Source organism: Parahaliea mediterranea (genome assembly GCF_003402235.1).
Taxonomy (GTDB): Bacteria; Pseudomonadota; Gammaproteobacteria; order Pseudomonadales; family Halieaceae; genus Parahaliea; species Parahaliea mediterranea.
This window is the reverse complement of record NZ_QEWO01000001.1, coordinates 626369-679178: the sequence shown is the minus strand read 5'-3', so window position 1 is coordinate 679178 and position 52810 is coordinate 626369. Positions and strand designations below refer to the sequence as shown.

The window sequence follows — 52810 nt, the reverse complement described above, 5'->3', positions numbered from 1 at the left end:
CCTACGGTTTGCATTACGTGTGGGTTGAATCCATTGAGCCGGCCCGCGACGCGACCCTGGAGGAGGTGCGCCCGCAGCTTGAGCGCGACCTGTTCTCCCGCCACCGGGCCGAGGCCCTGGCGGCGGCCATCGCCGAGCTGCGCGAGCAATACGAGGTACGCCGCACATGAGCCATCTGCTGAAACTGTGTTTATTGCTGCTGGTGTTTGCCGGCGCCGCGCTGCCGGCCCAGGCTCACCGTTTTGCGCCGTCGCTGCTGCAGGTGACGGAAGTGGGGCAGGGGCGTTACAACCTAGTGTGGAAAACCCCGGTGCAGGCAACCAGCCCGGTGCCCATGCGGCCCCTGTGGCCAGACGCCTGCACCGTCATCCAAGCGCCCCCGCCGCAACTGGAGGGCACCGGCCAGGTCACTACCCTGTTGCTGGACTGCTCGGCCCTGGGTGAGGCGGGGCTGGTGGGGCAGCGCCTGGGTATTGACGGCATGGGCCCCAACCAGGCCACCGGCATGTTCATGCTGACCTTGCAGGACGGCCGCTATTACCAGCAGGTGCTGACCGCCGAAGCGCCCGACTACCAGGTGCCCGCAGAGCCCGGAGCCGGCAAGGTCATGAGCGACTACACCGTGCTTGGCATCGAGCACATCTGGGGCGGCATCGATCACCTGTTGTTCGTGTTCGGGCTGATTCTGCTGGTGGGCGGTGGCAAGCGCCTGCTGTGGACCATCACCGCCTTCACCGTGGGGCACAGCATCACCCTGTCGCTGGCGGCACTGGGCTACATCAATTACCCGGTGGAATTGGTGGAATTCGCCATCGCCGTCAGCATCTTTGTGCTGGCAGTGGAGCTGACCCGCGGCGATGGCCTGGTTAAACGCTATCCCTGGTGGCTGGCCGGCGGTTTTGGCCTGTTGCACGGCATGGGTTTTGCCGGCGCCCTGGCGGCCACCGGCCTGCCCCAGGCCAACGTGCCGCTGGCCCTGCTGTTCTTCAACGTGGGTATCGAGGTCGGCCAGATCGCCTTCATCCTGCTGGTGCTGGTGATCTGGCTGTTTGTGCGCCGCCCCCTGGGCGACAGTGCCGCGCGCCTGGCGGCCTTCCCGGTGTATCTGTTGGGCTGTTTGTCCGCCATGTGGTGCATCCAGCGCGCTCTGGAGGCACTGGCGGCCTGAACCCTTCAGGTCAGGGCGAGGCCGCCAGCAGGCGCTTCAGCGTTATCCGGTCCGGGTAGCCATCCGCCGGCAGCTGGGCTGACAGCTGGAAGTCGCGCAGGGCGGCGCGGGTGCGGCTGCCTAAGATGCCATCCGGCGTGCCCGGGTCGTAGCCCGCCGCCTGCAGGGCCTCCTGGGCCTGGCGCAACTCGGCGATGCTGACCGGGTCGGTCTCGCCGTTGCCATAGTAGCCGGCCGGGGCGCCCGCCAGGCGGTCTGCCAGCAGGCCCACCGACAGGGCGTAGCTCTGCGAATTGTTCCAGCGCATCACCACGTCAAAGTTGTCGTAGACCAGAAAGGCCGGGCCGCTGTGGCCGGAGGGCAGCAGCAGCGCTGCCTGCAGGTCTGCCCGCGGCAGGGCGGTGCCGCTGAGGGTGGTCAGCCCGCGCTCGCGCCAGGTGGCCAGCGTGGCGGGGCGCTCCTTGCCCGCGGTGCTCACATCAAAGCCGCCGGGCAGCCGGACCTGGCGGCCCCAGCGCAGCCCCGGCGTCCAGCCCAGGCCGCTCAGAAAGTTGGCGGCAGAGGCCAGGGCATCGCGCTCGCTGCGCCACAGGTTCACCTGGCCGTCACCGTCGCCGTCAATGGCGTACTGCAGGTAGGTGGAGGGCATGAACTGGGTGTGGCCAACCGCCCCGGCCCAGGAGCCCACCATATCCGACGGCTGCAATGATTCCCGCTGCAGCAGCTTCAGGGCATTGACGAATTCGGTCGAGAAGAAGTCAGCCCGGCGTGGGTCGCAGGCCAGGGTGGCCAGCGAATCCAGCGTGGGCATTTTGCCCAGGTAGCCGCCGTAGTTGGTTTCCAGCCCCCAGAAGGCCACCAGATAGCGCGAGGGCACGCCAAAGCGATCCTGCAGGGTAGCCAGAAAGTCGCTGTGCTCGGCCAGCAGGGCCTGCCCGCGGCGCACCCGCTGCTCGCTGACCCGCTGGTCCACATAGCTGGCGAAGGTCTGCATGAACTCGGGCTGTTTGCGATCCAGCGCCACCACCCGCTTCTGCTCCTGCAGGGAGGGCATGGTGGCGTTCACCAGATCGGCGGGAACCCCTTCGGCAATGGCGTATTCCGCCAGCCGGCTGCGGCAGCTGTTGAAATCGGTGCTGGCGGTGGCAGCCAGCGGCAGCGCCGCCAGTAGCAGGGCCAGGGCGTTGGGCAGGTGAGTGCCGGGCATGTCGGTGATACCTCTTGAAAACCTCAGTCGGGATTGCCCGGCCAGTCTTCCCATTGGATGAAGGGATGGAAGGCCAGTTGAACCCCTTCCATCAGGTAGTCTTCGTTCTCCAGCACGTTGCGGCGGCGCACATAGCGGCCGCTGGCGGAGCGGGTGTCGATGGCGTCGGTGGCATCCAGGCCGCCGCGGCTGGCGAACAGGCGCTTGAGGTCCATGTCGTAGATGCTGACCTGCAGCGAGGCAACGGCGGCATTCTTGTTCCAGTCAAAGTCCGCGGACACGCCGTCTCCCGGCCCCTGCAGGGAGGGGCGGCGGGTCACGCCGTCCCAGCGGGCCAGGTGCTTCAGGCCGCCGTTGAAGGGCACTTCAAATTCGACGATGTCGGTAAACACAAAGGCGTCCAGGTCGCTGGTTTTGCGCAGTTCGTCGCGCACGCTGTTCATGATCTGCACAAAGCTCTTCATGTTCACCCGGCCGGTGGTTGGGTCCACCGGGTCACCGAAGGCGCGCACTGCGGTGTTCCAGTGCTGGCGGAACTCGCGCTGGGGCAGCACTTTATAGCCGTTCTTTTTCAGGTAGGTGGTCACCAGACCGTCAATGCGGGGTGCTACATCTTCCAGGTAATTGCGCGAGGGCGGGCCCAGGTTGACGTGGGGAATAATCACCGTCTTGACTGACTTGAAGGCCTCGGGGGCGTCCACCTCGGGCTGGAAGGTGGTGGGGTTATAGCTCGGTGTGCTGCTGCAGGCCCACAGGCCAATAGCCAGCAGCAGGGCGCCGCCAAGGCGGGCGGCGGTGGTGAACAAACGCATGCTTACTCCTGATCTGTTCGTGATCCGTTATAGTGTCGCGCATGGTAGCAAAAACTCGATGGGGTCACAGCGCGGTGAGTCTGCACATCCATTCTTCCACCCAGGGCGAGGGGCCCGATGCCATTCTGTTGCACGGCCTGTTCGGCATGGGCAACAACCTCGGCGCCCTGGCCCGGGCCCTGCGCGGCGAGTTTCGCGTGCACTGCCTGGATTTGCCCAACCACGGCCGCTCCGACTGGCTGGCGCAGATGACGCTGGCGTCGCTGGCCGATGGCATTCGCGCCTGGCAACAGCAGCAGGGTATCGGGCGGGCCCACTTTGTGGGCCATTCGCTCGGCGGCAAGGTGGCCATGCGCATCGCCCTGGATGCGCCGGATACGGTGGGCAAACTGGTGGTGGCAGACATCGCCCCGGTGGATTACCCGCCCCATCATGACGCCATTTTCGCCGCCCTGCAGGCGGTGGCTGCGGCGGCGCCGGCATCGCGCAGTGACGCCGAAGCCATCATGGCCGGCTTCATCAGCGAGGCGGGGGTGCGCCAGTTCCTGCTGCTCAGCCTGGCCAGCGGCGAAGACGGCCGCTATCGCTGGCGCTTCAATCTGGAGGGCCTGCTGCGGGATTACGGGGCAGCGCGGCAACAGCTGGCCACGCGCGAGCCCTTTACAAGGCCGGTGTTGTTCATCAAGGGCGAACTGTCGGATTACATCCTGCCGGCGCACCGGCCGATTATCGAGGCGCTGTTTCCCAATGCCAGCCTGCGGGTGCTGCAGGGCTGCGGCCACTGGCTGCACGCCGAGCAGCCGCGCCTGTTCAATGCCACCGTGCGCCGCTTTCTGCTGGCGGACTGACCGGGCTCAGGGCGCCAGCATGCCAAGCAGCAGGTCGACCTGGCCGGCGATAGATTCGGCGGTGGCGAGGTTGGTGCCGGTAATGGCTTTGGTTTGGGGCGCTACCAGCAGGTTGTAGGTAAGGGCGCCGGAAATCAGGTGCAGCAGTTGTAGCGGGTCCGCCTGGCGAATCAGCCCCAGCCGCTGGCATTCGCGTACAAAGTGCTCCCCCATGGCGTAGTCCTGCTGCAGGTAGTGCCTGCGCAGCCAGCGCGCCCGGGGGCTGTCGCCCTGGGCCTCGTGGAACATCATCCACATCCACTCGGGCCGCTCCCGGGTAAATTCCACCAGGGTGGTAAAGGCCGGGCGCAGGCGCTCGGCCATGGGCAGGCCGCCGTGATTCTCGGTGAACTCCGCCAGCCGGGCGTTGCGCTCCTCCCACAATTGCGTGGCCGCGGCCTGCCACAGGGCGTCCTTGGTGGTGAAATGGTATTGCACCAGCGCCTTCTTGACCCCCGCCGCCTGGGCGATGCTGGACATGGACGCCGCCGCAAAACCGGAGCGGGTGAAACAGTGTATGGCCGCCTGCAGAATGCGTTGGCGGGTTTGCTCGCGCTGCTGTTCGCGGCTGGTAATGCTGTCTTTGACAGGGGCGGTGGCTTTGACAGAGGCGGTGACTTTGGCGGGCGACGGTGACATGGCGGGCTCTTTCGGGGCGAGGGCTGACAATACACTTGCATAGCGAAGGTGTAAAACGCGGCTCGGGCAAGGGGCCGGCGTGATGCTTGCTGGATACTTGCTCGGCTGTTGCTCGCATTTTGCCTGCCGCCGGCGCTAGCGCTGGCGCGGGAGCGGAGCGGTGGGTATGCTTGCGACCCCTGTTTCAGTTCACTCCGGTCCGCGCAGCGATGTACCTCAGCCTCGGCGAAATCTTGGTTCTCTTTCTGTTCGGCGCCATCGGCCTCTACTTTCTGGATTCCATCCGGGTGCGGGAGCTGGCGGTGCAGGCGGTAGAGCGGGCCAGCGCGCGCGACGACTTCCAGCTGCTGGACCAATCCGTGCACATTAACCGCCTCTCTTTAAGCCGCGACGGCAGTGGGCGCTGGAAAATCTGGCGCCAGTACCGCTTCGACTACAGCTTCGACGGCGTGGTGCGCGAGCAGGGCTTTGTCATCATGCTCGGCAAGCAGCTGCAGGCCGTGGTGGTGAGCGAGCCCAACCGCACCCTGCACTGAGCCCGCCAGAGGGCCTCCAGCCCAAACAGCAAGGGCCTCCAGCCCATGCAGAAAACGCCTCAAGACTGAGTCGAAAGGGCCACCAGCACCCGCAGCAACACCACCGACCCCAACACCACCAGCACCACGGCCAGCACCCGCTCAATGAGTGCGCCGCGCTGGCGCAGCCACCCGAGCGCCCCGGGGCGGGACGCCAGCAGCGCTACCAGGCAGTACCAGGCGGCGTCCGTCAGCCCTACGGTAAGTACCATGATGGCCTTGGTGCCCCAGTGGGTGTCCGGCCCCAGGAACTGGCTGAACAGGGCCAGCATGAAAATGGCCAGCTTGGGGTTGAGAAAGGCCACCAGAAAGCCGGCGCTTGCGCTGCCGCCCCGGGGAGGCGCCGCGGCCGCGGGGTCGTCGGCCGCTGCCTGGCCGGCAGCGCTGGCCAGCAGCCCGCGCAGGCCGAGGTAGACCAGGTACAGGGCCCCCAGCACCTGCAAGCCGGCAAACAGGCGCGGCGAGCCGGTCATCATCACGGCCAGGCCGCTGACCGTGATCAGGCCGTACAAGCCTACCCCCGCGCCGTGGGCCAGCGCTGCCGCCATGCCGGCGGCGCGTCCCTCGCGCAGGGTGTTGCCGAGCACCACCGCCAGGCTTGGGCCCGGGGAGACGGCGCCCAGCAGGCACACGGTGAACAGCGAAAGCCAGTGAGTGAAGGCCATGTTTTCTCTCCCCGGGCGTTTTCCCACAGGCCACACGGTTTACCGGCTTTTCCACAGATTCTGTGGATAACTCGGTGAATATTTTGTTTAACCGTGCGGGAGGCGCCCAATCTATCGGGTTTGTTACAAATTGCTTAAATTTCGAGCAAATAACTAAAACTCAATTAAATCAATAACTTAAAATAAATTCATGAAGTTGTTGATTTAAAGAAATACCTAAGCTAGTGAAAGTTTCGTGACCGTCGGGCGGTGTGCATAACATTCTTTTTCCTGCTACGGAAGGTAACCTCGCCCCTTAATTTGGAAACATTTACATTGCTATGCTCTGTCGGCATCGGGCGGGTTGAATCGAAGAGCACGACCCCTGTAGCGCCAGCGTGCCTGTCAAGATGTTTCAGGCATGTTACCGCTTTGTAACAGCGGGCAGCCCCGCTGGCGCTGTCCGGCTTGGCCCAGCGGCCTCGGCTCAGTCCGCCTGGGTTTCGCCCGCATTGGCCTGGCACCATCGGGCTCAGTCGCCGCGGTAGATGCAGCCAGAGGTGCAGGTTTCGCGAATCTGCACCGCGCTCAGTTGCGGCAGTGCCGGTTGCAGGCGCTGCCAGATCCAGCGCGCCAGGTTCTCGCTGGTGGGATTCTCCAGCCCCGGAATGTCGTTCAGGTAGTAGTGGTCCAGTTGGTCGAGCACCGGCTTGAAGGCGGCCTTCAGGTCGCCGAAGTCCATCACCCAGCCGCTGGGCTCGGGGGCATCGCCACTGACGCTGATACGCACATGAAAGGAATGGCCGTGAAGGCGGGCGCACTTGTGCCCCTGGGGCACATTGGGTAGGCGGTGGGCGGCTTCAAAGTGAAATTCCTTGTAGATTTCCATCGGATTTTCCGGGCAGGGGGAGGGCGTGTGGGGCCTTCCGCGGGCTTAGGATGCGGCGCTGCTGTGGGCGCGTGAGGTCGCAAATTTTACTACTAAAATCAAGCGCTTTTAACGTTCTGAAAAAAATCTGAAAAATTTCAGAGGAACGTTTGACACCCCCGCAATTCTCTCTATAATGCGCGTCCATCGGCTCAGGGGGTGGTTAGCTCAGCTGGGAGAGCATCTGCCTTACAAGCAGAGGGTCGGCGGTTCGATCCCGTCACCACCCACCATTCGATGTCGATAAGTATGCTGCCGTTGGACCGGTAGTTCAGTTGGTTAGAATGCCGGCCTGTCACGCCGGAGGTCGCGGGTTCGAGTCCCGTCCGGTCCGCCACATACCGAACCCGTAACTAGTTGATAGTGCGGGTTTTTTGGTTTCTGGCCCCTGCCTTTTGGGCAACTTCTGGGCAACTTTCTTCACTTCGCCTCTTCCTCTTCCTGCGACTGTCGCCGCTTCTCTGCCTGCGCGTGGCCAGCCAGGATGGTAGCCAGCTCCGCCTCATCGTCCTTGCTATTGATCCATGTCGCGTAGGTATTGAAGAACTGCTCAAGGGTGTGGCCTAGCTGGGATGCCAGGAACGCCGGCTTGCCCCCGGCGCCGAGGTCCAGGCTGGCCCGGGTATGCCGGCAGTTGTAAGCGCGCCGGTAGCGGATCGGATCCAGCTTCGCCGCCTCCCGCTTCTGGTTGGCCAGTCCAATCGCGTCACGCCACTTCCCGTTCATGATATCGCCGTCCAGGTGCGGTCCGCCCTGGCTGTTGGTGAAGATGTAACCGCCCTTGATGGGGCGCACGCGGCGCTCAAGCACCGCCTTGGCCGCGGGGGTGAGCAACACCTTCCTGTCGCTGTGGGTCTTGGTGGTGGTCAGCTTCCGGCGCACAATGGCCTTGTTGATATGCACCAGCTTCTTCTCGTGGTAATCCTGCCACCGGAGCGCGTTCAGTTCGCCAGGCAGCCGGCAGCCCAGTTCAAACCCCAGGGTGAAATAATCCAAGGCATCGGTTTCTTTGAGCTCCTCCAGGGCAGCCAGAATCTCGGCCTTCTCCTCGATGGTGAAGGGGTCTACATCGTCTTTACTGCTGTCCTCTTTCGGCAGCTTGGAGGCGAAATTGGTGTTGAAGTCCTCCAGGGAGCTTATGGCCAGCTTGAACACCCCGGACAGCGGTATGATGGCGTTGCGCCTGGTCTTCGCGCTGGTCCACTCGGTGGCGCTGTCCGCAGCCAGTACCTGGGCGTAATTCATGTGCAGCATCTGGACGTTCTCCAGGTGCGGCATCCAGAATTGATTGATAATCTGCTGGTAGCTCGCACGGGTTGAATCCTTCCGCTTGAGCGACTTGAGGTACAGCTCCGACATGTCGTAGAAGCTCGGGTTTTCGGGGTCGGTGTCCAGTTCATCGATGGTCAGCCCTGCCTTCAGGCGCGTGATGTACTGTTCCCGACGACGGAAAGCCTCCGCCCGGTTCCGCTTTGGCCCCCACGGCTTATCGAGGTAGCGGACGTATTTACGGCCCTTGAACTGGAACCTGATCCTGATCCTGTTGCCGTGCTCTTCGATCCCCCGGTAGCGATCCATTTCTCCAACTCCCTCCAGTTGATATAGATGGTCCGGCCGACCTTCCTGAAGTGAGTGCCTTTCGTGATCTGGCGGCGCTGCATCCAGCCCCGCAGGCGGCCCTCGGAGGTGCCGGATCGCCGACAATACTCCGCCTTCGTCATCCAGCTCAACAAATCATCCATCCACCACCTCCACACTCACCTTCACTTTCACGATCTGGGCGCCGCGCTCGAACAGGTTGCCGCGGTCACGGCGCAGGCGGCGGCACTCGGCCCTTGTTGTGCACACCGTCCACTCCAGCGGCTTCGCGGCGCCGGGGATCAGCAGGGCCCAGCCGTCATAGCCGAACCGGGGTGACCGATGCTGCAGGAACGAGATCACCCGTATACCTCACGGTCTACTGCCTTGTTGGAGTCGCCCAGCCACTGCGATCCGCGCCGCGCCTGGTGCTCACTGAACGTCATCCCGTACCAACGGCGCATGGCTGAGTGCAGCGCCCGGCGGCTTCGGAAATCCAGCGCCTCCGCAGCCTCCGCGCAGCTGGCATGAGGGGGCAGGGCCTGAAGCCGGCGCCGGCGCTCGTCGTCAATCAGCTGGTGATAGCTGACACCGGCATCGCGCATCCTGCAGTAAATCGTCTTCGGGGAGGTGCGGTGGTACGCCGCAATGGTGTCCGCCGTGGTGTAGGCGAGGTGGCGATCCTTCAGCCACTCGCGCACCCAGGCAAGGAACGCGCTGCCCTGCGGGACGTGCCGGGTGCTGGTGTGCGCCTGGCGGATGATGATGCGCGTGGGCCGGTGGTGCTCGGCCAGGGACAGGTTGGGGTGGTAGTACATCAGTCGCATCCTCCACCGTTGGCTTTAGCGAGCCGCTGGCCAATTCGGGTGATTGCTGATCGTATCCCGCCGAGCTTCCTTCCAGCCGCCATGCGCTGCTTGCGGAGGTCGCGGACGTTGATGCAGTGCTCGCAAACACTCCCCTCGCTGATCGCCTCAAGCCAGTCCTCCTCGAAGCTGGGGCCGCCGCTGTAGGGGTCGCCTGGTTGGCTGCGCCAGGCTTCATGCACCGATTCGATGCAGGTTTTCTCGTTGAACTTGAACCGCTCCAACCCTGCCTGGACGCGGTCGCACTTGGACATCTCCTCGGATCCGGCTTCCTGGAGGCGCTTTCTCTCGGCGGTCCAGTACGCGTGGTCGATGAATAGCTGCTGGTGTTTCACGCCGCCACCTCACCTTCCTGCTCATCATGCAGGTCCAACAGCTCCTGGGTCGGGAAGCCGCCCAGGTTCGGCTCCACGTCGATCATCACCGCGCGCACGGCGTCGGCAATGCGCACGAAGCGATACTGGGTATTGTCCAGCGGGTCGTCGCCTTCCTCGTCTTCGTCCGGCTCGTCGGGCAGCTTGAACCGGCGCAGGCCCAGCTTGGCGGTGATGGCGAACGTGGCCTTCTCATGCGCCAGGCCGATCCGGCAGCACTCCGCGCCTTCGCTGATCCAGGTCTGCAGGTATTCGCTGCTCAGCTCGGCATGGGAAATGTTCGCCACCTCGGTGCCGCCTTCCTTCGCCCGCTTCATGCTGACGGCATCGCCCAGCTGGAATTTCTCCCCCAGGGTGGCCGGGTCTTTCAGCCATTCGGTGAACTTGTCGCAGGGCTCCACCTCGGTCAGCTTCAGCAGCTTGACCGGCAGGGCGTCCAGGGTCTTTTTCAGCACCGCGATAAAGCCGTCCGCGCCGTCCTCGCTGGCGCCCACAAACAGCATGGACAGCTGGCGGTCGATGTAGGCCCAGGTGTAGGAGGGCGCCGCGCACTCGCCGGGGATCGCCGCGACGAACTGCTGGGTAACCTCTTCCTTGAACAGCCGCTTGTCCACCGGGGAGGCTGGATCTGGGTTGTCCTGTTCGAAAGCCTTCACTCGCTTGGCAACGGCCAACTTCACCGCGCCCGCCGACACCGACTTGGTATCGGTGCGCAGGCAGAACAGCGTGCAGCCCTGGGCGCCATAGGTGAGGGTTTCGGCATCCTCACCGAGGGGTGGCACCCAGCCCGCGCTGCTGGCGTCGTGTTGGGTGCAGGGGGTGAAGGGGCGCTTCGGTAGGTGCTCTTCGAGGGCGCGCAGCACGGCATCTGTCGCCTGGGTGAGCTGGTACACGGTGATGCTTTTGAACATTGGGCTGTGCCTCCTGGTTATTGGGGCCGCTTACGGCGGCGAGTCGTGCCGTTTTGACGTACCGGTGGCAAGCCGGTGGGCGGCGCGGAGCTGGGACACGCCGCCCGGGGGATTACTGTTCCAACTCTTCCTTGCGCTTCGAGTGCAGGCCGGTGAGTTGCTCCTGTTGCTCTTTGGGCAGGTCGGTGATGAACTCCATGGCCGCCTCGCGGATGCCGTCCAGCTCTTCCAGGCTGCGGGCCTCCTTCAGCTTCAGCATGATGTCGTCGAAGTCGCTGGTAGCGGCGGCCGGCAGCTCTTCTTCTTCGGTCGGGGGCTCTGGGTCAGGCTTGGGTTTGGCAGCCTGCTTGGCCGGCTGTTTTTTCACCTGCTCGTTGAGGTCGCTGGTGGCGGGGCCGGCAAGGGCGGCAGGGTCATCCATATCGAAGTAGTCGGAGGGCTTGCCCATGCCATCCTTCAGCGACTGGTACACACGTTTCAGCATCAGGTACTGGGGCGGGTTCAGAGCCTCGGCGCGGCGACCGATGCGCTTCTCGATCAGCTCCTGTGGCACGCCGTAGTTGTCCTTGAAGGCCGCCAGCATCTTTTTGATGGTCTCGGGGGTGACTTCAACGCTGGCTTCCTGGGTGACTTTGCACTGATTCACCGCGGCCTCGACCACATCACCCGGGATCACGCCGAGGATGCAGGCGCGCAGCCGGCGGGCACCCTGGTTGGCGATCAGCTCGTAGATGTCGCGCGGGTCGCTGAGCTGGGTGGTGCCTTTGCGGGTGTAGCGGGTGTGCGGCACGCGGAAGGTCTTCACCTGCCGGGTGTTGGTCTGCACATCCCAGGCGAAGGCCTCAACGGTGCTGGCGCCGTTCTCCTGCGACAGCTCGCGGATACCGAATTGCATGTTGCCCCACTCCTGGGCCAGGGCCTCGGCCAGGCGAATACTGGGGCCGGTCACCTCCTGTCCGCCGCGGGGGTAGGAGTAGATGGCGGTCTCGGCCAGCGATTCCCGGGTGCAGCTGTTCAGGATGCGGTCCATGGCCTCGATCATGTTCCGCGGGAACTTCTTGGCGATGACCATGGCGGCCTGCACTTCCTGAATGGCGCGCTGCTCTTCGGCACTGGCCAGGGTGTCGTGACTGCCGACGCTGGGTGCCTGCCCCCCGAAGGGGTTTTGTACTGCGACTTGGGTGTTCATGCTTTCAGTCCCTCAATGGGTGGTGGTTGCTCAGATGGTGTAGCCTCTGCTCGCCCAAGTGGGCGGCTCGATGACTCGGATTTCTTCGGGGTAGCCGGGGAAGCCGGCAGCACGCGCGGCGCGCATTCTGCGCAGGCATTCGCGGTAGATCAGGGTGCCCAGTTCGATGTACCGGGGTGACATGTGGTAAACCGCTGTCAGCCAGGGCGCCTTGTTCTCTACGCAGATGAAGACGAAGTCCTTGTAGGCGAAGCGCTTGGTGAACTCCAACAGTTCGCGGCACTGGTTGATGCCGTCCAGGTACATGCCGGCGCTTATGTGGTAGCCGTAGCGATGGATTGAGCGGATAAACGCATCGTGGCTGGCGTCGGCTGTCGTTTTCAGGTCGCCAACGATGGGGTGGCCCAGGCCGATGATGTCGGGGCGGACCTTCGTCATTTCGGCGGACACGTTGCTCTGTTCCGGGTATGCAGGCTGGTTCCACCAGTAGATGGACGACTCCGCAATGATGTCCTCCAGCAGAGGTCCCGCACTGCTGTGGCTGCGCACGGACGCGGCCATGTGCTGCGCGGCCTCGTACTGCTCTTCGGTAATAATGGTCTTCCCGGCGCTTCTGGCAGCGAACTCTGCCGCAGCCTCTTTTCCTGCCTTCGTGCGGCGGTCAAGGGTCGGCTCGACGGCGATTTCCTCGGCGAACTTCTCCGGCTCCAGCACCAGAGTGTGTACCGCGGTACCGAGCGCCATGTTGGCCGTGGTTTCGTTCGGCTGGCTCCAGCTGTGCGCCAGGTGCGCCGGCGTCTGCTCGATCAGCTTCTTGAGCTGACTGGAGGAGGTGCCGAAACTGCCGTGGTATTCCTCATTGCTCAGGTCGCGGTACCAGCCTGGCTCGATGAAGGGGCGCTTCGGCTTCTCGATCTGTTCAGCGGCTTGCATAGTGCTCTCCTACGATGTCAGGCCGAGCACGAACAGGGCGAAAACCATGCCCCAGCCGAACCCGGTTGCGAATATCCAGATGCCGTTGCAGTCGGCGCGAAGCTGGCGCCGGCGGGCGGCGCGAGCGCGGATGAGGGGGCCGTAGTCAGTCATGCGGAGCCCCCATGCACGTCCCTGGTGTGGTCCCGAAGCCCGGCGACCTTCACCCGTCTTCCACAGATGGGGCAGTTGGTTTTTTCCGGGTTACGGCGGTCGCGCTCGTAGCTGATCGGGAATCCCGGCGACTCGGTTCCGTAAATTTCCTTGTTCTGGTCGCCGATGTACTCGCCGGTTTCTTCGTCGAGCAGGCCTTCCAGGATCATGTCGGCGATATCACCCATGGGCCACCTCCAACCGCTCCTGCACCACCGAATCAGCGTGATCCGCTGCGGGGTCAGTGATCGACACCTTGTACTGGTAGGCCAGATCCAGCCATTCCTCGGCGGCGCTGTCGATGTAGGTGTCGATGATGCCTGGCAGCTTCTGCAGTAGGTCGGTGCCGAGCATCGCGCCCCACACACCGACGCGAGCTATCCGCCCGACGTTTCCGCTGTACAGGGCTTCTGCGGCGCTGGTCACGTTGTTGAGTTCGCTCTCGTTCAGGTCGGCAATCGCATCCTGCAGCAGGTCGGTGATCACATCAGCGTCCCGCGTCAGCAGGATCGCCAGGCGGTTGCGGTCGCCAGTGTGCTCAATTTGCGTCAGGTCTTTGAAGTCCCCGCGCTCCCTGGTGTACGCCAGAGCGTGGTATAGGTCGGAGGGTTTCATAGCAGTTTCCCCAGTGCGTCGATTAGGAACATCCCGATGGCCACTCCGGCCATGACGTTGATCCAGCTGATGTCCTTGAAAGTGCCCAACTCCATGTTGGTTCCTCGGCTGTTTTGGTCAGCGTTGGGAATAAATATAGCAGCGCTATATTTTGGTGTAAATAGCATTGCTATATTTTTATTCCGGGCGCACGGGTCTGTGATGCGATTCACATGCGCAGGGTGGCTGGGTGGGGTAGGATTTGGGCCGGATAATTCAAATATCGAGGGATCGGGGATGCGTTATTTTTGTGCAGTTTTTATGGTGTGGATGATTGCCGGTTGCAGCACCCACATTACCCCGGCCGCGACTGGTGGCAGTCGGGCCGATGGGATTGTTGAAATGTCCTACCAGTACGGGGCGATGACTGTTCCAACGGTGGACAAGGCCGGCGCTCTTGCTAATGCGATTAAGCGCTGCCAGCGCTGGGGATACACTGGAGCGGAGCCTTTCGATGCCGGTTTGAGTACCTGCATTCAGCCGGGGGGATTTGGCGGATGTAATGCCTGGAGAGTCACTACCGAATATCAGTGTCTACACAATACCGGCGCCCCTGTGCAGAGTAGCGGGAAATACGGCGCACAGGTGCAGGAGGTTGCGGGATCAATGGAGTGCACCCAAGGCGCGACAATGACCGAGTCAACGGCAGAAAGCGAAAGGTGGACACTGGACTGCGGGGATGGAGAGAGCCTGCAGGTTCGGTGTTTCGATGATGCCTGCTATGTGAAGTAGCCACAAAAAACCCCGCTGGTGCGGGGCTGGGTGGGTGCTGATTTGACTTATATCCAGCCGAAGCCTTTGGCCATTACGCCAACGAGGGCGACAGTGGCGGTGATTGTCGCGCCAAACAATATTCTAAAATCAGTGCGCGCATCTCTTTTTATTTCCCGGATATCAGATTTGATTTCAGACACGTCCTGTTGGATATGCCCTACATGGGCTTCCAGCCTGGCTACTCGCGCTTCCAATGGTTCGCCTCCTGGTGGCTGTCCGCCAAATTTCGTGGCATCGATAGAGTGTATCTTAGCAGACATTATTGGCCCTCCTTGGCTGGATAAATTTTATCCACAAGCGCTACGGCGTCAAAGCGCATCGTATACGCGCATTCCCTGCAGACAATCTGCACGGCAGGAGGTAGTTGGCTGCCTTCCAGAATCATTACCTGGCCCTCAACGTTGAATCCGCTGGACACTTCGTTGACCACCAATATCGGCCTTCTGCCTGTGGGGCCCCCAAGCGTGGGAAGTGTGAATTCGTCACTGTTGCAGACCGGGCAACGTAACTCGAACTGGTCGAGAAAATTGGTTATTTCCTCGGATGTGAGCCTGTTCACATCCTGCTCAGTCGCCATTGTTCACTCCTGTTCGGATAGTCGACATGTTGATCCATCCAGTCTTTTGGTATTAGTCTAGTCCCCGCTATGTTTATTCATGCAAGAGCACGGATAGCTAAGCAGGTTGCAGGGTGAGCCATGGTGCCAGGCGGAAGGCGCCACCCGTCACGATAGTCCAATCTTCCCGCCGGAACTGCCTCCGTTGCCATAACCTAATCCTCGTTATGGGAACTGATATGATTGATGAAAAATATGTTGGGCCGTATGGCTCACGACAAGAAATGCTTTGCCTGCTGGAGATCATATTCAGATCAGTTCCGATTGGAGATAAGCTGGCTATTCTTCGTCTGCTGGAAGACCTTCCGTCGCGCAATCCAGAAGAATCTGAGAGAGCTTCAGGGCCCCCTTCGGGCTGACAGACCTTCCAATCGCCTCTATCAGTTGCACTAAATTGTCATTGCTGAGGTTTTCTACCTCACGCATAAATACATCAACGATCTGGCCGTAAAGAACATCTTGTTCTTTGGTGGGCGGCATTCGATCGTGGAGTTTGAAGTCTCGCCAGTTGAGATAGGCCGCGGCTTCTACCTCTTCAGCCTCCTCTCTACCTCCCAATTCTTGGGGTGATACTCCGAGGTAGTCGGCAATCATCAGAAGTGCCGTGAGGTTCATTGGTATCCGGCCATTTATGTACTGGCCGAAAGTACTGGGGGACCAGCCGAGCGCATTGTTGGCGTCATCCTGAGTGAGGCCATCTCGTTTTTTCTTTTCCAACCAAACAGCCTTCGCCTTGGCGGCACGGCGTTTTTCGGACTCAGTGAGCTCTCTGCGCTTTTTTGATGTAGCTGTCATGTCAGAAATCTATAGCGCTGCTTTATTATTTGCCACAAGCAGTGCTTTACTTAATAAATATGGCAGTGCTATATTTTTGCGCAGGAGGATATTCACCATGATCAAAAGCCCAATCCAACTGGCCGTTGATGCGTGCGGAGGACAGAAACAGCTGGCAGAGAAGGTGGGGGTGTCTCCCAGCTTTGTGCACCAGTGGGTGCATGGAGACAGGCCCGTGCCTGCCGCCAGGTGTATTGCAATTGAGGCCGCCTGCAATTCGGAGGTGACGAGGCACGATCTAAGACCTGACGTGTTTGGCGAAGTCGCCGCCGCATAACCGAAACCCTCTGATTCATGAGGGTTTTTTTGTAGTCGAATCCGACGTTACAACGCCTTACAACCGAGTTGGAACAGGTCGTAACCATGGAGCAAGAGCCACTTTTCCACGAAGACATCTACGGCGCCCTGGGGCACGTTTGCTCGTCCCTGGGCGGCCTGAAGGTGGTCGGCTACATGCTGTGGCCGGCATTGAGCCCAGACAGTGCCGGCCGCAAGCTGGCCAACTGCCTGAACCCCGAGCGCCCGGAGAACCTGAAGCCCGAAGAGGTAATGCAGGTGCTGAGGGCCGGGCGCGAGAAAGGGGTGCATTCCGGCATGACCTACCTGGCCGATCAGTGCGGCTATGAAGCCAGGGCGATCGAGCCTGAAGACGAACGCGCCCGCCTGCAGCGTGATTACATCGCCGCCACCAAGGCCATGGCCGACATTGCCAAGCGCATGGAGCGCCTGGGGCCGGCGGCGGGGATGGGGGTTACTGGGGTGTGCAGCTGATGCCGGCCCCCACCTTCGAGAACGGCGGAATACCGCTGTCCGCGGAAGGCATTCAGGGCGAGATAGCCCGCGTGCGCCGGGAATCCGACGACTGGCTGCACCGCAAGATGCAGCGCAAGCAGGCCGTATTCGATGCGTTTGCCCTGGGGGCCTGCGCCGATCTGCGGGAGGCCGGCGAGCCGGTCCCTGACGACCTTCTGGAGGCCGAAGCCGACGCCATATCCCGCATGAATGACGTGGCCGTGATCGAGCTTTGCCGGTCTATTCGGGGCACTGCCGGCCGCCTGCCAGAGGCTCACCGCGAACGATTCAGGGCGGCGCTGGCGCGGCGCAGCCTGGTGGTGGACGAGGGGGAGGGATGATGCGCTCTTATCGGCACCTCGACACGGCATTTAACGCGCGTTGGGAACACATGTTGAACGGATGTTGGATTCCGTTCAATGCCGCGGAAATACTGAGGTTTCTCTGATGCACCACTATCAGCACAACATTGGCGACTACGCGAAGAAAACCGGCAGGCTATCAATGCTTGAGCACGGCGCGTACCGGTCGTTGATGGACTGCATTTACGACCGGGAGCGGTTCCCGACCAGGGATGAGGCCGTGGACTGGGTGTGGGCCTCTACCACCGAAGAAGTCGAGGCCGTGGACTTCATTCTGCGGCGATTTTTCGAGCTGCAGGAGGACGGCACCTACGTCCAGAAACGTATCGCCGAGGAGCTGGAAAATTACCGCGAGAAGGCGCGCATCCAATCTGAGAGAGGGCGCAAAGGTGGCCGACCAAAGAAAAACTTACGGGTTTCTGAAAAAAGCCAGCGGCTTTCCAATGAAAGCCAAACAAAAGCCACCGCTTACAATCGGCTTTCTGAAAAAAGCCTAACCAGTAACCAAGAACCAGTAACCAGTAACCAAGCCCCCCATACCCCCCCGCTGGCGCTTGATGCGCCTGAGTCGCCTCCGGCCGAGACGCTGGAAGATCGATTCGTTGAATTCTGGGCCAGGTATCCCCGAAAGCAGGGCAAGGAGTCAGCGCTCAAGGCGTGGAGCAAGCTCGCCCCTGATCGCGCACTGACCGACACCCTGATCACCGACATCGGCAAACGGCTGGGTGACGGCGCCTGGGATGACCAGGGGCCTGACAAGCAGTACATCCCGTACCCGGCGACCTACCTGAACGGCAGGGGCTGGACGGATGAAATTATTCCCCGGGGTGGGCGCACCGCCGGCACCGACGACCAACGCAAGAGGCTCGCGATATGAACCAAATTCACGAAATCGATTTTTCCAACATCCGGGTGGCCGAGATTCTGGCCGAGGCCGAGGCCCAGGACATCGACTGGCTGCCGGCCCACCGGGACCGCATCCTGGAGCGCGCAGCCAACCCTCGGGCCATGACCGGGTTCTGCCTGCCCTGGGGCAAAACCCACGACAAGGTCCGGCTGCGCCCCGGCGAGCTGTCCGTGTGGGGCGGGTTCAACGCGCACAACAAGACCACGCTGGTATCCCAAGTGGCGCTGAACATCGCCCAGTTCGCACCGGTGGGTATCGCGTCGCTGGAGATGGAACTGGAGGACACCGCTGTCCTGCTGGGCTCGCTCGCGGCCGGTGTCAGCACCCCTGCTCAGCAGTGGGTGAACGAATTCCTGACCTGGTCCGACAACCGAATCTCGATCTACGACCGCCTGGATGCCGTGAAGCCGGAAATTGCCCTGGCCTGCGTGTACCACATGGCGGCCAACCTGGGCTGCAAATTCATCGTCCTGGATTCGATGATGATGTGCTCGGTGTGCGACGACAGCGAGCGGGAGCGGAAATTCGTATCGACCCTGTCCGGCATCGCCAAGATGCTCAAGTGCCACATCGCCCTGGTCCACCACATGCGCAAGCCGCCGCAGAAGGACGAATCCTACATCCCCAACAAGTTCGACTTCCTCGGCTCCAGTCACATCACGAACCTGGCCATGAGCGTTTTTATCTGCTGGCACGACAAGGCCAAGGCCGAGGAACTGGAAATGGCCGAGCGCACCGGAGACTCCGTCGATGACGAGAAGCCCGACCAGCTCCTGGTCGTCGCCAAGCAGCGCCACGGGAAGTTCGAGGGCCGGATCAACCTGTGGCAGCACGAGTCGCGCCAGTTCACCGGGAACAACTATCGCCGGGCTCAACACATCGAAGTCCGCCAACTGGAGACGCCAGCATGAGCAACCAAGCCGACGAAGTTGAAGATTTTGTGCGCGCATGCCGAGTGGCCGATAGCGCGGACGGGAAGCGCTCCGAAGCCGCGCAGCTCCTGCGCTTCGCTGCCGGCCTGATCGAGAACGATCCCGAAATGGACGGCGGGGCTTCCTGGAGGATTGTCGACGCCCTGGTAATCCTCAAGGGCCTGAATAGCGACTGCCACCTGCCTGGTGTTGATTCGCGCACCGGGCGGGGCGGGAAACTGGAAATCGCTCAATGACCGCCCCCCGCCACGTCAGCCAGATTCTCCCGGGTGTGGTCGAGCAGATTGCAGCGCCAGGTTCCGGCCGCAAGCTCAAGGCTCGCAACTGCAAGGCGTGCGGGGAAACCTTCGACCCCAGCAACGGCGATCAGGTGGTCTGCGGGAGTGTGGCCTGCGCCCTGCAGTACGCCCGGCACAAGCGCTGGTCGGACGAGGCCCAGGCCTACCGGGCAAAGCAAGCCGCGAAGAACACCGCATCGCGCAGCACCGGCCCCGGGCACCAAGCCAGCCAGGCGGTGAACGCCTTCGTGTTGGCTCGGGACCACGACAAGCCCTGCATCGTCCACGGCGCCAGCTGCCCGAATCGGGAGTTCGACGCCGGCCACTTCCAGGGCGCCGACGAAGCGCCAGAGCTCCGGTACAACACCTGGAACATCCACAAGCAGTGCCGCAAATCCAACCGCGGCGCCCACCACCGCAAGAAGTTCCGCAGCACCACGCCGGCCAAGTTCGAGGCTGGTCTGGTGGCGCGCATCGGGCAGGATCGTGTCGACTGGCTCAAGGGCCCGCATGGCGCGAAGGATTACAGCGAGGCCGAGCTCCGGCGCATGGCCAGCATCTTCCGCCGCCGTGAAGCGCTGTACCGCCGGCTTCGGGAGTCACGGAGCAACCAGATCGGATTGCTGGAGGGGTGATGACAGACGCGGCGGAACAGCACCTGGTGAACCGGACTGGCCTTGCGGTCATGTTGGGCTGCAGCCGGAAGAAAACCTACCGGATGGCATCTGTGGACGAGTCGTTCCCTCGGCCCCTGAAAGACCCCTGTGGCACCACGATGTGGCGCAGGTCGGACGTGTTGGCGTACATCGATCAGCTCTGGGAGCGAGCCAATGCCCAGCCGGAGTAACAAGCGTGTCGATCCGTTCTATGCCTCGGGCGCCTGGAAGAAGGTCAGGCTGCAGCGGATCAAGCTCGATGGCTGGCGCTGCACAGAGTGCGGCTGTGCCTGTGGCGGCAAGAAGCGCGGCCAGCCATCGCCCCATGTCGACCACATCAAGACCCGGCGCCAGCACCCAGAGCTGGCCCTGGACATCAACAACCTGCGGACGTTGTGCGAGTCCTGTCACAACCGCAGAACCCGACTCGATCAGCTGGCCCGGCCGCGCATTGGCCTGGACGGCTACCCCATCGAGACCCAACCCGTTGCCCCTGCGAGGTATCGGGATCCATTCAGAGAGGAGAAGTAACCATGGCCCCACGAGCCAAAGCCGCTGATGCGGCACAGGATGCGCAGCCAGCCATTGTCGCCGAAGCGCTTGAGCTTGCGATGCCGGCACAACTGCTGCCCAACCATAACCCTGCGCTGCGTGTTGTCAGCGTGCCTGATGTCGGCGATACGGCCGGCGTTCAGTATTTCCCCATCCTTGCCTGGCGTCAGGCTGACGATGGCTCGCTGGAAGCGGTTACTCCGTGCGGTACGATGCCACTGCCCATTGTCGAGCACGGCTCTGCACTCCTGTTGTACGACCAGGAGCAACGCAAGGCGCTGCTGGATCGCAAGTGGGTGAAGCCGGAGGATTTGGGCAAGCACATTTCGCCCAATGAGGCGGAGCAGGACGCGAACAGTGCAGAGTCTGCCACTGCATCCGAGCCTGTTACCGAAGAGCCGGCCGGGGCCGAGTAGGGGAGGGGGGGGGAGGCCTCTTGCTGCGTGGCAGGGGGTCTCTACCGCACAGGGGTTATTTCCTCGCGCGCTATGTGTAAAAAATCAGATTATCGGGGCCCCGCCCCACTGGAGTGAGTAGTGGAAAAGCGAAGTGACCGCAGTGATTCTCTCGAATCTGAAGTCGCGGCAACGCAGTCCCGGGAGCGCGGTTATCAGGTTCCCTATGGGCTGAAGGCCCTCACGAAGCGCGAAAAAACAGCCTGGAACCAGTACACCGGCTGCAGAACGTCGTGGAGCGAGCCGGAGCTAAGAACGCTTCACCGAATCGTCAAGACCGAGACCAAGCTGGAGAAATTGCTGGTTGAGGCGAACAAGGCGCCATACACGTACGAAAAGGCCGGCGGCTCAATTGCCGAGCACCCGATTCACGTTGCCGTCCGGTCCACGGAGAAGCTGATTCACAGCCAGTTGCGGGTGATCGGCCTGAACACCAGCCCAGAACGCGCAGTCGGCACCTCGCGCAATGGCAAGCTGGCTGTGCCCGGCGGTGAGGATGCGGGTGAAAAGCCTTCGAGCAAAAAAACCCGCGGCGGTAATCTCAAACTTCTGGCGTGACCCAATACGTTGAAATTCCCCAGACCATCCTGGATGCGATCAAGTGCGGGCCTGTCCCTCGTGTCCGCCCCATTGAGGATATCTGCGCAGACCCACAGACCGTAGGTGAGCGGGTTATTGCTTTTGCCGGGAATCACCTGATTGTTGCAGATGGCCCTCTGATTGGTGAGCCGCTAATTCTCGATCTGTACCAGCAGGTATTCATTCTCTCCGTCTTCGACAACCCCTATGGCACCCGATTCGCCAATTTGAGCATTGGCGCCCGCAACGGCAAAACGGCACTGTTGGCGGTGATCTTGCTGGCGTTCCTGATTGGCCCGCTGGCGAAGCAAAATACCAGCATTGCATCCGGAGCCATGAGCCGCACCCAAGCAAGTATCTGCTTTGACTTGATGTACAACACGCTCCTGATGTCACCGGACTGCGAGGGTCTGTTCCGGCCGCTGGCGTCGAAAAAGCAACTGTTCGGGCTTAGCAAGAATACCCGGTACACGGCGCTGTCGAGCGATGCTAAGACCGGCTACGGGCAGAGCTTGCGGGTCATTGTGCTCGATGAGGCCGGCCAGATTCGCGGGCCGACCTCGCCGTTCACCGACATGCTCGATTCCCGGCAGGGTTCGCACGATGATGCGATCTATTTCAAGATCAGCACCCAGGGGCGCAGCGATCTGGACTTTTTCTCGGTTGCCCTGGATACCGCCGAGCGCCAGCAGGACCGGCACACAATTTCGCACGTCTATTGTGCCGACAAGGGAGCCGACCTTGATGATGAGTCTCAGTGGTACAAAGCCAATCCTGGGCTTGGGAAGTTTCGCTCTCTGAAGGATTTGCGCCACCTCATGCGGCAGGCCAAGCAGATACCAGCGAAAGAGTCCGAGGCAAGGAATCAGTACTTGAACCAGCGTGTGGCGATGGAGGGCCTGGCCATCACGCCCAGCATCTGGAAGGAGTGCGCCGGCGAGGTTGATCTGGAGCTGTTCCGCAAAGGCAAGGTCTCCATGGGCCTCGACCTGTCGGCACGGAACGACCTCACGGCCGGCGTGCTTTGTGCCGAAGACGAAGAGGGCAGCGTGGTGCACACCCTGCCGTTCGTGTTCTGCCCCACCTCCGGCATCGAGGAGCGGGCCCGCCGTGACCGGGCGCCGTATGATGCCTGGGTGCGCGATGGCTACATGCTGCCGGTCGGCGGTAAGACTATGGATTTTGACCAGATCGCCGAGGCCCTGCACCTGGAGCTGGGCGCCATGGGTATCCAGGTGAGCGAAATCCACTACGACAAGGCATACATCACGCACTTCCAGGCGGCCTGCGAGCGGGTTGGCGCCTTCCAGGATGCCGAGTGGATTGGCGTTCCCCAGAACTTCAAGGACATGGGCATGCGCCTGGCCAGCCTGCAGATACTGTTGGCCGAAAACCGGCTGCGTCACGGCGGTCACCCGGTGCTGGCAATGGCCGCCAGCGTGGCGGTGGCGAAAGAGGGCAGGGAGGGCGTGTCGGCGCTGGCGAAGAACCTTTCCACGCAGCGCATTGACCCCATTGTCGCCTTGGTCATGGCCGCCTGGCCGTTCGGCGATGGACGCAATCAGGCCGAAGTCATCGACGTTTCAAGCTGGATCGGCTGATACCTCCGCTGTGCAATAGTGGGAAAATCCGGGCAATGCGGGAAAAAGCGGGAAAAATGAATTGTTGAGCAGTCCAGATGGAACGCTTTAGCATTTCACCCATGACCAGACACCGTTCAGACAAATCCACTCGCCAAGGCCACGGTTCCGCATCTGCGGGTAATACCGGCGCGGGCCAGCGTGGTGGGCCAACGCAACGCTGACGCGACAATCCTCAAGGCTGGCACCCAGTCTGAAGACGACCCCTTTGAGTTCATCCTCTCCGACGAGCGCGTAGACCGCCACGGCGACATCGTGCGCGCCGATGGCTGGAAGCTGGCGGACTTCAAGAAAAACCCTATCGCCCTGTTCGGCCACAGCCACAGCCAGATAATTGGTGTGTGGACCAACGTGCGCGTTGAGGGCAAGAAGCTGGTGGGCCGCCTGAAGCTGGCGGAAGAGGGCACCTCTGAGCTGGTGAACACCACCCGCAAGCTGGTCGAACAACGCATCCTCAAGGCCGTATCGGTCGGCTTCCGCATCCTGGAATACACCCCGCGGGACAAGAACGAGCCCTGGGGCGGCTGGGATATCACCCAAGCCGATCTGATGGAGGCATCCATGGTGGCGGTGCCGGCCAATGCCGGCGCCCTGGCCATCGCTAAAGCACTTTCCCCGAGCACCGCCGACATTCTGTTCGCCCGACCGGGCACCACAGAAGGCGGTCCGGAGATTGACCCGGGTCGAGCGACCTTTGAAACCCAAACCCCGAATCTGGATACCTGGCGTGAACGAGCAAAGGCGCTGGGGATTTCATAGGAGCTACGAGCCATGAAGTTCAAGGAAAAGATCGAGGCAGCCCAGCAGAAGCTGGACCAGCTGAAAAGCGATGTCGCAGAGATGATGGGCATTGCTGAGGCCGAAGAGCGCGACCTGACCGGCGAAGAGTCGACCAAGCTGGAAGCGTTTTCCGAGGAAATCGAAGCCACCACCAAGCGCATTGAGGACCTGGAGAAGGCCGAGAAGGCGCTCGGTACTGTCGCTGTGAAGCAGGCCCCCGGCATCATCAAAAAACAAGGCCTCGGCCGCGATCGCAAGCCCGGTGAAATTCTGTTCAAGCAGGCCACCGCTACCCTTATTGGCCACTATTTGAAGCAGTCTCCTCTCCAGGTGGCAAGCGAGCGTTATGCTCATGACCACGAACTGCTTGAAGTCGTGAAGTCTACGGTGAATCCCGCGCAGACTGATGTAAGCGGCTGGGCTGAGGAACTGGTGGACAGTGCGCTGCAGGGATTCCAAGACATCCTGCGCGGCGAGTCAATTGCCGGCGGCTTGCTGGCCGAGGCAGGAACTCAGCTGCAGTTCGACCGCCTGGGTTCAATCACCGTTCCCTCTCGCGCCGGTAGCGACACTGACCTGTCAAGCGGTTTCGTTGGTGAGGGCGGGGCGATCCCGGTGAAGAAAGGAAGCCTGTCGCCCATCACGATTGCACCCTACAAGTGGGGTGTGATCAGTACCTTCTCCAAGGAGCTTCAAATGCGCAGTACACCTGCCATTGAAGCTCTGGTCCGACAGTTCATCATCGATGACACATCGACGCAGCTGGACAACGATTTCTTCGGCACGGCTGCAGCCGTCGCCGGCGAGCGCCCAGCTGGCATGTTCAACGGGGTGGCCGGTACTGCTGGCTCTTCTACCACCGCGCTGGCTGATCGGATTATTGAAGATTTGAATGCGCTAGCGACACCCATCCTGACCGCAAAGATGGGCCGCCGCATGCGCATCCTTTTGAACCCAGTGAATGCTTCAATCATTGCCAACGTGCGAGGTCAGGACGGCTTCATTTTCCGCAGCGAAATCAACAGTGGTCGACTCGGCATGCACGAAGTGCGGCAAAGTCACAACGTTCCTGTTGATGAAATCTGGGCCATCGACATGAGAGAAGTGGCCTGGGCGCCTGGCGTCCCGGTGTTCACTGCCAGCGATAGCGCGACGATCGTTGAGGCAGATGATGACGGCGTCGCTCCGGAAGTGAGCTCCGTCGACGTGGCGGCACGCGACACTGTGAATACTCCGAAGATTCGCTCCCTGTTCCAGACTGAAACTGTCGCGCTCAAGCATGTGCAGTACCTCAGCTGGCACAAAATGCGCGCTGGGTGTGTGAACCGCATCCATACGATCGACTACACCTCGTAAGAGGGCACAGACCAAGGGCTTGGGGGGTCACCGACCCCCATTTTTTTAGGAGGTTCTGGCTTGTCGCTGATGAATCGCATCCGCAATTGGAAGCCGTTTGGTGGCACTGTCCAGCCTCATGTTTCACAAAAGGGCTATGCGCCAACCATGGAGGGCTGGCTGAATACCAGCTGGGACCCCGGTTGGTGGCAGCAGAATTGCCAGCCCCTGAACTTCAGCGGCATCAACGGCACCGTGGAGGCCTGTGTATCGGCCCTCTCGCAGACGGCCGCTATGTGCCCGGCCTTCTGCATTCAGCAGGAGGGCAACGGCGCCAATACCCGGCTGCGCGGTTCCAACCCTGAGCGCGTCCTGAGTCGCCCCAACGATTACGAAACCCGCTCGCTGTTCATCAACAACGTGATCCGCAGCGTGTATTTCGAGGGCAACGCCTACGCTGTCGCTACTCGTGATGATCGCGGCGCTGTTTCCCAGTTGCACCTGATGGACCCGCGCGCCACCCAGGCGGTGATGGACCCGACCAGCGGCGAGGTCTACTACTACGCCAGCCCGAAGCAGAATCAGCCCTTTGATTTTGATGATGAGCTGGACCGCGTCTTTCCGTCCCGCAACGTGTTCCACCTGCGCCTGTATACCGACCGCGATCCGCTCAAGGGGGTAACGCCTCTTCGGGCTGTATCGGCGTCCACTCAGGCCAACAGCGCGATGCTGGGCCACCAGGCGACCTTCTTCTCGCGTATGTCGCGGCCATCCGGGATTCTGTCCACGGAAGAAACCCTGACCGGAGACCAGATCGACATGCTGCGCCAGAAATTCCGCGAGCAATCAGCAGAGATCGACTCCGGTGGCATCCCTGTCCTCGGCGGCGGCCTGAAGTTCCAACAGATGGGCCTTTCCAGCCAGGACGCGCAGCTGGCCGACGCCTTTGGCATGACGGTGCAGGATATTTCCCGGGCCTTCCGCGTGCCGCTCCCGATCATCAACGACATGACCGGCTCCACCTTCAACAATGCTGAATCACTGATGACCTGGTTCCTGGCTTCTGGCCTGGGCTTCCTGCTGGAAAGCCTGGAACAGGAGTTCGCGCGCCTGTTCAGCCTGCCCTTCGGCCGGAAGATGGAGTTCGACACCACCGTGTTGCTGCGCTCCGACTGGAAGACCCGCATGGAGGCCCTGGGCGAGGGTTCCAGCAAGGGCATCTACGCGCTGAACGAGGCCCGGGCCAAAGAAGGCCTGCCCCCGGTGGACGGCGGCGATCTGCCCATGATCCAGCAGCAGATGGTGCCGCTGAACTGGCACGAAATGCAGGCCGCCAAACCGCCAGAGCCTGCGCCAGTCCCGGAGGATGAGGACGTGGAGGCGGCGTTGCGCGACGCCTTTGAGAAGGAGAAGTGCCTTGCCTGACCGCCAGAAACTTTACCCGGCTATTGCCAAGCTCGTTGGCGAGGTGCGCCAGCAGATCGAGGAGAAGTTTTCTCTATCGCTTACCCCCATCATCAATGACATCCACGAGCTGAAGTCACGCGCGCCCGAGAAGGGGGAGCAGGGCCCGGCTGGTGATCCTGGCGAGCGAGGGGAGCAGGGCCCTGCCGGCGAGAAAGGCGACACCGGAGATCAGGGCATCCCTGGGCAGAATGGCGAACCTGGCGTCCCAGGCGAGCAGGGCCCGCAAGGCGAGCCTGGCATTGCAGGAGAGAAGGGCGACCCCGGCGAGCCAGGCCGTGATTGCCCGATTATGCAGCCGGTGCCCATCAAATCCGGCCGCGAATACGCCAAGAACACTCAGGGCACCTACGCCGGCGGCCTGTGGGTATCCAGCAAACACGCCATCGGCGACCCCTCCGAGGATCCGCACGCCTGGGATTGCGTGATCGCCGGCATAGCTTCTGTCAACGTCAAGCAGGTAGAGGGACAGGTGTTCGGCCTCACCCTGCGCTTGTCCAACGGCGAGAAGTTGGAGGACACCTTCCGCCTGCCGTACCCGCTGCACAAGGGTGTCTACCGGGAGGGTGAAACCTACTTCCCTGGTGAGGTGATCACAAAGGGTACTGCCATGTGGCAGGCCGAGCAGAAAACCGACCATGCGCCGCCCGGCAACGGCTGGAAGCAGATTCTGGTGGCTCCCCGCGGCAAGCAGGGCCTGGCCGGCAAGGATGGCGCTGACGCACCCACTGATGACATCGAGGCCATCAAGGCGGAGCTGAAGGAATTGCGCGAGCTGCGCCAGTTCTTCGAAGACCTGCGCGATGGCCTGACGGGTGACGACGATGGCTGATTTTTCCTCTGCCACTGTCGAATACGGCCCGGGCCCCACCAGTACAACGCTGCTGGAAATGCTGAAGTCCCAGCTCGATGTGACCGACGACTCGCGGGATGACGAGCTGGCCCTGTACTTGCAGCTGGCCGGTGAGGCCGCCGAGCGGTACATCGATAACGTCATCGTTCTGCAGCCGGTGAATGAGACATTCAACCGCTACAGATCAGCCATCACGCTGCGTTACTACCCCTACATCGACGGGCTCACCGTGATGGTGGATGGGCAGGATATGACCTCCGAGTTTGAGGTGATCCTGAAAGACGGCCTCGACACCGCCGTGAAAGATCGTTGTGGAGTTCGCCGCGACTGTTGCTACAAGCAGGTGATTCTCACCTACAACGCCGGCCGCGAGCCGCTGCCCGCTGATCTTGGCTTTGCCATCGTCCAGGGCGCCATGGGCTATGAGCTCGGGGGCGACCAGGGTGGACCGGCTTCGCGTGAATCCATTGTGGGCGTTGGCTCCATCGAGTACGCCGGCGCCAGCGATGGCGCAGCTGTCGGCATGGGCATGTTCCCCGGCTCAGCCATGGCCGTCCTGAGCGCCTACAAACGGTGGGTGTGCTGATGTTCAACCCAGCCCGCTACCGCCGCCTGTACCGCCGATTCCTTGGCCCCTTGTCGCAGACCGTGACCATCACCCTGGCCGCTGGCGGCTCCTACAACGTGCCGGCCCATGTCTCCCGCTACCAGGAGCGCGACCTGGTGGAGGGCGGCCCGATTCAGCTGGGCGACCTCCGGCTGATCATCCGCGCCGACCAACTGCCAGACGCCCTGGCTACCGCCCAGCTGAGCTACGCCGATGCAGTGACCATCGACGGCCGGGAGTACGGCTTCATCCACTGGGATTCCTACAGCCGCACCGTAGGGCCCGAGATCATCGCCTACGAGGCGACGGTGAGGGGCTGATATGGCCAGCGGTGATGTGAGAACTGCCGTCAGGGCTGCCGTGGAGGCCGCCGCCGCGCCGTGGGATGTGTTCGACCTGTCCGACTACGTGACCCTGCAGGATGCGCTCCCGAACAGCGCCTCCCAGGTCGTGCTGATCCAGTACGTGGCCAGTGATGAGCAGATGGCCAACATCGCAGGGCAGGGCAACCAGGGCTGGCGCCAGAACAACACTGTGGTGCTGCACCTGGTCACCAAGTCCGGTCAGCCCAGCGCCGCCGCCATCGCCAAGGGTGACGCCATCCGCGAAGCCCTGCGCGGTCAGCGCCTGACCAACAAGATCACGATTGAATCCTGCGAGCCGTTCACCGACTTCGGTGGAGCGGTTGGCGTGTACGGCGCCCGGTGGAAGGGCTACGCCGCGAATATGTTTATTGTCCGCCGCGATTGCGGCTGAAGGAGAGGAAAGTGAGCTCATCCAATCTGGTACGCCTCACCTACATGAAAGAGGCCGCATATGGGGTAAAGCCCGCGCCGCTGTCCGGTGTAACGCTGAACACAGCGCGATTCACCTCTGAGTCGCTGTCGGGCACGCCAGCCACCACAGAATCCCAGGAGCTGCGCGTCGATCGCATGTCCGCCGGCCAGGTGGTTACCGGCCTTGATGTAGGCGGGGGCATTGACTTCGAGCTGGCGCCGGATCAGTTCTTCGATGACTACTTCGAAGGCGCCATGATGAACGAGTGGACGGCGGCGGTGACCGTGAACGCTACCGTTGATCTCGTCCCCAATCCTGCCAATGACCAGGAGGCCGAGCTGACCCTGGGTAGTGCATTTGCGAACCTCTACCCCGGCGCGATCCTGAAGCTTGAGCCCTCTGGCGCCGATCCGGTCATTGTCTCGGTGATCAGCATCGATACGCCCGACACTGTTTTCACCGTGGCCACCATGCGCGGCGAGGCTGAGATTACCAGCGAGACTATGGATGTATCCCTGCCGCCCTACCTGGATATAGGCGCGCAGCAAATCTCGTTCCTGAACGTGAAGACCTACGATGATGTTCTGGACGGTGCTGGCCCCGCGGCACACGGTCAGACCTACTTGGGTGAGCTGGTTTCTGGCTTCAGACTGACCGCCCAGTACGGATCAATCGTCACTGGTTCTTTCGCCACCTTGGGCAACGGCTACCTGCAGGAATCCCCCTCATTCGATCAGCAGGCGGTGACCGCTGGCGGCACCGTAGTGCCCGCCGGCACAACCAATCAGCTGAACGCATCCATCGACGTGCCCCTGGTGGCCAGCGGCGGCGAGTCCACCACCTTCTGTATCGAGAGCTTTACCATCGAGATGGATAACGGCCTATCGGCCCGCAACTGTATCGGCAAGCAGGCTCCCACCGGTTACGACCTCGGCACTGCCACCATCAACATCAGCGCCAGCATCTACAACTCCGAAAGCAGCTACGAGGCCTTCATGCCGGCCAAGCTCAGCCAGGCGCCCGTTTCGCTGACCTTTGTTATGCAGAACATGGAGGGCGGATACGCCTACCACCTGCCAGCCGTGCAGCTGTCATTCCCTGACCCGGCGGCCACTGGCCGCGACCAGTCCACCATGCTGGAGGCCTCCGGCGTGGCCAAGGTCGGCAGCGGCGACATCACCAGCGCACTGCGCATCTACAAACTTCACGACTAAGAGGCACCCATGGACAAGCTTCAAGCCTACAAGCTTGACAAGGCCTTCACCGATGGCGTGGAGTTGAGCCTGGATGCCGCCCCGGACGTGGTGTTCAAAGTGCGCCTGCCCAGCCAGTACAACCGCGGTTACACCCAGGCCGTGTACGGCGATGCCGACTTTGATGTGGACGCCAATGGCAAGGTGCAGATGAAAGGCGGCATGGTTTCCCTGAAGTGGAAGCAGGAAGACGCCTTCTTCGAGCACTGCCTGCTCACCATGGACGGCCACCCGATCCCGGAGAAATTCAAGACGGATTATCCGGGCGCCGTCACCGAACTGTTGATGAAGGCCAACCAGCTGGCCGCTGACCTCGATGGCCGCGTGGGTGAGGCGGCAAAAAAGTCGTCGACTTCCTCGACTGGCAGCACCGCTGGTCAGGACGAGAGCGATTCCACAGTGAACTTGAGCAGCGTGGGCAGCTAGACGAGAAGGACAGGCGGCCGGAGGTCAGCCGGGAGCGGGGAATTATCGGGGCCCTGCTGGAGCTGTCGACAGAGCGCCCCTCTGGTTTCGGGGTGGCATCGATACCGATCAGCAAGGTGTGGCAGTACCTGGAGCGCTTCGGCTGCCCAGATTGGTGGGAACCGGTATTGCTGCAGGCGGACGCCACGCTGGTGGCGAGGATGAACAGTGAGCACAAAGGTAAAACCGTTCAATCAGATCAACGTGCGGGCCAGCGCGACCCGCGCGGCGCAGTTCGTGCAGGATAAGAAAATCGAGCTATCCCGCAAGGTGATCACTGAACAGCAGTACGCCGGCCGCTTCCCTGATGAGTATGTGTCCTATTCCGGCACCGTTGGCCGCAACCCCTTCCGCGACCCGGAAACCTTCTTCCGGGTGATGCGAACCCGGGCCAAAGACTACCGCCAGCGCTTCACCTTCCTGCCGGCGGCCAATGCCGCCTACCGCGAATTGCTGGACGCAGCAGAACTGGCCTACCGCACCGTGATTCAGCAGGCCTACCGGTACGGCGTGAAGTCCGGCAACTACCGGGGCTCGTTCATTCTGTTCACCCGGCAGGGCGCCACCAGGACGGTGCTGACCTCCCTCGATGCCCTGGAGAACGCCACCCAGGAAACCATCTTCGAAATTCTTTCGCCGCTGGCCTACGGCTCCACCGTTGAGGCCAACGCCCTGTATCACGCCCAGCTAGGTGGTGTCCTGTATCACGCTGCAGAGGTGGTGCGCAGGGCCTACCCCAACCTGGCCGTGCGCTACGTCTACCACAAGGCCGCTGCCTTCAACTTGCCTCACAAATACGATGTGCCGGTGCTATCCATCGGTTCCCGCGAATCCCTGCGCGACAAGGTGACCAAGCCGGGCAAAAACTACCGCCGCCGCCAGCGGCTACGGAGGGCTCGTGGCAACTGAGCGCGATGATTACCTGCTGCGGATTGCCGTACAGGTTCAGAACGACAGGGCACTGCAGCAGCTCACCCAGTCGCTGAACACAGCATCCAAGGTCGCCCCACAGGCCGGGAAAGCCGTCCAGACCGAGACCAAGAACACCGCCGCCTTCGGCCGTACCGCGCAAAACGCCAGCTACCAGTTGCAGGACTTCATCGTCCAGGTGCAGGGCGGCACGGACCCCATGCGTGCGCTCGGGCAGCAGCTGCCGCAGATGCTGGTCGGTTTCAGCGGTATCGGTGTGGCGATTGCTGGCCTGACCGCTGCAGCTCTGCCCGCCCTGATAACTCTGTTTCGGGACTCCAGCGATGAGGCCGGCGCCCTGTCCGATAACTTGGGCACTCTCGATACCTCGATCAGCCAGATGGCGCGCACGATCAATACGGTGGATTTTTCCAACTGGATTGACGAATTCCGCGAAGCTAGCTCGGCCCAGCGTGAGTTTATGGAACAGACGCTGGAGAACGACAGGATACTCGCGCAGCGTGCGCGCAGCGATGTAGCTGGGAACCTGGCCGGCACACTATCCGGGCTGAATGCGCGCAACAATATGATGTTCACGGGCAATCCCGCATTCATGGATGCCCGGACTCAGGAGCTATTGAGGCAAGGTGCGGCTGATCAGACCGCCGGGGCGGTGGCGGAAGAGCTGGGTTTGTCGCTGGAGATGTTTCGCGAGGTGCTGCCGCTGCTGCAGCGTGTTTCCGATTCCAGGGGCGCCGATCAAGAGGCTGTGGCGGCGCTGCGCGGGCATTTGATTGAGTACAACAGCACGCTGGAGGAAAACAACGCCGCGCTGAACGATCAGATCGACATGACCTGGCGCTTGACCGAGGCGAACAAGGCCTTGGCTGATTCCGAAAACGCCCAGCTTTTGGCCGGATTGCCTAGCCCCCGCGAACGCAGCGACCGCGCACAGCGCTTGATTGATGAAGCCGATCGGATGCTGGCGGAGCTGAATTCGCGCACAGGATCAGCCAAATCACCGACACTCTCGCTCGCCACTCCCTTTGGTGGCGACCCCGAAATCCTCGCCCGTCTCACTGACCACCAGAAGGCCATGTCGGACGAGATCGCGCGCAGCAACGAGCTATTCCGCCAGTTCAATCCACAGGTGGCCCAGTACCGCGACCTGATGTACGACCTGGACGAGGCGCTGCGCCTGGGGGTGATCTCGCAGGCCGAGTACGACACCAAGGTCGCCGATGCCGGCAAAAAACTGGACGAATCGCTGGAAGGATGGACGCTGGGCAAGGAGGCCGTGGAGGTCTTCGACAGCTCATTCCAGACCATGCTCGATGGGGTCTTGCAGGGCACCACCTCGCTCAGTGATGGCATCAAGAGCATGGTCAAGGTGATGATTGCCGAGCTGGCCAAGCTGGCAGCCTACAAGTTCATTGCCAACACCTTCGCAGGCACCGCCATTGGCGATGCGGCGGCCGGCCTGCTGCCGAACGCCAAGGGCAACGCCTTTATCAACGGCCAGGTCACCGCCTTCGCCCGGGGTGGCGTGGTGAATGGCCCCACCGTCTTCCCCATGGCCAACGGCATGGGCCTAATGGGCGAGGCAGGGCCAGAGGCCGTCATGCCCCTCAGCCGTGATAGCCGTGGCCGGCTGGGGGTGAGTGCTGGCATGCCTAATATCACCATCAACAACAACGCCCCCGGAGTAGACATTACCCCGCGCCAGACCGATAACGGCCTGACCATCGATGTAGTGATGAACCAGATGGCTCTGGCCGTGCTGCGGGGCGGAAACCCCATGAGCGATGCCATGGAGCGCACCTATACCCTGGGTCGCGGGCGAGGTGCGTACTGATGCCAATCTCTGACGAATTGAAAGCCGTCTACGCTACCGCGCCGAATAATGACTACTACGTTGAGACACTGGAGTTGAGGCACCCGCAGTTTCAGCACGGCAGCCGATTCATCACCAACCAGCTTTCCGGGTGGCCGGCCAGCATCGAAGACGGCAGCGAGGTGTACTTCGAGTTTCTGCCGTTTGCGGTGGTGCCGCCACAGGCCGGCGAGGAGGGCAACCTCAACCTCAAGGTGGTGATCGATAACGCTAGCGAGCTGCTGATGGAGCAGCTGGAAGACCTGTCCACCAAGCCGACCAGCCCCATTACCGTGTTTTACCGCATCTACCTCGCATCTGACCGGCACACAGTGCAGAACGACCCACCTCTGAAACTGGATGTGCTGGCCGTAACAGCCAACCCTAACGTGATCAGTTTCACCGCCGGCCTGTCGAACCTGCGCGCCATTCCGTTCCCCGGAATGCTGTACACCACCGCGCTTTACCCAGGGCTAGACCGATGAGAACCCTGGGCGATATGCGTTGGATCAACCAGTACGTGGGACTGCCCTATGCGCTCGGCGGTCGCGGCCCCGATGCCTTCGACTGCTACGGCCTGTGCGCCCTGGTCTACCGGGAACAATTCGACATTGAGCTGCCCGACTGGAACGAAACCGTGTTGGAGCTGAGGGGCAGGGCGCTCGCGATTGAGAGTGAGCTACACAGCGGCACCTGGACGGAGCTGGAAGCGCCAGAGGATGGCTGCTTTGTGGTCTGCTACCGCAGCAAGGCCGCCCACCACCTGGGCTTGTATTTCGCTGGCGGGGTGCTGCACGCCGCAGAGGGCGTTGGCGCCGTGTTTGAGCCGGCGCACCGGTTCCAAAAGCAATACGGCAGGCTGGAATTCGGGAGGTGGGCACCGTGAGTGAGATTGTCATCTACTTCAACCCACTGCGCCGCGACAGTGCCGTCACCTACCAGGCGCCCGCCGGCACTGCGCTCATCGACTTTCTGCAGGCGGAATTCCCCACTGGGTTTGATGGGGTGCTGCACGTTCTGGTGAACATGAAGCCCCTCGACCTCAGCAATCTGGATTACAAAATCCAGGACGGCGAGCGAGTCATCATGCTCGTTGCCCCCGGAGCCCAGGCCGCCATCGCCGCGTGGAACTATGTCTACCCGTATCTGGTCCAGGCCTTGGTGGCTGCAGCGGTTGGCCTTGCTGTATCGCTGATCTTTGCGCCGGATGCCCCAAAGGGGTTCGATGGCGGCGAAGAATCCCCCGTCTACTCCATCAACGCCACCCAGAACCGCGCGCGCCTGGGCGAGCCGATTGCGTCCCACTACGGCACCGTTACTTTCCCGCCGGATTACGGCGCGGCGCCCTATGTGTTCTATGACGAGTCGAGTTCCGACATGTACGTGGATGAACTGCTCGACCTTGGGCATGGGGAATACATCATTCATGAGGTTACTGTCGGCGAAACGCCGGTGGATGCCCTGGAGCCCGGCGCCGTGCGCTACTGGGTGTATGGCCCCGACGACCACAACCAGACCCTGGGCACCATCGAGGCCGACATCTGGAGCCAGATCGCCAGCGGCCCAAACCCAAAGCCCTTTGTGGAGAATATGTTCACCAGCCCGGAGGTGGAGAGCTGGGAATTCAACGATGACCGCAACGACGAGGTGAGCACGCCGGCCGCCTTTGCTGGGCGCGCCTTCGCCGCCGGTGGTGGTCAGCTGGGGCGCATCACCGAAGTGGATTCCAGCCTCGACATCGGCCCCGGTGACACGATCACCCTGGCCAACACCGTGAGCAACAATGTGTCTTTTGTGGTGGCCTTTGCCGTGGTGGATAGCGGCGACCCCACCAAAATGACGCTGTTTGAGGGCTACGGGTCCAGCATCATCCAGGATGAAGACCCGCTCCCCGGCGCGACTACCTATACCCTGAACACCACCACCAACAACATGATCGCCGGGCCATTCCGCGCCCAGAAAGGCGGCATGACCATCGACGCCATCGATGTGGATATCCTGTTCCCCCAGGGGCTGATGACCATCGAGGGCGACGGCGACCAGCGCTATCGCGACATCGAAATTCAGGTGACCTACCAGCAGATCAACCCGGACACCGGTGCCGCCATCGGCGCGCCCATCGTCAACAGCAAAACCTACCGCTACAAAACCCGCCGCCCCGTTCGCGACACCATCAGCAGCGGCCCGCTCGCCCCGGGCGCCTACGAGGTGACCGTCCAGCGCCTGACCGCCTTTGCCGGCCGCGGCCTGTCGCCCGAGCAGACCATCTGGGCTGGCCTGAAGGGTCATGTGGTGCTGGACGCAACCGCCACCGCCTACGGCCCCGTCACCCTGATGGCATTGCGCATGAAGGCCACCAACGGGCTGGGCCAGGCGGCCCGCTCCCGCGTGAAAGTTACCGCCACCCGGGTACTGGCCTCCGGCGACTCTGACAACCCCATCACCGTGATCAAGGACATCTGGCTCAACACCGACTACGGCATGAAGCGCAGCCTGGAAGAGCTGGACACCGCCGCCCTCGATGCCCTGGAGGCCGAGTGGGATACTGAGCCCAGCTTCAACGGCAGCTTCGACAGCCGCAACACCGGCTTTGAGGCCATGCAGAGCGTGATCAGCCTGGCCGGCGCCCGGGTGCTGCACCAGAACGCCCTGATCACCGTGGTGCCAGATCGCGTCCAGGCAGTGCGCACTGCCATGTTCGGCATGGCCAACATCCTGCCCGACAGCTTTGAGCTCACCTACACCTTCGACACCGAAGGCGACTTCGACGGCGTGCGCGTGGAATACCGCGATCCAACCACCTTCAACCCGGCCTACGCCGTCTACCCCGAAGATGCAGAACAGCCAGAAGCCTTCACCCTGTTTGGTTGCACCAGCGCCAGCTACGCCCAGCAATTCGCCACCTACCTGTGGAACACCCGAACTCGCCGCCGCAAGGCCGTAAAGTTCGACACCGAACTGGAAGGCCTCATTCCGCTGTTTGGCGACCGTATCGGCGTCTCCCATGCAATGCCCGACTGGGGTCAGTCCGGCGTCATCCTGGAGCAGCTGGGCACCAACACCTACCGCGTCGACCAGGCCCTGGACTGGCAAAGCGAAAACATCGTCCTGCTGCGCGACGAGCACGGCAAGCCAAATGGGCCCTATACCGTCACCGTGGGCGCCACCAAAGACATCATCGTCTTCGACACCGCCCCGGGCATCACGGTGGCAACCCCGGGCAATCGCGAGCCCACCCTGTATTCCTTCGGCAGAACCTACGAGCTGATCAAGGACTTCATGGTCACCAAAATCACACCCCAGTCGGATCGCATCATTCGGATTGAGGGGCAGCTGTATGACGAGGCGATTTACAGCGGCGCACCGGCGCATATGGGGGGCGTGTAAATGGCTGATCCGGCGTGGAGCGATGTAAAAAGCCTCAACCACTGGGACGGCGCTGACGGCGCGACTGCCAGCCCGGATCAAGTGGCAGGTGTTTCGTGGACGTTCTTTGGCGATGCTCGCCTGGAGGGCTCCAGAGGAGTTTTCGGTAGTTCTGCCGCGCTTGAGTGCGGCGGAACGAATGCCACCGGCAGAGTTGTCGGAACCGGCATACCCGATTTTGGAACGGCCAATTTTGCTATCCAGTTTACAATCCAGGGCAACGCCAACGCATCTGCGCGAGTGCTGTTTGACCAGCGCCCAAGCTCAACCAATGGAAATTATTTGCTGGTCTATGTGGATGCGTCCAACAAGCTCGGCATCTATGTAAACGGCACTCAGCTTTACACCAGTGGCGGCAATATTTTCACTGGATCGGTTCGGCAGATCGGGATAAAGCGAATTTCTGGCAGTGTCCAGGTATGGATAGATAATTCACAGGATGGGGCCGGTTTTGCTCTTGCTGCCAGCCTGAGCGTTGGCGCGAATGGAACCCATGTCGGTGGTAGTGCGTTTAATCCCGGCACCCAGGCGATGGCGGCGTGGCTTGATGAGTTGCGTATCGTTACAGGGGCGTCTGCGGACATTGATTTATCTGTGGCGCAGTCTGCGCCGTGGCCGAATGAGCCATCGGTTCCCGTTCTAACAAACCCGGCTGGCACAGCCGCAGGCCCAAATTCTGCTGACTGGTCTGTCAATACTGATGGCGACACCGGAACGATCTATGTTATCGCCTCTCAGTCCACAACCAAGCCCAGCGCGCCGCAGATCAAGGCCGGCGAGGACCACACTGGATCGCCGGCCACCTGGAGCACTAACCAGCCGGTCACAACTACTGGCACCCAGAGCGGAACCGCGACCGGGCTGAGCGCCGGGACCTGGTATTTCCATTTCCTCTGGAATGACGGCAGCGGCGACTCGGCTGTTGTCACCTCCAACAGCTTTACGCTGGAGGCGGGCTGGGCAATCACCCAGCAGCCAGTGAATACCACTGTTTATGCTTACGACAATGCCGAGTTCCGGGTGGTCGTTAGCGATCCAACCGGCACTGCAACCTTCCAGTGGTATCGGGTGGAAAGTGGTGGCAACACACCAATAGCTAGCGAAACGACCGACGTTTTGGTCATCGCGTCAGCAGCCCTTGATGATGACGGAAGCCAATACCTGTGTGTCGCATCACGCGCCGGAGAAGCCGACCTCACCACCAATGTGGTCACCCTCACCGTGGTGGCTCGCTCAACCCAAGTATTGCCGGGCAGTCTGCACGGGGCCAGCTACCCATCGTTTTTCCCCTGCGCCACCTGGCAGTTCGATCAGCAAATAGGCCCAGAGGTCGCCCGTACTCGGTTCTCATCAGGCTGGACCCGCCAGCGAAAGCAGTGGAGGGAAGAGGTTTCCACCGGCACCCTGTCTTTCTCCATGCCCACCACCATGTTCGACAACTGGTCCCGCTGGATGATGAACAACGGGTATCAGTGGTTCACGTTGTTGCTGGATCGATTCTTTGGTGTGCGCGCACTGTATGAGGTTCGGCTGACCTCTCGTATTGACTGGAAGTATAGAAACTACAATGTGGTTGATGCCGTTGTTAGATTTGAGCTTGGCGCAGTCGTTAATTCTGGCGAATGGGACGGCTTGCCCGACACCGAAACTCCTCCAGACTTTGGGCCCGATGATAAACCGCCAGGTATAGAGAACCGTCCGGAATGTGAGCCTTACTCCTGCAGTGCCTACGAAAGTGCCATGCGAGACGGCCTGGGTCTCGAGTACTTTCCGCTGTACTCGCCCAGCGATGACACCTGGGAATTCCCGTTTAGCGGGCCAAGTCAGCTACGTGCCTGCATTGGTTTCGGCTGGCCAGGCGCCCTGCAGAGCAATTGGGCAGGAAGCAGCAATGGATTCATAAAAGGCACGCCACTGGCCTGGCAACAGGCGGATTCGGCTCCAGTTTTTTGTAACGGAGAGGTCAGGCAGTGCGCAATGATCAACTATGTCCCGGGGAATGGGATTCCGGGAATTTTCCCTCCTCTCGCTAGGTGGGGAAGTATGTCTGTTGGGGCAATTGTCACCGGCCTCGCCAGTAGTATGCGCATTTCAGGCACGTTCATGTCGGCGCGCGACAACTACCTATTCCCCGGCGGATATTCAACAGCATCCAGGGCTGATTGTAGATTTACCGTTACCGCAGACCTCGGTGGCGGCGTTGTTTCCACAGGTCTGCAGATACAGACCTACGTATTAGGGGAAACCGAGACACTAGAAATCGACCTGGGATTCGTCGGAGACAAGTGGCTTTCGGCGGCCGCCAGTGTTCGCATCTATCCACTGGAAGTTGTGTCTGAAGAAGGGGGCCTCATCACGTTCAAGAGCACGGTGGAGGCCGCAATGTCCCTTGGTGCGGGCTCATTGCGAAAAACGCACACTGCATTTTATGTGTCTTCTGGCTACCCAACAGGAATAAATGAATCTGGAAACCAAAACTGCTACTTCTATGGGGCGAATCTGTCCTTTATGAATTTGGCTGGAGAGTTTTTCAACGAAGACATCGATATTATCGATGTTGCTGGCATAGCGTTTGATCGTAACCATCCTGATTATGTGCCGCCGGGGTACTGCAACATATGACCGCCTACCCCGCCAACTACCCAAAGCCAGCCCACTCCGGCATCGCCGGCCACATCGACCCCGGCATCCGGCGCACCTCTGTGCCCGCCGCGCTCGCCAACCAGGTGACAGTATTCAACTCGCCCGAGGACGGTCTGTCACTCACCTTCGAGATGACCAACGACTGGTATGCGGTCTGGTACGAATGGGTGCGCACCTACGCCTGGATGTGGTTTGAGATGGACATTGTTAGCCGGCACACACCGGTCAACATCACCTCTCGGCACCGCATACGGTTCATCTCCGAAATCCAGTTGCAAAAGTTAGGTGATAACTGGCTGTCCATTTCAGTACAGGCAGAGATTATGCCGGCTGATGCGGAAGACCCGAACGCGCCGGTGCCAGAGTATGACTGGGTGATCGCCGGCACGCCCGATGACCCCAGTGCAGATTGGGAGCTTGCCGGCACGCCTGCATCACCTTCAACCGACTGGACTATTGACCACCTCTACTACTGGGGGAACAAACGATGACTGACTTCTACCGGCGCGTTCGCCACCTTTATGGCTCGGCGGCTGACTGGGCCACGGATGATCTTCAGATCGGCCTGGGCGAGATTGCCTTTGAGCTTGGCAATGATGACGTGCTGCGCGCGAAAGTCGGCAATGGCACTGATACATTCACCAACCTGGATTACCTGTTAGACCCGCTCTGGGCCAGCGTGGGCAATGACGCCTACAACATCAATTCTGGGCGGGTGACCATCGGCAGCAGCAGCCCGAAGGACAAGTTTTCGGTGATAGGCGGCAACCACACGGCGGGCGTCTATCGGGCTGCTATCCCTACCGATGGGCAGCTTCTGGGCGGCTCTGCCTATGGCGCTTTTTCAGAGGCCGACACACCCAATGCCGGCGCCACCGTTCATGCCATTGCTGCTGGTGATTGGTCAGACACCAACTTCGGCGCCCGCCTGCGGTTCACGGTGGTGGAAGAGGGCACGACCACCACAGTCACAGGTATGTACCTGCATGACGACAAATCCCTGGACGTGTTGGGTGGCAGATTCCGCTTGCGCCAGTCTCACCCTCCGGCTTCTGCATCTGCGCCCGGTCAGCCAGGTGAATATGCATGGGACGCGGATTACGAATACCGGTGTGTCGCAGTTGATACCTGGAAGCGCACAGCGCTTTCGACCTGGTAAGGAACGCCATGGAACACCAAACCATCATCAACCTACTCGGTGGGCTCGTGTGCGTACTGGTCGGCTGGTACATGCACCGCGTGTGGGAAGAAATGAAAGCGCTGCGCCAGACCGGCGACCGCCACAGTGAGATTATCCAGCAGTTGCAATTGCTGGTGGCCGGCGAGTATGTAAAGCGTGCCGAGTTCGATCAGCACATTCTGCGGGTGTTCGACAAGCTAGATGCCATTTCCTCGAAGCTCGACAAAAAGGCGGATCGATAATGCGCCACCTCACCCTGGCCGAGGCGCTGTTGAAGCAACACGAAGGCAAGCGCCTGCACCCTTACCACTGCACCGCGGACAAGTTGACCATCGGCTACGGCCGGAATCTGGAGGACAAGGGTATATCGGACGCTGAGGCCCTGTACCTGCTGGCTAACGACATCGCCGAGTGCGAACAGGACATGGCCACCTTCAGCTACTGGCCGGCTCTGAATGACAGCCAGAAGGCGGCGCTGATCGACATGCGCTATTGCTTGGGCGCCGGCGGCTTCCGAGGCTTCCGCAACATGCACAGCGCACTGGAGCGCGGCGACTACCCGGCGGCGGCCCGGGAGGTGCTGGACAGCAAGTTTGCGCGGCAGGTGAAGGGCAGGGCCCAGGACATAGCCGACATGCTGGTGCTGCCGGAATGAGCGACTTCCTCGCCCGCTACAAGTTCTTCCACCGGCTGCTGATCCTGTGGGCCATGTGGATCATCACCTGGACAGTGATGGAAACCTACCTGCTGGCCTGGCATGACAAGGTGACCACTCCGGTAGGCGTGTTCGGTGGTGCGGTGATTGGCATTCTGGCGGTGGCGGTGGGCTTCCTGGAGCGGGCGAAGTGATCGACAAGATGGTTGCCTACGCCCTCGGCATTCTCTGTGCGGCGCTGGCTGTTGTGCTGGTGTACGGCTGGATTCAGCTGGGCGATGCGAAGCTTGCTGCGGCTGAGTGGGAATCGGAGTATCACCAGGCAGCCCACGAGGCCCATATCCAGAAGCGCGCGGCCGGGATGTGGAAAGCCCAGTCCCTGCGCTGCTCTTCGCTGGTAGACGACTGGAAGGCCGCTGCTGACGCTGCCACTGCTCGGGTAGCTGCGACCCTGCAGGAGCTGGATCTGTCCGAGAGGGCGCGGGAGGGCCGTATCACCGCGATTATCCGCTCTGGTGGCGATAGCTGTGGTTCGGTGATGCCGAAGGCGAGGGAGGCGTTGGGGCTGTGAGATTGCTTTTCTGTTTGCTGCTGACTGGCTGCTGCACGCCTGAGTTCGTGGAAGTCCCGGTGGAGGTTCAGGTGCCTGTCCCGGTGCCCTGTATCGAGGAAATCCCCCCACACGTCCCCTGGGCCACTGAATCGCTCTCAGAGGGCGCTACGGACGGTGACATGCTCCGCGCCCTGCTAATCGAGCGCGAGCAGTATCAGGGCTACACGGCGAGGCTGGTGGCGATATTGAGTGGGTGTCAGTCGTAGGCCAGACCTCACAGCAACCACTCCCTCTCATCGCTCTCAGTAGAAATCCACAGCACCGGCATCGGGTATCCAACCTGGGGCTTGAGGGAAGCCATGAGCACCCCGAAGCGCCTGAGCTTGCCGCCCTCTGGCAATCCCTCGATAACGGCGTCCAGGGGAACCTTGTTGATGCTGGTGCACTGGATCAGGGTGATGATGTGGATGTCCACCGCGTTGCCGCTGCGGCCGGGGACACTGAGGTGCCAGCCGGTGCACTTCGGGACGTGGCACATGCGGGTGTGGATGGGGAGAGGCATGGCGGGGAGCTTAACCCAATGTCGGGCGCCGGTGGAAACCCCGCGTGGTTAGTGGGTTTGCGGGGTGTTTTTGGGGAGTCCGGCGCCGGGGTTATAGCCAGCTCACTGGCACAAATGCAGGTGTTGTTGTGACCGTTTGCCGCCCGCCCCACCAAAGACGCGCTGTCCGGAACTTGTGCTTCCGAATTTTTGCCCGCCGGCAAGGCTCCATCAACCTTCCTCCGCTGGCGCGGGTGGGAGGGCGCACCAGTGAGTGACATAGTCCATTGCTATGCTGACTGGCCCGCTGCAATACCAAACCCAGTAGTCCGGCGTCCTGTATTCGCGGTGAGAAACAAGTTGGTTGCTCCCGTAACTGATTAGCACGGGCTTCCCCGGCTCCGGCAGCCGCTCCGACACAGGCACCCACCGTGGCACCTGCTCGCGGAGGGCTGCGTTGTCGGATTCTACCTCCTGGAGTTTCGCGGCCAGAGTGGCTATCTGCTGGGCTTGCTGGTCGCAGACCTCGGCAATGGTCATGCCTACAGATTTTTCCATATCACCCACCTCCACTGGATTCGAGGGCGGTGTCAGAACCGCCAAAGCACAAGCAGCTACCCTCACGAATGCACAGGTCGCCGGCCAAGTTCTCGCAACCTATCGAGGGATGCTGTTCAACAGGCGCTGCCATTGCGGCATCTATCGCCTCCCTGACGCTGCTGCACTGGCCCTCTATGCTCCAGCCGTGCCCGATAAGTATTTGGCACCACTCGCCGTGGCTATCTCGCTCCTCGCTGGTGATGTCATGCCGGCAGGTATCCAGCCAATCCAGCCGCCCCGCGTCCTGCTCTGCCGCTGTGAGCTTGGATTCTAGGTGCGTTACAACCTTTTCCCGGCTGGCAATCAGAAAATCGCCGTCCTTGATGGATGCCCGTAGGCGCACTATCTCCCCCTCCCGCTCTGCCAGGAGGGCGATTGCTTCTGACAACTTAGCTTCTAGCTCCTTGATGACTTCCTCCGCATCTTTCCCAACTTCAGTTTTTTGATGTATGACCTCCTGTTGGCTTCCTGTTTGCACGTCCGGCATACCCTTGCTCCTTTGTAAGGTATTGTATTTTCCTCGTTGAATTCGTGCCCGCTCGGGCAATGCGTCCTGCTGGCTAGGTGATGTCTTCCTCTATTTATGCAGTCATTTGCATTGTCCCTATGCGTCCCCAGCTCTAAGTGATCTGGATTAATACACTTCCGGTTGTCACACTTGTGGCGAACAACAAAGCCATCGGGTATTGGCCCATGCTCTAACTCATAAACCACTCTGTGCGCCCCCCTTACCTTGCCATTTAGCCAAACACCGCCATATCCCGTGCTATGGTTAGATCCAATCCACCATATACACGACGTTTCCGGTATGGTGGTTGAAAGTTCCCGAATCCGTTCAGCCACATCACTCATCGCCGGCTACCTCCGGGGTGGTTTCTTCCCACATTTGGTGGCCGCAGTGAGGGCATTCGCCGTCAAAACACCAGATGTCCTCAGACTCAAATTCACTGCCGCACTTCTCGCACCGCTCCATATCACTCTCCCGCCGCTTCGGTGTGGGGTTAGTCCAAGTGCTCTTGAACAACGTCATCAAGCCATGTCGCCTTTGCCAGTACGGCCGACCTGATTTCCGGGTCAAGCCTCGGGTCGAACGTCATCCCGCGCAGAAAGTTGGCGGCGTTCTCCAATTCCTGCAGCAGCTTTTCTTTCATTTCCTCGTCCATCCTTCCTCCCGGCCATAGGCCATGTGGGGGCCGAAGCCCCTATGGTTAAAAGAAACTCGGCTTTGCCACAGCCCGTGTGAGCGCCATAAGGCCCTGCTGCAGGTGCGTCTTGCCAATGCTGATCCAGCGGCGGGCCTCGGCATCGGGGGTGCCGAACTCTGCCGTAATGCGATCCTGGGTAGCGTGGAGCTTGGCGATCAGTTCCTCGAACTCGCCGCCCTTGGCCTTGATTTCATTCATCAGGTCGATTTCTTCCTGACTCAGTTCGCGGTAGCCGGTGATTTTCCGGTGTTGGTTTTCCATCCTCACTATCTCCTGCCCGTCGAAAGGGTGGGCTGACCCGTAATTGGTGGCGGTGGCCTGCTATCACTCGCCTCGCAGGATAGGCCCGGTACGCGCATACCGTTTATCCGCACCGCCATAAAAAGTTGCCCCACGCCCTGTGGGGTGGGGCTTATTGGGTGGTAGCCGGCTGGCGCGCCCGACCTACGGCCAGTGCCTGCTTGATGGCTCGGCATATCTGGTTGAGGTATGTGCGCTCTCGGGTGGGCCGATCTGGCAGCTCCACCATCCAGCACTCGCCATAGGCGTTCTGCATGGCTTCGCTGTTGTCCAGGCATTCCATTTCGCAGGTCACCGTAATGTCCTCGTCCTGCTCAACCTCGCGCAGCCTGTCGGTGATCTCGTCCCAGTCAGGCTCCAGCGAGGGGCCGCGGATGAACTTCAGCGCCAAGTAGTCATCGTTGCACGAGGCGAAAAACGACTTCACCTTGTGCTGCTCGCCCATCGCCCCCCAATAGTGCGACCAGGCCTCGCCGTAGATTTCGATGGTCACCTTGCCTTGGCCGGGGCCGAAGTCCTCGAAAATCACTGATATTGGGTCTAGCCCTTCAGCGCCGGTGATGCGCATTTTCTCGACCTGAGAAATGGAAACCTCCATCAGCACCCCCTCCGCACTGAATACCCCTGATACACATTCAGACTCCCAGCCCTGTGGCCATGCGCGTAGGCTCGGGGGTACAGACGCTGGAATACCTCGTCATCGCTCAAACAACCCTCGAACACCCGCACCGTTACCCGCTCACCGGGCAGCGGGTTGGAGAGGGGGTGGATATTCACTGTTGTGGTCATGGTTGCTCTCCTGTTGGGGTGGCCGCGAACTCAACGCCAGACATTAGTTTTCCATCAGTCATAACCATGCTTGGCGCCCAGCCGCCCCGGCATATAGGCAGCCATTGATCGTATGTGGCCGTTTGGCTGCCGAAACTGCTGGCGCCGGTATCAGCAAGCCAGCGCGCAAGCTCCTCCGGCGTCGGGAATGCTGGCGATATTGGCGTCCCTTCGCTGGTGTCCTCATACATCATGTAGTGAGTGCGCTCGCTGTCCGGCCAGTCGGGCATGTAGTCGTCCTTATCCGGAGCGCCGCCGAACCACTCAACCGCTTCTTGCAGCCCCTCGGATTGCGCTTTTTCCATGAATTCCTGCGCAGCACGCTGGTAGCCTGGCGGATACAGCGGCTTGTATTTGCCGTGTTCGTTTTTCGGATGATCCCAATCGGCCGGCACCATTCTCACTTCTCTACCCATATCGATTACTCCCGCGCCTCTGGCGCTGCTGTTGGGGTGGCCGGAATCAGCCACGTCAGCCAATAAAATCCATCGCCACAAGGGCCAGTTATGCCCGGGTCATTCATGCCTGGGTCGTGAATAATCTCCCCCTCTCGAACAAGCACAACGTGGTTGCATCCGTTGCCGCTTTCGCCGGTCAGCATTGCGACTGTCGGGTGCTTGGTTCTGGTTTTGTGCAATTCCAGAATGCCTGCGAGGTCGGCACCTTCGCTGTGGATTGGGATTGCCAACTCTTGCAGTCCCCGCTCCGACAGCCATTGGTCGTACTTCGGCTGCACCTCCGTGGCCCACAGTTCCGGCTCCATGGTTGTCACCCAGTGGGGCACGTCATCGCGGTCAAGCCCCAGCATCCCTGCAAGGCAGGTGCGGTAGCAGTCGCCATAAACTCCGCTCTCCGGGTCGTGTCTGAATTTTTGCTTTTGGTAGGCCATCTACTCCACCCTCTCTCCAACCCACACCACCGCCAGAAACGGCAGCACTACAATCGCCAGTACAGCCGCTGCTGCGAACCGCTGGCCCATACTTAATCCGGTGCCCTGCCACCACATCCATACCCCACACACCGCCGTCAGAATCGCTCCTGCTGCCCATACGGCGGTGCAGAGGTAGAGGGCGAGGTGTGCCAGGGTTATTGGGTGGCCGCCTGACGGCATGCTGCAATATGCCGAGCAGCGGCCAGCGCCTTGTCAGCTTCTGCCAGACTCCGCGTGTGCCCGGTGTGAAATTTCCAGCCCATGTGCTCAGTCATCAGGGCGTAGACCGCCTGCCGCTTCATTCCACCATCGCGCCAAAGCGGATCGAGCACGGCATGTATACGCTTGCGCACTTCCTTCATTTCCGGGGTGGGAATGCAGCCCAAAGGCCGGGTGCGCTGCTTTGTCTTGTGGTGGCAGCCAACGAAATTGCCGCAGGTATCGCACTTCCAGAATGGCAGTGATTCCAAGTCCGGCCGGTGCGGGTATATCTCTCCGCCATCGGTTAGCCGGGCCATCACGTCAGCCTCGCAGCAAGCGCAGTAGATTTCGCGTTGATTCACCTCACCGCCCCCCATCTGCTGGGGTGGAGCGGAACTCAACCAGAGGCTGGTCAGCACGGACGTACAGGGGGTGGCGTGGGGCGCCGGTTTTCGTTGTACCCAGGCACCACAGACGCGCGCCCACCTCGGCGGCGTAGTCCATAAACTGAGCTGCCCGCTCCGGCTCCGCATTGGCACCCCAGGCGCACACCGCCTCGCCATGCTCCTGGAGCAGCCGGTACAGCCAATCGTCGTTATCGGGGCCGATAGGACCGGTGGTCCGCCACAGTTCGGTCGGTTTTGTGGCTCGGTACGCGTAGAGATTCGCTACCACGATTCCCGCGCAATCCCAGCTATCGGCAAAGCCTCGGCACCGCCGAATCGTCGGGTCATCCAGCTCTGCATCTGCAGTCGATGGGTTCAGCATCACGAACAGGGCCGGCCCTGTAGTGGGGTGCTCAATCCGTGCCGGCCGCCTCAGCCAGTAGCGGTACTTGCCGCAATCGCTGATCAGCGCGCTCATACCGCACCCCTCACGCTGCGGCGGGGGAGGGCAAGCGGAGCCGTGGGCAACTTTCCTGGGCAACTTGACGCAGCTGTACGCTCACCCAGCCGCACGGGTGTCGGGTAAGTTATTGATTTATTTGGGACGTGCGGGTGTGTGTGGCACGCAGCGACACCGAAAAACGTGTTCGAGTCCCGTCCGGTCCGCCACATACTAAAAAAACCGCCTTCAGGGCGGTTTTTTTATGCCTGATTTCGGCTCTACCCCTGCCGTTTTTTTGCCGGAAAGTCACTTTGTCTTTCGAATCCCCCGGCAATCTGAACTATCCTCATCACTGCAACTGTTTCTAGCACCCCACTTTCAACATTCCATGTGGACGGTGACCACTCCCGGCGCTGTCTGGATCATTTGATGAGGTTTTTATGAGCAACTCTTGCAGGCAATGGCTCACAGGTTTCGGGTTATCACTGGGCGTGGCAATGGCCAGCGCGCAGGAGCCCGGCCATGATGCCTCCGCCGCGGCCCAGGCCAACAACCCCTTGGCCGACATGAAGGCGCTCAGCTTCCAGAACTATTATCTGGGGGATATCACTGGTACCGATGACGACTGGGGCAACCAGGTATGGGCGCGCTATGCCCAGCCGTTCTCCATCGGCTCCTCCAACTGGCTATTGCGGGCCTCGCTGCCGGTCAATACCTATCCGGTAGGCGGCGATCACGAAACCGGCATTGGCGATGTGACGGCCCTGGCTGCCTACCTGTTTGATACCGGGAACCCGGCGGTCAGCTTTGGCATCGGCCCGCAACTGACTGCGCCCACCGCCACCAAGGACGAGGTGGGCAGCGAGAAGTGGTCGGCGGGATTTGCCAACGTGCTGTTCAACGCCGCCTCCAAAAAATTCCAGTACGGCTACCTGCTGACCTGGCAGCACAGTTTTGCCGGTGACGATGATCGCGCGGATGTAAACCTCGGCGCCTTCCAGACCTTCCTGTTTTACCAACTCGGTGGTGGCACCTACCTGCGTTCCACACCGATTTGGGCCTACAACTTCGAGAACGACGCCTACAGCGTACCGATTGGCCTGGGGGTGGGGCAGGTATGGAAGAAGGGCAACACTGTCTTCAACGCCTATGTGGAGCCCCAGGTGAGCGTTGCTGACGACGGCCCGGGCCAGCCCGAGTGGCAGATCTTCTTCGGCTTTAATATGCAGTTTATGGGGGGGTGAGGCAGCGGCGCTGCGCGTGTAAAAACCCGCCCCAGATAAACCCGCCAAAAAAAAAGGCGACACCGGTAACGGCGTCGCCTTTTTTACGGTCTGCGCCGGTGGCGGCGCAGGGGAGGGTTAGTACTCGTAGGAGACCTCCAGCCCATACGTACGCGGCAGCCCGTACTGCTCCGTAATCAGCCCCAGGGAGCCGAAGTTGATGGAGAAGGTGGGGTAGTCGTCGTCGGTGAGGTTTTTACCCCAGGCGGTGACGCGCAGGCTGCCGTTGCCCAGGGGGATGCTCTCCAGGTTCAGGCGCGCATCGACGATGGTGCGCTCGTCCATGACCTGGTGGTCGTAGATCACCGGTTCGCCGCCAACCACGGCGGTCCACAGGGCCGACTCGTAGAAGGCGTCCTGCCAGTTGGCCTGCACGTAGCCGGTGATGTCACCGAAGCTGGTGCGGGCGAAGACGTAGTCGGCGGTGAAGTTCAGCTGGTTGCTGGGGGCGCCGCGCTTGGCGGCGTTGTCCGCCGGCAGGCAGGTGGCGGGCACGTTGGTGCCGCACACTGCGGGGAACTTCTCGAAGTCACCGTCGATGTAAGAGTAGCTGAGGCCCAGTATCAGGTCTTCGATCGGCGCCACCAAAAACTCCAGTTCGCCGCCCCAGCGGTCGGCTTCGCCGGAGTTGGTGATCACACTGGTGGCAGCGCCGCCGTCGGTTTTGATCTGGCTGACTTGCAGGTCGTCGTACACGTAGGTGTAGAGTGAGCCGTTGATACGCAGGCGGCGATCCCACCAGTCGCTCTTGATACCGACTTCCAACTGCTCGATGGTTTCCTCGTCGTAGGCGTTGTCGAACACCTCGCCGTTGAAGCCGCCGCTGCGGTAGCCGGTGGCGTAACGCACGAAGGTGTTGATGTCTTCGGTGGCCTGGAAGGACACGGTGAAATTGCCGCTGGTGTTGGAGAAGCTTTCTTCCCGACTGACCGCCTGGGCGGGGTTGACGCCGAAGGGGGTCACGTTTTCCTTGTAGTCGTAGTCGATGGACTTCTCTTCCTCGGTGTAGCGGATGCCGGCGGTGAAGGCCAGGCGCTCATCCAGCCAACCTGGGGTCCAGGTGGCCTGGGCGAAACCGGCCCAGGCATCGGTGGCGTTGTCGTAGAACTGGGCGCCAGCGCCGTTCAGGGGGGCGGCGAAGATCGCGTTGCGACGGTACTCGCCCTCGTCTTCGAAGTAGTAGGCACCAAGGACATATTCCACACGGTCGGTGCTGCCCACCATCTGCAGTTCCTGGGAGAACTGGTCGTAGCCAGTGAAGGTGTTCTGTTTGGTGTGGAAGGCGCCGATCGTATCAATGCCGTTCCACAGGCTGCCGGCAATGGCGCCGTTGGGGGTGCCGAACAGGCCGATTTCCGCCCCGTAAATCTGCGCCAGGGTCAGCTGCACCAGGTCGGAGTAGGCGCCGATGCCGTTGGCGTCCTGGCGGCTGTCGATGTCCTCAATGTCGCCAAATACGTTGTTTTCCAGCTCCCGGTAACCGGTGATGGACTTGAAGGTCACATCGCCCAGGGCGCCGAGGTCGCCGGCTTCCCAGGTCAGGGTCAGGTTGTGGCCGTCGATGGTGTTGTCCGAGCGCGGGGTGAAGTCCGCCACGCCGTCGTCGGCGCGGCTCTCGCCGCGATCCAGAGCGTTCTGGTAGGCATTGATCGTCTGTTGCAGGGAGGGTATCCAGCGCCCGGCAATGCGCGGGTCGGCGCCGGGAATGGCGGCCATGCCCTGGGCGGCGGCCAGTGTGCCCTGCAGGGCGGTGAGGCGGCTGACATTGCCGGCGGCGTCCACCGGGGTGAAGCCCACCACCTGCTGCAGCGCACCGGCTTCGTCCAGCTCGCTGTGGTCGTAGATGTAATCCACGTAGAAGTTGTCGGTGATGGTCCAGTTGACGGCAGCGCGCCAGGCCTGGCGGTCGAGTTCGTCGAAGTCGTCACCGCCGGGGCTGTTGTTGTCGTACACGCCATCGCGCAGGCGGGTCTGGTAGCCGATGTTGAAGGCCACTTCGCCCAGGCCCTCGCCCACGGTGCCGAAGGACGGCAGGTCCATGTTCAGCTTGAGCTCGCGGAAGTTGTAGTTGCCCACCTTGGCATTGGCCCGCAGGCCAAACTCGCCAGTGGGCTTTTTGGTGATCACGTTCACCGCGCCGCCAGTGGAGTTGCGCCCGTACAGGGTGCCCTGGGGCCCGCGCAGCACCTCGATGCGCTCGATTTCGGCCACGTCCATGGACGAGCCCACCAGCTTGCCGATATAGACGCCGTCCAGGTACTGGGCCACGGCCGGGTCCAGCGACAGGTTGGCGGGGGAGCCGCCAGACACGCCGCGCATGGACAGGCTGGTGGCGCCGCGGGAGCCGGGGGCCGAGAAGCCGCCGACGCCGGGCAGCTGGCCAATCAGGTCTTCGGTGTTGCGAATGTCGCGGTTGGTAACGGCGGTTTCGCTCAGGGCGCTGATGGAAATGGGGGTGTCCTGGCTGGACTCCTCCCGCTTCTGGGCGGTAACCACCACTTCTTCCAGTGCATTGCCCTGGGCCAGTGCCGGCAGTGCGCCGGGGCTCAGCGCCAGCGCCAGTGCCACGGCCATCGGGCGGGGTGAAAAGGGTTTCGGTGACTGCATGTGAACCTCGCTGTACATCTTATATAAGGCAGTGAGCTGCCTTGGTGTTATCGAGCAAGTAAAACTGAACTCGGAGTAAAAAAATACTCGCCGGGCAACCATACTCCTGCCGTCTCGGGCAGGCTATGGACATTTTCTGGCAGGGGTGCCGGGGTTGGTATTGATTGCTAAACCACGCTCTGCCGGACGCGCACGGCGGCCGGTGGCGCCTCTAGTAAGGGCGCATAAAAAAGGCGGCGCTGTTGCCAGTGCCGCCTGTAAGGGCTGTGTAGCCGGGCCGGGTCAGTAGTCGTAGGCCACTTCCAGGCCGTAGGTGCGGGGCGGGCCGTACTGCTCGGTGATCAGGCCCAGGCTGCCGAAGTTGATGGCGAAGGTGGGGTAGTCATCGTCCAGCAGGTTTTTGCCCCAGGCTGTGACGCGCAGCACACCGTCGCCCATGGGGATGTTCTCCAGGCTCAGGCGCGCGTCCACCAGGGTGCGAGCGTCCATGCCCTGGCGGTCGTAGATCACCGGCTCGCCGCTGATTACCGCGGACCACAGGGAGTTTTCCGGCCAGTCGTCCTGGTAGTTGGCCTGCAGGTAGCCGCGCACATCGCCGATGTGGGTGCGGGCGAAGACGTAGTCCAGCGAGGCGGTCAGCTGCGTGCCCGGCGAAGCTCGGGAGGCCTCGTTGCTGCCGTCGATGCAGGTAATGGGCACGTTGGTGCCGCACACGTCCGGGTATTCTTCAAAGTCGCCGTGCACATAGGAGTAGCCCAGGCTGACGATCAGGTCCTCCAGCGGGGCCGCGGCCAGTTCCAACTCGCCCCCCCAGCGCTCGGCGGAGCCGGCATTGGTGATCTGGGTGGTGGCGGCGCCGCCGTCGGTTTTCACCTGGCTGACCTGCAGGTCGTCGTAGGTGTAGGTGTACACCGCGGCGTTGATGCGCAGGCGGTTGTCCCACCAGTCGCTTTTCAGGCCCAGTTCGAACTGCTCAATGCTCTCTTCCTCGTAGGGGTTGTCGAAGATCTCCCCGTTGAAGCCGCCGCTGCGATAGCCGGTGGAGTAGCGGAAGTAGGTGTTGAGGTCCTCGGTGGCCTGCAAGGCCACCGTGAAGTTGCCGCTGACGTTGCTGAAGTCATTGGCGCGGCTGACGGCGCGGGCCGGGGTGATCCCAAAGGGCGACACCACTTCCGCGTAGTCGTAGTCGATGGTTTTGTCCTCTTCGGTGTAGCGCAGGCCGGCGGTGAAGGACAGGCGCTCGTCCATCCAGCCCGGCGTCCAGGTGGCCTGGGAAAAGGCCGCCCAGGCCTCGGTGGCGTTGTCGTAGTTCTGGGCGGCGGCATCGCCGTTCAGGGGCGCGGCGAAGGTTGCGTTGCGGCGGTATTCGCCCTCGTCCTCGAAGTAGTAAAGGCCCAGCACGTATTCCACCCGGTCGGTGCTGCCCACCATCTGCAGCTCCTGAGACCACTGCTCGTAGGCGGTGGTGGTGTTCTGCTTGGTGTGGAAGGCCCCCACGCTGTCGATGGCGTTCCACATGTTGTCCAGCACCGGGTAGGCAAAGCCGGAGGAGGGCCCGTAGAGCTGGGCCAGGGTCAGGTGCACCAGATCGGAATAGGCGCCGATGCCGTTGGCGTCCTGGCGCGAGTCGATGTCTTCCAGGTCACCGAACACGGAGGTTTCCAGGTCGCGCATGGCGCTGATGGAGCGGAAGGTCACGTCCCCGAGAAAGCCCAGTTCGCCGGCTTCCCAGGTCAGGGTAAGGGCGTGGCCGTCCACGTCGTTCACCGATCGGGGGGT

Annotated in this window: 69 protein-coding genes and 2 tRNA genes (2 of these 71 cut by a window edge); 40 read left to right on the top strand and 31 right to left on the bottom strand. The window is 61.5% G+C overall.

What is annotated here, in order from left to right; translation table 11 throughout:
• Both DDZ17_RS03030 and DDZ17_RS03025 read left to right on the top strand, forming a co-directional pair.
• Nucleotides 1-170 carry the final stretch of a peptidyl-prolyl cis-trans isomerase gene (locus DDZ17_RS03030; RefSeq protein WP_116364453.1) on the top strand. 766 nt of this gene lie to the left of the window's left edge, so the window shows 170 of its 936 coding nt (coding positions 767-936); the start codon falls outside the window, past its left edge; it ends in the stop codon at nucleotides 168-170.
• The gene (locus DDZ17_RS03025; RefSeq protein ID WP_116364452.1) at nucleotides 167-1168 is read left to right on the top strand and encodes a HupE/UreJ family protein; all 1002 of its coding nucleotides are present in this window, start codon (nucleotides 167-169) and stop codon (nucleotides 1166-1168) included. The genes DDZ17_RS03030 and DDZ17_RS03025 overlap by 4 nt, the downstream gene beginning before the upstream one ends.
• A 10-nt stretch (nucleotides 1169-1178) precedes the next feature.
• Here DDZ17_RS03025 and DDZ17_RS03020 read toward each other — a convergent pair whose 3' ends face one another.
• Together DDZ17_RS03020 and DDZ17_RS03015 are read right to left on the bottom strand one after the other, a co-directional pair.
• Complete coding sequence (locus tag DDZ17_RS03020; protein WP_116364451.1) at nucleotides 1179-2375, bottom strand: lytic murein transglycosylase; 1197 nt, start codon at nucleotides 2373-2375, stop codon at nucleotides 1179-1181.
• Nucleotides 2376-2398: 23 nt separating this feature from the next.
• On the bottom strand, nucleotides 2399-3187 hold the full coding sequence (locus DDZ17_RS03015; RefSeq protein ID WP_116364450.1) for a hypothetical protein: 789 nt from the start codon (nucleotides 3185-3187) through the stop codon (nucleotides 2399-2401).
• Nucleotides 3188-3261: 74 nt separating this feature from the next.
• Between DDZ17_RS03015 and DDZ17_RS03010 the strand changes: the two genes are divergently transcribed.
• Nucleotides 3262-4035, top strand: a complete 774-nt coding sequence (locus DDZ17_RS03010; RefSeq protein WP_241505762.1) for an alpha/beta fold hydrolase — start codon at nucleotides 3262-3264, stop codon at nucleotides 4033-4035.
• 6 nt (nucleotides 4036-4041) lie between these two features.
• Here the strand turns inward: DDZ17_RS03010 and DDZ17_RS03005 are convergent, their stop codons facing one another.
• Nucleotides 4042-4713: a TetR/AcrR family transcriptional regulator gene (locus DDZ17_RS03005; RefSeq protein ID WP_116364448.1), complete on the bottom strand. Its 672-nt coding sequence runs from the start codon at nucleotides 4711-4713 to the stop codon at nucleotides 4042-4044.
• Between the two features lie 233 nt (nucleotides 4714-4946).
• On the opposite strand from DDZ17_RS03005, the gene DDZ17_RS03000 reads away from it, so the two are divergent.
• Complete coding sequence (locus tag DDZ17_RS03000) at nucleotides 4947-5249, top strand: DUF3301 domain-containing protein (protein ID WP_241505761.1); 303 nt, start codon at nucleotides 4947-4949, stop codon at nucleotides 5247-5249.
• 59 nt (nucleotides 5250-5308) lie between these two features.
• Here the strand turns inward: DDZ17_RS03000 and DDZ17_RS02995 are convergent, their stop codons facing one another.
• Both DDZ17_RS02995 and queD read right to left on the bottom strand, forming a co-directional pair.
• The gene (locus tag DDZ17_RS02995; RefSeq protein WP_116364446.1) at nucleotides 5309-5953 is read right to left on the bottom strand and encodes a LysE family translocator; all 645 of its coding nucleotides are present in this window, start codon (nucleotides 5951-5953) and stop codon (nucleotides 5309-5311) included.
• 511 nt (nucleotides 5954-6464) lie between these two features.
• Nucleotides 6465-6821 carry a 6-carboxytetrahydropterin synthase QueD gene (gene queD, locus DDZ17_RS02990; protein ID WP_116364445.1) on the bottom strand — a complete coding sequence of 119 codons (357 nt, stop codon included), beginning with the start codon at nucleotides 6819-6821 and terminating at the stop codon, nucleotides 6465-6467.
• Nucleotides 6822-7017: 196 nt separating this feature from the next.
• On the opposite strand from queD, the gene DDZ17_RS02985 reads away from it, so the two are divergent.
• Together DDZ17_RS02985 and DDZ17_RS02980 are read left to right on the top strand one after the other, a co-directional pair.
• A tRNA-Val gene (locus DDZ17_RS02985) sits at nucleotides 7018-7093 on the top strand.
• A gap of 27 nt (nucleotides 7094-7120) precedes the next feature.
• Nucleotides 7121-7197 (top strand) — tRNA-Asp (locus tag DDZ17_RS02980).
• Between the two features lie 83 nt (nucleotides 7198-7280).
• On the opposite strand, the gene DDZ17_RS02975 is transcribed toward DDZ17_RS02980, so the two are convergent.
• The 10 genes from DDZ17_RS02975 to DDZ17_RS02935 form a co-directional block, all read right to left on the bottom strand.
• On the bottom strand, nucleotides 7281-8438 hold the full coding sequence (locus tag DDZ17_RS02975) for a tyrosine-type recombinase/integrase (RefSeq protein ID WP_116364444.1): 1158 nt from the start codon (nucleotides 8436-8438) through the stop codon (nucleotides 7281-7283).
• Between the two features lie 156 nt (nucleotides 8439-8594).
• Complete coding sequence (locus tag DDZ17_RS02970; protein ID WP_116364443.1) at nucleotides 8595-8801, bottom strand: hypothetical protein; 207 nt, start codon at nucleotides 8799-8801, stop codon at nucleotides 8595-8597.
• On the bottom strand, nucleotides 8798-9256 hold the full coding sequence (locus DDZ17_RS02965; RefSeq protein WP_116364442.1) for a helix-turn-helix transcriptional regulator: 459 nt from the start codon (nucleotides 9254-9256) through the stop codon (nucleotides 8798-8800). The genes DDZ17_RS02970 and DDZ17_RS02965 overlap by 4 nt, the downstream gene beginning before the upstream one ends.
• Nucleotides 9256-9639 carry a hypothetical protein gene (locus DDZ17_RS02960; protein ID WP_116364441.1) on the bottom strand — a complete coding sequence of 128 codons (384 nt, stop codon included), beginning with the start codon at nucleotides 9637-9639 and terminating at the stop codon, nucleotides 9256-9258. The genes DDZ17_RS02965 and DDZ17_RS02960 overlap by 1 nt, the downstream gene beginning before the upstream one ends.
• The gene (locus tag DDZ17_RS02955; RefSeq protein WP_116364440.1) at nucleotides 9636-10589 is read right to left on the bottom strand and encodes a recombination-associated protein RdgC; all 954 of its coding nucleotides are present in this window, start codon (nucleotides 10587-10589) and stop codon (nucleotides 9636-9638) included. Before DDZ17_RS02955 ends, DDZ17_RS02960 begins: the two co-directional genes overlap by 4 nt.
• A 112-nt stretch (nucleotides 10590-10701) precedes the next feature.
• Nucleotides 10702-11778: a hypothetical protein gene (locus tag DDZ17_RS02950; RefSeq protein WP_193940531.1), complete on the bottom strand. Its 1077-nt coding sequence runs from the start codon at nucleotides 11776-11778 to the stop codon at nucleotides 10702-10704.
• A 30-nt stretch (nucleotides 11779-11808) separates the two neighbouring features.
• Nucleotides 11809-12711: a PD-(D/E)XK nuclease-like domain-containing protein gene (locus DDZ17_RS02945; protein ID WP_116364439.1), complete on the bottom strand. Its 903-nt coding sequence runs from the start codon at nucleotides 12709-12711 to the stop codon at nucleotides 11809-11811.
• 9 nt (nucleotides 12712-12720) lie between these two features.
• Complete coding sequence (locus DDZ17_RS22235; RefSeq protein WP_157976413.1) at nucleotides 12721-12864, bottom strand: hypothetical protein; 144 nt, start codon at nucleotides 12862-12864, stop codon at nucleotides 12721-12723.
• Nucleotides 12861-13091 carry a hypothetical protein gene (locus DDZ17_RS02940; RefSeq protein WP_116364438.1) on the bottom strand — a complete coding sequence of 77 codons (231 nt, stop codon included), beginning with the start codon at nucleotides 13089-13091 and terminating at the stop codon, nucleotides 12861-12863. Before DDZ17_RS02940 ends, DDZ17_RS22235 begins: the two co-directional genes overlap by 4 nt.
• Nucleotides 13084-13518: a hypothetical protein gene (locus tag DDZ17_RS02935; protein WP_116364437.1), complete on the bottom strand. Its 435-nt coding sequence runs from the start codon at nucleotides 13516-13518 to the stop codon at nucleotides 13084-13086. Before DDZ17_RS02935 ends, DDZ17_RS02940 begins: the two co-directional genes overlap by 8 nt.
• A gap of 51 nt (nucleotides 13519-13569) precedes the next feature.
• On the opposite strand from DDZ17_RS02935, the gene yecR reads away from it, so the two are divergent.
• Nucleotides 13570-14289 carry a YecR family lipoprotein gene (yecR, locus tag DDZ17_RS23010; RefSeq protein WP_421909937.1) on the top strand — a complete coding sequence of 240 codons (720 nt, stop codon included), beginning with the start codon at nucleotides 13570-13572 and terminating at the stop codon, nucleotides 14287-14289.
• Between the two features lie 47 nt (nucleotides 14290-14336).
• Here yecR and DDZ17_RS02925 read toward each other — a convergent pair whose 3' ends face one another.
• The 3 genes from DDZ17_RS02925 to DDZ17_RS02915 form a co-directional block, all read right to left on the bottom strand.
• Entirely contained in the window at nucleotides 14337-14591 is a 255-nt protein-coding gene (locus tag DDZ17_RS02925; RefSeq protein ID WP_206613418.1) for a hypothetical protein, read from the bottom strand.
• Nucleotides 14591-14908 (bottom strand): hypothetical protein, encoded by a 318-nt coding sequence (locus DDZ17_RS02920; protein WP_116364435.1) that lies wholly within the window; start codon nucleotides 14906-14908, stop codon nucleotides 14591-14593. Before DDZ17_RS02920 ends, DDZ17_RS02925 begins: the two co-directional genes overlap by 1 nt.
• 318 nt (nucleotides 14909-15226) lie before the next feature.
• Nucleotides 15227-15742 (bottom strand): helix-turn-helix domain-containing protein, encoded by a 516-nt coding sequence (locus DDZ17_RS02915; protein WP_116364434.1) that lies wholly within the window; start codon nucleotides 15740-15742, stop codon nucleotides 15227-15229.
• Between DDZ17_RS02915 and DDZ17_RS23005 the strand changes: the two genes are divergently transcribed.
• The 32 genes from DDZ17_RS23005 (at nucleotide 15741) to DDZ17_RS02745 (ending at nucleotide 41725) form a co-directional block, all read left to right on the top strand.
• The gene (locus DDZ17_RS23005; RefSeq protein WP_206613417.1) at nucleotides 15741-16058 is read left to right on the top strand and encodes a transcriptional regulator; all 318 of its coding nucleotides are present in this window, start codon (nucleotides 15741-15743) and stop codon (nucleotides 16056-16058) included. The genes DDZ17_RS02915 and DDZ17_RS23005 overlap by 2 nt on opposite strands.
• 86 nt (nucleotides 16059-16144) lie before the next feature.
• Complete coding sequence (locus tag DDZ17_RS02905) at nucleotides 16145-16552, top strand: hypothetical protein (RefSeq protein ID WP_116364432.1); 408 nt, start codon at nucleotides 16145-16147, stop codon at nucleotides 16550-16552.
• Nucleotides 16552-16914, top strand: coding sequence for a hypothetical protein (locus DDZ17_RS02900; RefSeq protein WP_157976411.1), 363 nt, complete (start codon nucleotides 16552-16554; stop codon nucleotides 16912-16914). The genes DDZ17_RS02905 and DDZ17_RS02900 overlap by 1 nt, the downstream gene beginning before the upstream one ends.
• Nucleotides 16915-17020: 106 nt before the next feature.
• A complete protein-coding gene (locus DDZ17_RS02895) occupies nucleotides 17021-17812 on the top strand; it encodes a YdaU family protein (protein WP_116364430.1) in 792 nt (263 codons plus the stop codon).
• On the top strand, nucleotides 17809-18753 hold the full coding sequence (locus DDZ17_RS02890; protein ID WP_116364429.1) for a DnaB-like helicase C-terminal domain-containing protein: 945 nt from the start codon (nucleotides 17809-17811) through the stop codon (nucleotides 18751-18753). Before DDZ17_RS02895 ends, DDZ17_RS02890 begins: the two co-directional genes overlap by 4 nt.
• The gene (locus DDZ17_RS02885) at nucleotides 18750-19010 is read left to right on the top strand and encodes a hypothetical protein (protein ID WP_116364428.1); all 261 of its coding nucleotides are present in this window, start codon (nucleotides 18750-18752) and stop codon (nucleotides 19008-19010) included. Before DDZ17_RS02890 ends, DDZ17_RS02885 begins: the two co-directional genes overlap by 4 nt.
• Nucleotides 19007-19687, top strand: a complete 681-nt coding sequence (locus DDZ17_RS02880) for a recombination protein NinG (RefSeq protein ID WP_116364427.1) — start codon at nucleotides 19007-19009, stop codon at nucleotides 19685-19687. The genes DDZ17_RS02885 and DDZ17_RS02880 overlap by 4 nt, the downstream gene beginning before the upstream one ends.
• A gap of 195 nt (nucleotides 19688-19882) precedes the next feature.
• Nucleotides 19883-20239: an HNH endonuclease gene (locus DDZ17_RS02870; RefSeq protein WP_116364425.1), complete on the top strand. Its 357-nt coding sequence runs from the start codon at nucleotides 19883-19885 to the stop codon at nucleotides 20237-20239.
• A gap of 2 nt (nucleotides 20240-20241) precedes the next feature.
• Nucleotides 20242-20676, top strand: a complete 435-nt coding sequence (locus DDZ17_RS02865; RefSeq protein ID WP_116364424.1) for a hypothetical protein — start codon at nucleotides 20242-20244, stop codon at nucleotides 20674-20676.
• A gap of 120 nt (nucleotides 20677-20796) precedes the next feature.
• Entirely contained in the window at nucleotides 20797-21273 is a 477-nt protein-coding gene (locus tag DDZ17_RS02860) for a hypothetical protein (protein ID WP_116364423.1), read from the top strand.
• Nucleotides 21270-22895 carry a terminase TerL endonuclease subunit gene (locus tag DDZ17_RS02855; protein ID WP_116364422.1) on the top strand — a complete coding sequence of 542 codons (1626 nt, stop codon included), beginning with the start codon at nucleotides 21270-21272 and terminating at the stop codon, nucleotides 22893-22895. The genes DDZ17_RS02860 and DDZ17_RS02855 overlap by 4 nt, the downstream gene beginning before the upstream one ends.
• Before the next feature lie 183 nt (nucleotides 22896-23078).
• Nucleotides 23079-23693 (top strand): HK97 family phage prohead protease, encoded by a 615-nt coding sequence (locus DDZ17_RS02850; RefSeq protein WP_157976410.1) that lies wholly within the window; start codon nucleotides 23079-23081, stop codon nucleotides 23691-23693.
• 12 nt (nucleotides 23694-23705) lie between these two features.
• Nucleotides 23706-25070 carry a phage major capsid protein gene (locus DDZ17_RS02845; RefSeq protein WP_116364420.1) on the top strand — a complete coding sequence of 455 codons (1365 nt, stop codon included), beginning with the start codon at nucleotides 23706-23708 and terminating at the stop codon, nucleotides 25068-25070.
• Nucleotides 25071-25217: 147 nt separating this feature from the next.
• Nucleotides 25218-26474, top strand: a complete 1257-nt coding sequence (locus tag DDZ17_RS02840; RefSeq protein WP_157976409.1) for a phage portal protein — start codon at nucleotides 25218-25220, stop codon at nucleotides 26472-26474.
• Nucleotides 26467-27345: a collagen-like domain-containing protein gene (locus tag DDZ17_RS22885; protein WP_277749288.1), complete on the top strand. Its 879-nt coding sequence runs from the start codon at nucleotides 26467-26469 to the stop codon at nucleotides 27343-27345. Before DDZ17_RS02840 ends, DDZ17_RS22885 begins: the two co-directional genes overlap by 8 nt.
• Nucleotides 27338-27952 (top strand): phage head-tail connector protein, encoded by a 615-nt coding sequence (locus DDZ17_RS02825; protein ID WP_116364417.1) that lies wholly within the window; start codon nucleotides 27338-27340, stop codon nucleotides 27950-27952. Before DDZ17_RS22885 ends, DDZ17_RS02825 begins: the two co-directional genes overlap by 8 nt.
• The gene (locus DDZ17_RS02820; protein ID WP_157976407.1) at nucleotides 27952-28293 is read left to right on the top strand and encodes a hypothetical protein; all 342 of its coding nucleotides are present in this window, start codon (nucleotides 27952-27954) and stop codon (nucleotides 28291-28293) included. The genes DDZ17_RS02825 and DDZ17_RS02820 overlap by 1 nt, the downstream gene beginning before the upstream one ends.
• A gap of 1 nt (nucleotide 28294) precedes the next feature.
• Entirely contained in the window at nucleotides 28295-28729 is a 435-nt protein-coding gene (locus tag DDZ17_RS02815; RefSeq protein WP_116364415.1) for a hypothetical protein, read from the top strand.
• 11 nt (nucleotides 28730-28740) lie between these two features.
• Entirely contained in the window at nucleotides 28741-29964 is a 1224-nt protein-coding gene (locus tag DDZ17_RS02810; RefSeq protein WP_116364414.1) for a phage tail tube protein, read from the top strand.
• 9 nt (nucleotides 29965-29973) lie between these two features.
• Nucleotides 29974-30429 carry a hypothetical protein gene (locus DDZ17_RS02805; RefSeq protein ID WP_116364413.1) on the top strand — a complete coding sequence of 152 codons (456 nt, stop codon included), beginning with the start codon at nucleotides 29974-29976 and terminating at the stop codon, nucleotides 30427-30429.
• Nucleotides 30430-30636: 207 nt separating this feature from the next.
• Nucleotides 30637-31377 (top strand): hypothetical protein, encoded by a 741-nt coding sequence (locus DDZ17_RS02800; RefSeq protein WP_116364412.1) that lies wholly within the window; start codon nucleotides 30637-30639, stop codon nucleotides 31375-31377.
• On the top strand, nucleotides 31367-33232 hold the full coding sequence (locus tag DDZ17_RS02795) for a phage tail tape measure protein (protein ID WP_116364411.1): 1866 nt from the start codon (nucleotides 31367-31369) through the stop codon (nucleotides 33230-33232). Before DDZ17_RS02800 ends, DDZ17_RS02795 begins: the two co-directional genes overlap by 11 nt.
• Nucleotides 33232-33735, top strand: coding sequence for a DUF1833 family protein (locus tag DDZ17_RS02790; RefSeq protein ID WP_116364410.1), 504 nt, complete (start codon nucleotides 33232-33234; stop codon nucleotides 33733-33735). Before DDZ17_RS02795 ends, DDZ17_RS02790 begins: the two co-directional genes overlap by 1 nt.
• Nucleotides 33732-34136: an NlpC/P60 family protein gene (locus DDZ17_RS02785; RefSeq protein WP_116364409.1), complete on the top strand. Its 405-nt coding sequence runs from the start codon at nucleotides 33732-33734 to the stop codon at nucleotides 34134-34136. Before DDZ17_RS02790 ends, DDZ17_RS02785 begins: the two co-directional genes overlap by 4 nt.
• Nucleotides 34133-36637, top strand: a complete 2505-nt coding sequence (locus tag DDZ17_RS02780; protein ID WP_157976406.1) for a host specificity factor TipJ family phage tail protein — start codon at nucleotides 34133-34135, stop codon at nucleotides 36635-36637. The genes DDZ17_RS02785 and DDZ17_RS02780 overlap by 4 nt, the downstream gene beginning before the upstream one ends.
• A complete protein-coding gene (locus DDZ17_RS02775) occupies nucleotides 36638-39298 on the top strand; it encodes a hypothetical protein (RefSeq protein WP_116364407.1) in 2661 nt (886 codons plus the stop codon).
• Nucleotides 39295-39810 carry a hypothetical protein gene (locus tag DDZ17_RS02770; RefSeq protein WP_116364406.1) on the top strand — a complete coding sequence of 172 codons (516 nt, stop codon included), beginning with the start codon at nucleotides 39295-39297 and terminating at the stop codon, nucleotides 39808-39810. Before DDZ17_RS02775 ends, DDZ17_RS02770 begins: the two co-directional genes overlap by 4 nt.
• Nucleotides 39807-40478, top strand: coding sequence for a hypothetical protein (locus DDZ17_RS02765; protein ID WP_116364405.1), 672 nt, complete (start codon nucleotides 39807-39809; stop codon nucleotides 40476-40478). Before DDZ17_RS02770 ends, DDZ17_RS02765 begins: the two co-directional genes overlap by 4 nt.
• Nucleotides 40479-40486: 8 nt before the next feature.
• Complete coding sequence (locus tag DDZ17_RS02760) at nucleotides 40487-40741, top strand: hypothetical protein (RefSeq protein WP_116364404.1); 255 nt, start codon at nucleotides 40487-40489, stop codon at nucleotides 40739-40741.
• Nucleotides 40741-41154, top strand: a complete 414-nt coding sequence (locus DDZ17_RS02755; RefSeq protein ID WP_206613416.1) for a glycoside hydrolase family protein — start codon at nucleotides 40741-40743, stop codon at nucleotides 41152-41154. The genes DDZ17_RS02760 and DDZ17_RS02755 overlap by 1 nt, the downstream gene beginning before the upstream one ends.
• Nucleotides 41151-41348 carry a hypothetical protein gene (locus DDZ17_RS02750; RefSeq protein WP_116364403.1) on the top strand — a complete coding sequence of 66 codons (198 nt, stop codon included), beginning with the start codon at nucleotides 41151-41153 and terminating at the stop codon, nucleotides 41346-41348. The genes DDZ17_RS02755 and DDZ17_RS02750 overlap by 4 nt, the downstream gene beginning before the upstream one ends.
• Entirely contained in the window at nucleotides 41345-41725 is a 381-nt protein-coding gene (locus tag DDZ17_RS02745; protein WP_116364402.1) for a hypothetical protein, read from the top strand. The genes DDZ17_RS02750 and DDZ17_RS02745 overlap by 4 nt, the downstream gene beginning before the upstream one ends.
• A 256-nt stretch (nucleotides 41726-41981) precedes the next feature.
• On the opposite strand, the gene DDZ17_RS02735 is transcribed toward DDZ17_RS02745, so the two are convergent.
• The 11 genes from DDZ17_RS02735 to DDZ17_RS02685 all read right to left on the bottom strand — a co-directional run bounded on the left by DDZ17_RS02735 (nucleotide 41982) and on the right by DDZ17_RS02685 (nucleotide 47177).
• Nucleotides 41982-42269, bottom strand: a complete 288-nt coding sequence (locus tag DDZ17_RS02735) for a hypothetical protein (RefSeq protein WP_116364400.1) — start codon at nucleotides 42267-42269, stop codon at nucleotides 41982-41984.
• Nucleotides 42270-42479: 210 nt separating this feature from the next.
• Complete coding sequence (locus tag DDZ17_RS23000) at nucleotides 42480-42788, bottom strand: DUF551 domain-containing protein (protein ID WP_421909935.1); 309 nt, start codon at nucleotides 42786-42788, stop codon at nucleotides 42480-42482.
• A 19-nt stretch (nucleotides 42789-42807) separates the two neighbouring features.
• Nucleotides 42808-43335 carry a hypothetical protein gene (locus DDZ17_RS02725; protein ID WP_157976405.1) on the bottom strand — a complete coding sequence of 176 codons (528 nt, stop codon included), beginning with the start codon at nucleotides 43333-43335 and terminating at the stop codon, nucleotides 42808-42810.
• Nucleotides 43245-43700, bottom strand: coding sequence for an HNH endonuclease signature motif containing protein (locus tag DDZ17_RS22995; RefSeq protein ID WP_116364397.1), 456 nt, complete (start codon nucleotides 43698-43700; stop codon nucleotides 43245-43247). The genes DDZ17_RS02725 and DDZ17_RS22995 overlap by 91 nt, the downstream gene beginning before the upstream one ends.
• Before the next feature lie 149 nt (nucleotides 43701-43849).
• Nucleotides 43850-44011 (bottom strand): hypothetical protein, encoded by a 162-nt coding sequence (locus DDZ17_RS22225; protein WP_157976404.1) that lies wholly within the window; start codon nucleotides 44009-44011, stop codon nucleotides 43850-43852.
• 45 nt (nucleotides 44012-44056) lie between these two features.
• Nucleotides 44057-44314 (bottom strand): Acb2/Tad1 domain-containing protein, encoded by a 258-nt coding sequence (locus DDZ17_RS02715; protein ID WP_116364396.1) that lies wholly within the window; start codon nucleotides 44312-44314, stop codon nucleotides 44057-44059.
• A gap of 151 nt (nucleotides 44315-44465) precedes the next feature.
• A complete protein-coding gene (locus tag DDZ17_RS02710; RefSeq protein ID WP_116364395.1) occupies nucleotides 44466-44951 on the bottom strand; it encodes a phiTE_072 family protein in 486 nt (161 codons plus the stop codon).
• Between the two features lie 187 nt (nucleotides 44952-45138).
• The gene (locus DDZ17_RS02700) at nucleotides 45139-45597 is read right to left on the bottom strand and encodes a hypothetical protein (protein WP_116364393.1); all 459 of its coding nucleotides are present in this window, start codon (nucleotides 45595-45597) and stop codon (nucleotides 45139-45141) included.
• Between the two features lie 5 nt (nucleotides 45598-45602).
• Nucleotides 45603-46070 (bottom strand): hypothetical protein, encoded by a 468-nt coding sequence (locus DDZ17_RS02695; protein WP_116364392.1) that lies wholly within the window; start codon nucleotides 46068-46070, stop codon nucleotides 45603-45605.
• 197 nt (nucleotides 46071-46267) lie between these two features.
• The gene (locus DDZ17_RS02690) at nucleotides 46268-46675 is read right to left on the bottom strand and encodes a zinc-finger-containing protein (RefSeq protein ID WP_116364941.1); all 408 of its coding nucleotides are present in this window, start codon (nucleotides 46673-46675) and stop codon (nucleotides 46268-46270) included.
• A 1-nt stretch (nucleotide 46676) separates the two neighbouring features.
• Nucleotides 46677-47177, bottom strand: coding sequence for a DUF1643 domain-containing protein (locus DDZ17_RS02685; protein ID WP_116364391.1), 501 nt, complete (start codon nucleotides 47175-47177; stop codon nucleotides 46677-46679).
• Between the two features lie 461 nt (nucleotides 47178-47638).
• Between DDZ17_RS02685 and DDZ17_RS02680 the strand changes: the two genes are divergently transcribed.
• Nucleotides 47639-48385 carry a hypothetical protein gene (locus DDZ17_RS02680; RefSeq protein WP_116364940.1) on the top strand — a complete coding sequence of 249 codons (747 nt, stop codon included), beginning with the start codon at nucleotides 47639-47641 and terminating at the stop codon, nucleotides 48383-48385.
• 117 nt (nucleotides 48386-48502) lie between these two features.
• On the opposite strand, the gene DDZ17_RS02675 is transcribed toward DDZ17_RS02680, so the two are convergent.
• Nucleotides 48503-51031 (bottom strand): TonB-dependent receptor, encoded by a 2529-nt coding sequence (locus tag DDZ17_RS02675; RefSeq protein ID WP_116364939.1) that lies wholly within the window; start codon nucleotides 51029-51031, stop codon nucleotides 48503-48505.
• A gap of 282 nt (nucleotides 51032-51313) precedes the next feature.
• On the bottom strand, nucleotides 51314-52810 hold the 3' portion of the coding sequence (locus DDZ17_RS02670; protein ID WP_241505760.1) for a TonB-dependent receptor. Its footprint extends 1083 nt past the window's final position; the window shows 1497 of its 2580 coding nt (coding positions 1084-2580); its start codon lies beyond the right edge, outside the window; it ends in the stop codon at nucleotides 51314-51316.

Bases quoted from the DNA above. Each gene is read 5' to 3' on its own strand.
- DDZ17_RS02945 (WP_116364439.1), bottom strand. From the start codon at position 12,711: ATGCAAGCCGCTGAACAGATCGAGAAGCCGAAGCGCCCCTTCATCGAG.
- DDZ17_RS02840 (WP_157976409.1), top strand. From the start codon at position 25,218: ATGGAGGGCTGGCTGAATACCAGCTGGGACCCCGGTTGGTGGCAGCAG.
- yecR (WP_421909937.1), top strand. From the start codon at position 13,570: ATGACGTTGATCCAGCTGATGTCCTTGAAAGTGCCCAACTCCATGTTG.
- DDZ17_RS02890 (WP_116364429.1), top strand. From the start codon at position 17,809: ATGAACCAAATTCACGAAATCGATTTTTCCAACATCCGGGTGGCCGAG.
- DDZ17_RS22995 (WP_116364397.1), bottom strand. From the start codon at position 43,700: ATGAGTGATGTGGCTGAACGGATTCGGGAACTTTCAACCACCATACCG.
- DDZ17_RS02950 (WP_193940531.1), bottom strand. From the start codon at position 11,778: ATGAACACCCAAGTCGCAGTACAAAACCCCTTCGGGGGGCAGGCACCC.
- DDZ17_RS02955 (WP_116364440.1), bottom strand. From the start codon at position 10,589: ATGTTCAAAAGCATCACCGTGTACCAGCTCACCCAGGCGACAGATGCC.
- DDZ17_RS02770 (WP_116364406.1), top strand. From the start codon at position 39,295: ATGACCGCCTACCCCGCCAACTACCCAAAGCCAGCCCACTCCGGCATC.
- DDZ17_RS02710 (WP_116364395.1), bottom strand. From the start codon at position 44,951: ATGGAGGTTTCCATTTCTCAGGTCGAGAAAATGCGCATCACCGGCGCT.
- DDZ17_RS02885 (WP_116364428.1), top strand. From the start codon at position 18,750: ATGAGCAACCAAGCCGACGAAGTTGAAGATTTTGTGCGCGCATGCCGA.
- DDZ17_RS02775 (WP_116364407.1), top strand. From the start codon at position 36,638: ATGGCTGATCCGGCGTGGAGCGATGTAAAAAGCCTCAACCACTGGGAC.
- DDZ17_RS03015 (WP_116364450.1), bottom strand. From the start codon at position 3,187: ATGCGTTTGTTCACCACCGCCGCCCGCCTTGGCGGCGCCCTGCTGCTG.
- DDZ17_RS02935 (WP_116364437.1), bottom strand. From the start codon at position 13,518: ATGAAACCCTCCGACCTATACCACGCTCTGGCGTACACCAGGGAGCGC.
- DDZ17_RS23005 (WP_206613417.1), top strand. From the start codon at position 15,741: ATGTCAGAAATCTATAGCGCTGCTTTATTATTTGCCACAAGCAGTGCT.
- DDZ17_RS02760 (WP_116364404.1), top strand. From the start codon at position 40,487: ATGGAACACCAAACCATCATCAACCTACTCGGTGGGCTCGTGTGCGTA.
- DDZ17_RS02725 (WP_157976405.1), bottom strand. From the start codon at position 43,335: ATGCCGGACGTGCAAACAGGAAGCCAACAGGAGGTCATACATCAAAAA.
- DDZ17_RS23000 (WP_421909935.1), bottom strand. From the start codon at position 42,788: ATGACCATTGCCGAGGTCTGCGACCAGCAAGCCCAGCAGATAGCCACT.
- DDZ17_RS02915 (WP_116364434.1), bottom strand. From the start codon at position 15,742: ATGACAGCTACATCAAAAAAGCGCAGAGAGCTCACTGAGTCCGAAAAA.
- DDZ17_RS02790 (WP_116364410.1), top strand. From the start codon at position 33,232: ATGCCAATCTCTGACGAATTGAAAGCCGTCTACGCTACCGCGCCGAAT.
- DDZ17_RS02755 (WP_206613416.1), top strand. From the start codon at position 40,741: ATGCGCCACCTCACCCTGGCCGAGGCGCTGTTGAAGCAACACGAAGGC.
- DDZ17_RS03005 (WP_116364448.1), bottom strand. From the start codon at position 4,713: ATGTCACCGTCGCCCGCCAAAGTCACCGCCTCTGTCAAAGCCACCGCC.
- DDZ17_RS02805 (WP_116364413.1), top strand. From the start codon at position 29,974: ATGGACAAGCTTCAAGCCTACAAGCTTGACAAGGCCTTCACCGATGGC.
- DDZ17_RS02815 (WP_116364415.1), top strand. From the start codon at position 28,295: ATGGCCAGCGGTGATGTGAGAACTGCCGTCAGGGCTGCCGTGGAGGCC.
- DDZ17_RS02675 (WP_116364939.1), bottom strand. From the start codon at position 51,031: ATGCAGTCACCGAAACCCTTTTCACCCCGCCCGATGGCCGTGGCACTG.
- DDZ17_RS02700 (WP_116364393.1), bottom strand. From the start codon at position 45,597: ATGGGTAGAGAAGTGAGAATGGTGCCGGCCGATTGGGATCATCCGAAA.
- DDZ17_RS02735 (WP_116364400.1), bottom strand. From the start codon at position 42,269: ATGCCTCTCCCCATCCACACCCGCATGTGCCACGTCCCGAAGTGCACC.
- DDZ17_RS02820 (WP_157976407.1), top strand. From the start codon at position 27,952: ATGTTCAACCCAGCCCGCTACCGCCGCCTGTACCGCCGATTCCTTGGC.
- DDZ17_RS02880 (WP_116364427.1), top strand. From the start codon at position 19,007: ATGACCGCCCCCCGCCACGTCAGCCAGATTCTCCCGGGTGTGGTCGAG.
- DDZ17_RS02785 (WP_116364409.1), top strand. From the start codon at position 33,732: ATGAGAACCCTGGGCGATATGCGTTGGATCAACCAGTACGTGGGACTG.
- DDZ17_RS02900 (WP_157976411.1), top strand. From the start codon at position 16,552: ATGCCGGCCCCCACCTTCGAGAACGGCGGAATACCGCTGTCCGCGGAA.
- DDZ17_RS02715 (WP_116364396.1), bottom strand. From the start codon at position 44,314: ATGGAAAACCAACACCGGAAAATCACCGGCTACCGCGAACTGAGTCAG.
- DDZ17_RS02825 (WP_116364417.1), top strand. From the start codon at position 27,338: ATGGCTGATTTTTCCTCTGCCACTGTCGAATACGGCCCGGGCCCCACC.
- DDZ17_RS02975 (WP_116364444.1), bottom strand. From the start codon at position 8,438: ATGGATCGCTACCGGGGGATCGAAGAGCACGGCAACAGGATCAGGATC.
- DDZ17_RS02870 (WP_116364425.1), top strand. From the start codon at position 19,883: ATGCCCAGCCGGAGTAACAAGCGTGTCGATCCGTTCTATGCCTCGGGC.
- DDZ17_RS02845 (WP_116364420.1), top strand. From the start codon at position 23,706: ATGAAGTTCAAGGAAAAGATCGAGGCAGCCCAGCAGAAGCTGGACCAG.
- queD (WP_116364445.1), bottom strand. From the start codon at position 6,821: ATGGAAATCTACAAGGAATTTCACTTTGAAGCCGCCCACCGCCTACCC.
- DDZ17_RS02685 (WP_116364391.1), bottom strand. From the start codon at position 47,177: ATGAGCGCGCTGATCAGCGATTGCGGCAAGTACCGCTACTGGCTGAGG.
- DDZ17_RS02920 (WP_116364435.1), bottom strand. From the start codon at position 14,908: ATGGCGACTGAGCAGGATGTGAACAGGCTCACATCCGAGGAAATAACC.
- DDZ17_RS03025 (WP_116364452.1), top strand. From the start codon at position 167: ATGAGCCATCTGCTGAAACTGTGTTTATTGCTGCTGGTGTTTGCCGGC.
- DDZ17_RS03020 (WP_116364451.1), bottom strand. From the start codon at position 2,375: ATGCCCGGCACTCACCTGCCCAACGCCCTGGCCCTGCTACTGGCGGCG.
- DDZ17_RS02995 (WP_116364446.1), bottom strand. From the start codon at position 5,953: ATGGCCTTCACTCACTGGCTTTCGCTGTTCACCGTGTGCCTGCTGGGC.
- DDZ17_RS02765 (WP_116364405.1), top strand. From the start codon at position 39,807: ATGACTGACTTCTACCGGCGCGTTCGCCACCTTTATGGCTCGGCGGCT.
- DDZ17_RS02965 (WP_116364442.1), bottom strand. From the start codon at position 9,256: ATGTACTACCACCCCAACCTGTCCCTGGCCGAGCACCACCGGCCCACG.
- DDZ17_RS02695 (WP_116364392.1), bottom strand. From the start codon at position 46,070: ATGGCCTACCAAAAGCAAAAATTCAGACACGACCCGGAGAGCGGAGTT.
- DDZ17_RS02750 (WP_116364403.1), top strand. From the start codon at position 41,151: ATGAGCGACTTCCTCGCCCGCTACAAGTTCTTCCACCGGCTGCTGATC.
- DDZ17_RS02865 (WP_116364424.1), top strand. From the start codon at position 20,242: ATGGCCCCACGAGCCAAAGCCGCTGATGCGGCACAGGATGCGCAGCCA.
- DDZ17_RS22235 (WP_157976413.1), bottom strand. From the start codon at position 12,864: ATGACTGACTACGGCCCCCTCATCCGCGCTCGCGCCGCCCGCCGGCGC.
- DDZ17_RS02925 (WP_206613418.1), bottom strand. From the start codon at position 14,591: ATGTCTGCTAAGATACACTCTATCGATGCCACGAAATTTGGCGGACAG.
- DDZ17_RS02895 (WP_116364430.1), top strand. From the start codon at position 17,021: ATGCACCACTATCAGCACAACATTGGCGACTACGCGAAGAAAACCGGC.
- DDZ17_RS22225 (WP_157976404.1), bottom strand. From the start codon at position 44,011: ATGGACGAGGAAATGAAAGAAAAGCTGCTGCAGGAATTGGAGAACGCC.
- DDZ17_RS02940 (WP_116364438.1), bottom strand. From the start codon at position 13,091: ATGGGTGATATCGCCGACATGATCCTGGAAGGCCTGCTCGACGAAGAA.
- DDZ17_RS02680 (WP_116364940.1), top strand. From the start codon at position 47,639: ATGGCCAGCGCGCAGGAGCCCGGCCATGATGCCTCCGCCGCGGCCCAG.
- DDZ17_RS02905 (WP_116364432.1), top strand. From the start codon at position 16,145: ATGGAGCAAGAGCCACTTTTCCACGAAGACATCTACGGCGCCCTGGGG.